This window comes from Hydrogenophilus thiooxidans, assembly GCF_019049855.1.
GTDB classification, from domain to species: domain Bacteria; phylum Pseudomonadota; class Gammaproteobacteria; order Burkholderiales; family Rhodocyclaceae; genus Hydrogenophilus; species Hydrogenophilus thiooxidans.
On record NZ_JAHLSY010000007.1, the window covers coordinates 1 to 56350 of the forward strand.

Annotated in this window: 56 protein-coding genes, 2 tRNA genes and 1 pseudogene (1 of these 59 cut by a window edge); 36 read left to right on the forward strand and 23 right to left on the reverse strand. The window is 64.9% G+C overall.

The window, feature by feature from the left end; translation table 11 throughout:
• Together KUL93_RS04765 and KUL93_RS04770 are read left to right on the forward strand one after the other, a co-directional pair.
• Positions 1 to 361 (forward strand): annotated as a pseudogene (locus tag KUL93_RS04765) (hypothetical protein); the annotation flags it as partial.
• A 175-nt stretch (positions 362 to 536) separates the two neighbouring features.
• Positions 537 to 1094 carry a DUF3782 domain-containing protein gene (locus tag KUL93_RS04770; protein ID WP_217125950.1) on the forward strand — a complete coding sequence of 186 codons (558 nt, stop codon included), beginning with the start codon at positions 537 to 539 and terminating at the stop codon, positions 1092 to 1094.
• Here KUL93_RS04770 and KUL93_RS11700 read toward each other — a convergent pair.
• Positions 1075 to 2376 (reverse strand): O-antigen ligase family protein, encoded by a 1302-nt coding sequence (locus KUL93_RS11700; protein WP_217125951.1) that lies wholly within the window; start codon positions 2374 to 2376, stop codon positions 1075 to 1077. The two genes, KUL93_RS04770 and KUL93_RS11700, sit on opposite strands and share 20 nt — an antisense overlap.
• An 82-nt stretch (positions 2377 to 2458) precedes the next feature.
• On the opposite strand from KUL93_RS11700, the gene KUL93_RS04780 reads away from it, so the two are divergent.
• From KUL93_RS04780 to ptsP, 4 genes are read left to right on the forward strand one after another with little or no spacing between them, the layout of a single operon-like run.
• Positions 2459 to 2746 carry a DUF3460 family protein gene (locus tag KUL93_RS04780; protein ID WP_217125952.1) on the forward strand — a complete coding sequence of 96 codons (288 nt, stop codon included), beginning with the start codon at positions 2459 to 2461 and terminating at the stop codon, positions 2744 to 2746.
• Between the two features lie 18 nt (positions 2747 to 2764).
• Positions 2765 to 4168, forward strand: a complete 1404-nt coding sequence (locus KUL93_RS04785) for an exonuclease domain-containing protein (protein WP_217125953.1) — start codon at positions 2765 to 2767, stop codon at positions 4166 to 4168.
• 4 nt (positions 4169 to 4172) lie between these two features.
• Positions 4173 to 4442, forward strand: a complete 270-nt coding sequence (locus tag KUL93_RS04790) for an HPr family phosphocarrier protein (protein WP_217125954.1) — start codon at positions 4173 to 4175, stop codon at positions 4440 to 4442.
• 4 nt (positions 4443 to 4446) lie between these two features.
• Positions 4447 to 6195, forward strand: a complete 1749-nt coding sequence (gene ptsP / locus KUL93_RS04795; protein WP_217125955.1) for a phosphoenolpyruvate--protein phosphotransferase — start codon at positions 4447 to 4449, stop codon at positions 6193 to 6195.
• Between the two features lie 77 nt (positions 6196 to 6272).
• Here the strand turns inward: ptsP and KUL93_RS04800 are convergent, their stop codons facing one another.
• Genes KUL93_RS04800 through KUL93_RS04810 form a run of 3 tightly spaced genes read right to left on the reverse strand, consistent with a single transcriptional unit; the run spans position 6273 to position 11118 of the window.
• Complete coding sequence (locus KUL93_RS04800) at positions 6273 to 7745, reverse strand: TolC family outer membrane protein (protein ID WP_217125956.1); 1473 nt, start codon at positions 7743 to 7745, stop codon at positions 6273 to 6275.
• Entirely contained in the window at positions 7742 to 9193 is a 1452-nt protein-coding gene (locus tag KUL93_RS04805; RefSeq protein WP_217125957.1) for an HlyD family type I secretion periplasmic adaptor subunit, read from the reverse strand. The genes KUL93_RS04800 and KUL93_RS04805 overlap by 4 nt, the downstream gene beginning before the upstream one ends.
• Positions 9193 to 11118: a type I secretion system permease/ATPase gene (locus KUL93_RS04810; RefSeq protein WP_217125958.1), complete on the reverse strand. Its 1926-nt coding sequence runs from the start codon at positions 11116 to 11118 to the stop codon at positions 9193 to 9195. Before KUL93_RS04810 ends, KUL93_RS04805 begins: the two co-directional genes overlap by 1 nt.
• A 264-nt stretch (positions 11119 to 11382) precedes the next feature.
• Here KUL93_RS04810 and KUL93_RS04815 point away from each other — a divergent pair.
• From KUL93_RS04815 to KUL93_RS04830, 4 genes are all read left to right on the forward strand, one after another.
• A tRNA-Asn gene (locus KUL93_RS04815) sits at positions 11383 to 11458 on the forward strand.
• A 78-nt stretch (positions 11459 to 11536) separates the two neighbouring features.
• Entirely contained in the window at positions 11537 to 12415 is an 879-nt protein-coding gene (gene ttcA / locus KUL93_RS04820; RefSeq protein ID WP_217125959.1) for a tRNA 2-thiocytidine(32) synthetase TtcA, read from the forward strand.
• 88 nt (positions 12416 to 12503) lie between these two features.
• A complete protein-coding gene (locus KUL93_RS11705; protein ID WP_217125960.1) occupies positions 12504 to 13550 on the forward strand; it encodes a sensor histidine kinase in 1047 nt (348 codons plus the stop codon).
• A 10-nt stretch (positions 13551 to 13560) separates the two neighbouring features.
• Positions 13561 to 14301: a LytR/AlgR family response regulator transcription factor gene (locus KUL93_RS04830; protein ID WP_217125961.1), complete on the forward strand. Its 741-nt coding sequence runs from the start codon at positions 13561 to 13563 to the stop codon at positions 14299 to 14301.
• 15 nt (positions 14302 to 14316) lie between these two features.
• On the opposite strand, the gene KUL93_RS04835 is transcribed toward KUL93_RS04830, so the two are convergent.
• Both KUL93_RS04835 and KUL93_RS04840 read right to left on the reverse strand, forming a co-directional pair.
• A tRNA-Gly gene (locus KUL93_RS04835) sits at positions 14317 to 14390 on the reverse strand.
• Positions 14391 to 14507: 117 nt separating this feature from the next.
• Positions 14508 to 14999, reverse strand: a complete 492-nt coding sequence (locus KUL93_RS04840) for a flavin reductase family protein (RefSeq protein ID WP_217125962.1) — start codon at positions 14997 to 14999, stop codon at positions 14508 to 14510.
• Between the two features lie 12 nt (positions 15000 to 15011).
• Between KUL93_RS04840 and mutY the strand changes: the two genes are divergently transcribed.
• The 15 genes from mutY to KUL93_RS04915 all read left to right on the forward strand — a co-directional run bounded on the left by mutY (position 15012) and on the right by KUL93_RS04915 (position 28045).
• Positions 15012 to 16082, forward strand: a complete 1071-nt coding sequence (gene mutY / locus KUL93_RS04845; protein WP_217125963.1) for an A/G-specific adenine glycosylase — start codon at positions 15012 to 15014, stop codon at positions 16080 to 16082.
• A gap of 39 nt (positions 16083 to 16121) precedes the next feature.
• Positions 16122 to 16808: a thiopurine S-methyltransferase gene (locus KUL93_RS04850; protein WP_217125964.1), complete on the forward strand. Its 687-nt coding sequence runs from the start codon at positions 16122 to 16124 to the stop codon at positions 16806 to 16808.
• Positions 16809 to 16836: 28 nt separating this feature from the next.
• Positions 16837 to 17853 carry a peptide-methionine (R)-S-oxide reductase MsrB gene (gene msrB / locus KUL93_RS04855; protein ID WP_217125965.1) on the forward strand — a complete coding sequence of 339 codons (1017 nt, stop codon included), beginning with the start codon at positions 16837 to 16839 and terminating at the stop codon, positions 17851 to 17853.
• Positions 17853 to 19034, forward strand: coding sequence for a multidrug effflux MFS transporter (locus KUL93_RS04860; protein ID WP_217125966.1), 1182 nt, complete (start codon positions 17853 to 17855; stop codon positions 19032 to 19034). The genes msrB and KUL93_RS04860 overlap by 1 nt, the downstream gene beginning before the upstream one ends.
• Before the next feature lie 118 nt (positions 19035 to 19152).
• Positions 19153 to 19662, forward strand: coding sequence for a YeeE/YedE thiosulfate transporter family protein (locus KUL93_RS04865; RefSeq protein ID WP_217125967.1), 510 nt, complete (start codon positions 19153 to 19155; stop codon positions 19660 to 19662).
• A gap of 3 nt (positions 19663 to 19665) precedes the next feature.
• Positions 19666 to 20253 carry a DUF6691 family protein gene (locus tag KUL93_RS04870; RefSeq protein ID WP_217125968.1) on the forward strand — a complete coding sequence of 196 codons (588 nt, stop codon included), beginning with the start codon at positions 19666 to 19668 and terminating at the stop codon, positions 20251 to 20253.
• Positions 20254 to 20314: 61 nt separating this feature from the next.
• Positions 20315 to 20698 carry a hypothetical protein gene (locus KUL93_RS04875; protein ID WP_217125969.1) on the forward strand — a complete coding sequence of 128 codons (384 nt, stop codon included), beginning with the start codon at positions 20315 to 20317 and terminating at the stop codon, positions 20696 to 20698.
• Between the two features lie 31 nt (positions 20699 to 20729).
• Entirely contained in the window at positions 20730 to 21683 is a 954-nt protein-coding gene (locus KUL93_RS04880) for a sulfurtransferase (protein ID WP_217125970.1), read from the forward strand.
• Entirely contained in the window at positions 21638 to 22393 is a 756-nt protein-coding gene (locus KUL93_RS04885; RefSeq protein WP_217125971.1) for a DUF6969 family protein, read from the forward strand. The genes KUL93_RS04880 and KUL93_RS04885 overlap by 46 nt, the downstream gene beginning before the upstream one ends.
• A gap of 15 nt (positions 22394 to 22408) precedes the next feature.
• Positions 22409 to 22765: a divalent-cation tolerance protein CutA gene (gene cutA, locus KUL93_RS04890; protein WP_217125972.1), complete on the forward strand. Its 357-nt coding sequence runs from the start codon at positions 22409 to 22411 to the stop codon at positions 22763 to 22765.
• A 19-nt stretch (positions 22766 to 22784) separates the two neighbouring features.
• On the forward strand, positions 22785 to 24830 hold the full coding sequence (gene dsbD, locus KUL93_RS04895; protein ID WP_217125973.1) for a protein-disulfide reductase DsbD: 2046 nt from the start codon (positions 22785 to 22787) through the stop codon (positions 24828 to 24830).
• Between the two features lie 49 nt (positions 24831 to 24879).
• Positions 24880 to 25707, forward strand: a complete 828-nt coding sequence (gene modA, locus KUL93_RS04900; protein WP_217125974.1) for a molybdate ABC transporter substrate-binding protein — start codon at positions 24880 to 24882, stop codon at positions 25705 to 25707.
• Positions 25708 to 25735: 28 nt separating this feature from the next.
• Entirely contained in the window at positions 25736 to 26410 is a 675-nt protein-coding gene (gene modB / locus KUL93_RS04905; RefSeq protein WP_217125975.1) for a molybdate ABC transporter permease subunit, read from the forward strand.
• Positions 26411 to 26414: 4 nt separating this feature from the next.
• Positions 26415 to 27566, forward strand: a complete 1152-nt coding sequence (locus KUL93_RS04910) for an ABC transporter ATP-binding protein (protein ID WP_217125976.1) — start codon at positions 26415 to 26417, stop codon at positions 27564 to 27566.
• A 143-nt stretch (positions 27567 to 27709) separates the two neighbouring features.
• The gene (locus KUL93_RS04915; RefSeq protein WP_217125977.1) at positions 27710 to 28045 is read left to right on the forward strand and encodes a DUF2061 domain-containing protein; all 336 of its coding nucleotides are present in this window, start codon (positions 27710 to 27712) and stop codon (positions 28043 to 28045) included.
• Here the strand turns inward: KUL93_RS04915 and KUL93_RS04920 are convergent.
• Positions 27938 to 28828: an AEC family transporter gene (locus tag KUL93_RS04920; RefSeq protein WP_217125978.1), complete on the reverse strand. Its 891-nt coding sequence runs from the start codon at positions 28826 to 28828 to the stop codon at positions 27938 to 27940. The genes KUL93_RS04915 and KUL93_RS04920 overlap by 108 nt on opposite strands.
• Before the next feature lie 271 nt (positions 28829 to 29099).
• Here KUL93_RS04920 and KUL93_RS04925 point away from each other — a divergent pair, with 271 nt between their 5' ends.
• Complete coding sequence (locus KUL93_RS04925) at positions 29100 to 30557, forward strand: DEAD/DEAH box helicase (protein ID WP_217125979.1); 1458 nt, start codon at positions 29100 to 29102, stop codon at positions 30555 to 30557.
• Positions 30558 to 30605: 48 nt separating this feature from the next.
• Here KUL93_RS04925 and nusB read toward each other — a convergent pair whose 3' ends face one another.
• Genes nusB through KUL93_RS04945 form a run of 4 tightly spaced genes read right to left on the reverse strand, consistent with a single transcriptional unit; the run spans position 30606 to position 33356 of the window.
• Positions 30606 to 31070 carry a transcription antitermination factor NusB gene (gene nusB / locus KUL93_RS04930; protein WP_217125980.1) on the reverse strand — a complete coding sequence of 155 codons (465 nt, stop codon included), beginning with the start codon at positions 31068 to 31070 and terminating at the stop codon, positions 30606 to 30608.
• Entirely contained in the window at positions 31067 to 31555 is a 489-nt protein-coding gene (gene ribH / locus KUL93_RS04935) for a 6,7-dimethyl-8-ribityllumazine synthase (protein WP_217125981.1), read from the reverse strand. The genes nusB and ribH overlap by 4 nt, the downstream gene beginning before the upstream one ends.
• Positions 31556 to 31557: 2 nt before the next feature.
• A complete protein-coding gene (gene ribBA, locus KUL93_RS04940) occupies positions 31558 to 32664 on the reverse strand; it encodes a bifunctional 3,4-dihydroxy-2-butanone-4-phosphate synthase/GTP cyclohydrolase II (RefSeq protein WP_217125982.1) in 1107 nt (368 codons plus the stop codon).
• Complete coding sequence (locus tag KUL93_RS04945; RefSeq protein ID WP_217125983.1) at positions 32661 to 33356, reverse strand: riboflavin synthase; 696 nt, start codon at positions 33354 to 33356, stop codon at positions 32661 to 32663. Before KUL93_RS04945 ends, ribBA begins: the two co-directional genes overlap by 4 nt.
• A 152-nt stretch (positions 33357 to 33508) precedes the next feature.
• On the opposite strand from KUL93_RS04945, the gene KUL93_RS04950 reads away from it, so the two are divergent.
• On the forward strand, positions 33509 to 33931 hold the full coding sequence (locus tag KUL93_RS04950; protein WP_217125984.1) for a hypothetical protein: 423 nt from the start codon (positions 33509 to 33511) through the stop codon (positions 33929 to 33931).
• Here KUL93_RS04950 and KUL93_RS04955 read toward each other — a convergent pair whose 3' ends face one another.
• The 3 genes from KUL93_RS04955 to KUL93_RS04965 form a co-directional block, all read right to left on the reverse strand.
• The gene (locus KUL93_RS04955) at positions 33932 to 35206 is read right to left on the reverse strand and encodes a hypothetical protein (protein WP_217125985.1); all 1275 of its coding nucleotides are present in this window, start codon (positions 35204 to 35206) and stop codon (positions 33932 to 33934) included.
• Between the two features lies 1 nt (position 35207).
• Positions 35208 to 36746, reverse strand: coding sequence for a ubiquinone biosynthesis regulatory protein kinase UbiB (gene ubiB, locus KUL93_RS04960; RefSeq protein WP_217125986.1), 1539 nt, complete (start codon positions 36744 to 36746; stop codon positions 35208 to 35210).
• Between the two features lie 77 nt (positions 36747 to 36823).
• Positions 36824 to 37888 (reverse strand): AI-2E family transporter, encoded by a 1065-nt coding sequence (locus tag KUL93_RS04965; RefSeq protein WP_217125987.1) that lies wholly within the window; start codon positions 37886 to 37888, stop codon positions 36824 to 36826.
• 159 nt (positions 37889 to 38047) lie between these two features.
• Here KUL93_RS04965 and argS point away from each other — a divergent pair, with 159 nt between their 5' ends.
• The 4 genes from argS to KUL93_RS04985 are packed head-to-tail and all read left to right on the forward strand — an operon-like array spanning position 38048 to position 41735.
• The gene (gene argS, locus KUL93_RS04970; protein ID WP_217125988.1) at positions 38048 to 39859 is read left to right on the forward strand and encodes an arginine--tRNA ligase; all 1812 of its coding nucleotides are present in this window, start codon (positions 38048 to 38050) and stop codon (positions 39857 to 39859) included.
• A gap of 23 nt (positions 39860 to 39882) precedes the next feature.
• Positions 39883 to 40620: an SPOR domain-containing protein gene (locus KUL93_RS04975; RefSeq protein ID WP_217125989.1), complete on the forward strand. Its 738-nt coding sequence runs from the start codon at positions 39883 to 39885 to the stop codon at positions 40618 to 40620.
• A 21-nt stretch (positions 40621 to 40641) separates the two neighbouring features.
• On the forward strand, positions 40642 to 41298 hold the full coding sequence (locus KUL93_RS04980; protein WP_217125990.1) for a thiol:disulfide interchange protein DsbA/DsbL: 657 nt from the start codon (positions 40642 to 40644) through the stop codon (positions 41296 to 41298).
• Between the two features lie 5 nt (positions 41299 to 41303).
• Entirely contained in the window at positions 41304 to 41735 is a 432-nt protein-coding gene (locus tag KUL93_RS04985; protein ID WP_217125991.1) for a PilZ domain-containing protein, read from the forward strand.
• A gap of 1 nt (position 41736) precedes the next feature.
• On the opposite strand, the gene KUL93_RS04990 is transcribed toward KUL93_RS04985, so the two are convergent.
• The 8 genes from KUL93_RS04990 to KUL93_RS05025 form a co-directional block, all read right to left on the reverse strand.
• A complete protein-coding gene (locus tag KUL93_RS04990) occupies positions 41737 to 42936 on the reverse strand; it encodes an ABC transporter permease (RefSeq protein WP_217125992.1) in 1200 nt (399 codons plus the stop codon).
• Positions 42927 to 43655, reverse strand: coding sequence for an ABC transporter ATP-binding protein (locus tag KUL93_RS04995; RefSeq protein ID WP_217125993.1), 729 nt, complete (start codon positions 43653 to 43655; stop codon positions 42927 to 42929). The genes KUL93_RS04990 and KUL93_RS04995 overlap by 10 nt, the downstream gene beginning before the upstream one ends.
• Entirely contained in the window at positions 43652 to 44974 is a 1323-nt protein-coding gene (locus tag KUL93_RS05000; protein ID WP_217125994.1) for an efflux RND transporter periplasmic adaptor subunit, read from the reverse strand. The genes KUL93_RS04995 and KUL93_RS05000 overlap by 4 nt, the downstream gene beginning before the upstream one ends.
• 30 nt (positions 44975 to 45004) lie before the next feature.
• Positions 45005 to 46396, reverse strand: coding sequence for an efflux transporter outer membrane subunit (locus KUL93_RS05005; RefSeq protein WP_217125995.1), 1392 nt, complete (start codon positions 46394 to 46396; stop codon positions 45005 to 45007).
• Entirely contained in the window at positions 46368 to 47027 is a 660-nt protein-coding gene (gene mobA, locus KUL93_RS05010; RefSeq protein WP_217125996.1) for a molybdenum cofactor guanylyltransferase MobA, read from the reverse strand. Before mobA ends, KUL93_RS05005 begins: the two co-directional genes overlap by 29 nt.
• A gap of 26 nt (positions 47028 to 47053) precedes the next feature.
• Complete coding sequence (locus KUL93_RS05015) at positions 47054 to 50623, reverse strand: indolepyruvate ferredoxin oxidoreductase family protein (RefSeq protein ID WP_217125997.1); 3570 nt, start codon at positions 50621 to 50623, stop codon at positions 47054 to 47056.
• A gap of 146 nt (positions 50624 to 50769) precedes the next feature.
• Positions 50770 to 51285, reverse strand: a complete 516-nt coding sequence (locus KUL93_RS05020; protein ID WP_217125998.1) for a DsrE family protein — start codon at positions 51283 to 51285, stop codon at positions 50770 to 50772.
• 27 nt (positions 51286 to 51312) lie between these two features.
• A complete protein-coding gene (locus KUL93_RS05025; protein ID WP_217125999.1) occupies positions 51313 to 53505 on the reverse strand; it encodes an ATP-binding protein in 2193 nt (730 codons plus the stop codon).
• 71 nt (positions 53506 to 53576) lie between these two features.
• On the opposite strand from KUL93_RS05025, the gene KUL93_RS05030 reads away from it, so the two are divergent.
• The gene (locus KUL93_RS05030) at positions 53577 to 53990 is read left to right on the forward strand and encodes an RNA-binding S4 domain-containing protein (protein ID WP_217126000.1); all 414 of its coding nucleotides are present in this window, start codon (positions 53577 to 53579) and stop codon (positions 53988 to 53990) included.
• A 21-nt stretch (positions 53991 to 54011) separates the two neighbouring features.
• Here KUL93_RS05030 and KUL93_RS05035 read toward each other — a convergent pair whose 3' ends face one another.
• Complete coding sequence (locus KUL93_RS05035; RefSeq protein ID WP_217126001.1) at positions 54012 to 54299, reverse strand: hypothetical protein; 288 nt, start codon at positions 54297 to 54299, stop codon at positions 54012 to 54014.
• A gap of 52 nt (positions 54300 to 54351) precedes the next feature.
• Between KUL93_RS05035 and thrH the strand changes: the two genes are divergently transcribed.
• From thrH to gshA, 4 genes are all read left to right on the forward strand, one after another.
• A complete protein-coding gene (thrH, locus tag KUL93_RS05040) occupies positions 54352 to 54993 on the forward strand; it encodes a bifunctional phosphoserine phosphatase/homoserine phosphotransferase ThrH (protein ID WP_217126002.1) in 642 nt (213 codons plus the stop codon).
• On the forward strand, positions 54990 to 55865 hold the full coding sequence (gene purU, locus KUL93_RS05045) for a formyltetrahydrofolate deformylase (protein WP_217126003.1): 876 nt from the start codon (positions 54990 to 54992) through the stop codon (positions 55863 to 55865). Before thrH ends, purU begins: the two co-directional genes overlap by 4 nt.
• Positions 55866 to 55972: 107 nt before the next feature.
• Positions 55973 to 56248, forward strand: coding sequence for an HU family DNA-binding protein (locus tag KUL93_RS05050; protein ID WP_217126004.1), 276 nt, complete (start codon positions 55973 to 55975; stop codon positions 56246 to 56248).
• An 88-nt stretch (positions 56249 to 56336) separates the two neighbouring features.
• Positions 56337 to 56350, forward strand: partial view of a glutamate--cysteine ligase gene (gene gshA, locus KUL93_RS05055; protein WP_217126005.1) — the beginning only. It continues 1291 nt past the right edge of the window; 14 of the gene's 1305 nt are visible here — the first part of the coding sequence; its start codon is at positions 56337 to 56339; its stop codon lies beyond the right edge, outside the window.

A 56350-nucleotide genomic window follows, 5' to 3' on the forward strand; every position in this document is an offset into this window, starting at 1 on the left:
CGATGAGATGCTCATCGAAATGATCACCCCGAAGGTGCGGGAGATCGAAGAGAAGTTCTCTCGCGGGGAAGGCTTGACCCAGGAAGACATCAATACGCTGCTTCTCAAAAGCCAGTACAACCACATCAACCACCTCGATCAAAAACTCGATGAGGTGACCGCAAGCGTCGTGGCGCTCGAAGGGAAGTTTCAGGCGCTGGAAGGTCAGTTCCAGACCTTCAAAGCCGAGATGATCGCCGAGTTTGAAAAGGCGCAGGTCAAGATGCAGGAAACCATCATCACCACCATGAAGTGGTACATTGGTGGCGCAGGAATTGTGCTCGTGGTGCTCAAAGCGCTCGATATTTTCGTTTCCAGCTAACTCGCTATTGACCGCATCGTTGGCGGTGTCAATGGCCTCTTTTCCGGCGCTGCGCTAGATCCCCAACGCTACGAAGGGCTTACCACCTCGCGCATGATTGCCACCAAATTACATGGCTACGATAGAATCTCAGGAACGTGCGGATGAACGTGCGGATCAAGAGGAGCCCCAAACCATGACCACCGCCGCTGAAATCTCTTGGGACGACCTCAAGGCGATGATTTTGGGTCTTGCCGAGCAGAGCAAAGAGACCGATCGCCGCATGCAGGAAACCGACCGCCGGATCCGTGCGCTCGAGCGCCAATTGGGGCGCCTGGGGAACCGCCTGGGGCAGTTCGTGCAGGACATGGTCGAACCTGCGGTGGTGCGCCTCTTTCAAGAGCAGGGCATTCCGGTACATCGGGTGATGCCGAATGTCCGCGCGCGTGACGACGCGGGGCAAACGGTGATGGAGATCGACCTTTTGGTGATCAATGGCGACCATGCAATCGCGGTGGAATGCAAAAGCCGCCTCACTACCGATGATGTCGACGAACACCTGGAGCGCCTTTCGCGCTTCAAAGCGGCGTTTCCCGAGTATGCCGATAAGCTTTTGCATGGCGCGGTAGCGGCAATGGGCGCACCCGACGAAGTCGTGCGCTATGCCGAAAAGCAAGGGCTTTATGTGCTCGTGCAAGCGGATGACGACGTGGTGGTGAGAAACGAGCCAGGCTTTACGCCGCGGACGTGGTAAGCGCCTCCTCACGCAACGCCAACCAAAACCCTACCCAACAGAACCAAACCACGGGAAACCACCAGATGTTGAGAAGCACCGGCTGCGACTGCAGGGGAAAGGCGTACGCCGCAAGCGCTGCCCCCCAGGGTGCAGCGCGCGCCTTGGCTTCTGGCGGCGCTCGGCGATAGGCCACCGCTGCGGCGCCTGCCATCGCCAAAACCCAGAGAAGCCCGCTAGCGCCCAGCTCGGCCCAGAGCGCTAGGTAGAGGTGGTGGGCGTGGTAAGGGTCTGCGGTGCGAAAAAGGTCTTCAGTATTGGCGTAATCGGGATAGACTGCGCGAAACTGTTTGGCGCCAACGCCGAGAAACGGGTGGGCGGCGCCCATCCGGAAGGCATTCCGCCAAAGCTCCCAGCGTTGCGTAAGGATCGCGTTGAGGCCTGCTTCGATCTGCGCGGCGTCGTGCGCCTGAAAAAGGGCGGCAACCCCTTGAAGGGTATTCGCAGCACGGCTCTGCCACGCCGGCGATAGCGCAATCGCGGCACCGATTCCAACCACCAGCGCGGCAAGGAGCCCCACCAAGAACCGCCGCGGCCAAAGCCATACCACCGGCAACGCCGCCAAAGTGAGAAGAACGAGCGCGCTGCGTGCTCCAGAGAGCAACACCACCCAGCCGGTCGCAAGAAGAAGGGGCAACGTTAGGGCAGGCCGTACGCGCCATGGCCAGACGGCAACGGGAAAAAGCACAGCGAGCAAAACGGGCAGCTTCAGCGAATCGGCAAAAGGCCCCAGAAGCCGCCCTTCGAAGTGGTCTGGGCGGTAGAGAACGCCAAAGAGGTCGACACCCAGGAGAAATTGCCACAGGGCATCGATGAGCAAAAAGCCGAACGCAACCTGAACGCCGACCTGTAGCCACCTTGCTGCGCCTCTAATCTGTTGCGCTACCCAGGCCAGCGTAGCAGTAGCCAGGGCAAAACCGGTCACCAAAATCGCGTAGCCGAATCCGCTGCCAGGCTGTGGGGCGCCAACCAGCGAAAGCGTTATGATGACCGCCAGCGCAAATAGCCCCCCTGCCCCCCAGCGTGCAACCGGCGTTGCCCAGAGTCGCCTCCGCTGCCACGCTGCCACGCCACAGGAAAGCCCCAGCAACAGAAAGAAGGGAACGCGCGGCCCGCCCGGAAGCGGCTGGGCCCAGATAAGCCCCGTAGCCAAAAAGAGCGCTAGCGCAGCAAGCCACTTGTGCGCTTTGGCGCGCCCTATTGCCGCTTCGTTCAAGCGGCGAACGATACTCACTCTAACCACTCAAACGCTCCGCAATCTCCAGGCGTAATTCTACGTCCTGGATGTGCTACGATAATCGTCTCTTTTCCTTGCGGAGCCCTTCATGACCGGCTACGTCTCCGAAGCCACCCGTTTCCTAGAGGACTATCTCAGCAACCACCCGGAGCAGCGCGAAGTGGCGCGGCAAGGGCGCGCGCTGTGGTGGGATAAGCCCCAGGACGCTGAAACCACGGCACAGTTTGCCGCGGCGCGGGTTCCCACCTACCCGTACTCCTACGACACCAGCCATCCGCAGCTCGATCCCTTTCGCGCGGATGGGTACCGTCTGGCGCTACCGCCGCGCCTGGCGGCGCAGGTGGCGCAGCGTTCTGTCCCGACGGAGCGCGCCTAAGCGGCTTTGTGCGCTTCTGTGCTCCCCACCCCGTACGTCCTGCTCGACATCGAGACCACCGGCGCGCATCCCGAGCGCGACCGGATCATCGAGGTGGCACTCACCCGCGTCACAGACCCGGCGTTACCCGCTGAGCGGTGGGAGACGCTGATCAACCCCGAAATGCCGATCCCGCCGGTGATCGAACGGTTGGTGGGAATTACCTCTGCGATGGTCGCGAACGCGCCCACCTTTGCCGAGATCGCGGAAACGCTGCGCACCCGTTTGTCGGGGGCGCTTCTGGTGGCGCACAACGTCCGTTTCGATTACGGGTTTTTGAAGCAGGCGTTTGCCCGCTGCGGCATCTCCTTTTCCGCGCCCCTTTTTTGTACGGTGAAGTTTGCAAAAGCGCTGGAGCCCGAACATCGCCGCCATGGGCTGGATGCGCTGATCGATCGGCACGGCTTTGCGTGTCCGGCCCGCCACCGCGCGCGCGGCGACGTTGCGGTGCTCGAACAATATCTTGCCTATGCGCAGGCCCATTTCCCGCCCGAACGGCTCTTGCTCGCCCGTGAAGCGGCGATGAAGCATCCCGCGCGCCCGCCGGGGCTTGCCGAAGGGGTGGTCGAGGCGATTCCAGAGACCACGGGCGTCTATCTCTTTTTCGGCGAAAACGATCTGCCGCTCTATATCGGCAAAAGCAAGGGGCTGCGTAGCCGCGTCACCGCCCACTTCAGCGCAACGACCCGTAACGCAACGGACGCCGAGATCGCGCGGCAGATCCGCCGCATCGAGTGGTTGGAGACCGCGGGAGACCTGCACGCGCAGCTGGTAGAGGCCGAATTGGTTCAGTCGATGAAGCCGCGTTACAATAAGCGGCTGCGCCACAATCAGGTGGCGGTAGCGATCCACGTCGCGGGCTTGGGTGCGAGCAGCCGCGCGCCGCTCACCGTCACCTATCTCCCCATCCAAGGCACTGATCCGCGTACCTGGCCCGACGGAACGTTTGGCGCATTCACCGACCGCAAACAGGCGGAACAGACGTTGCGGCAATTGACGAAAAACCATGGGCTTTGTCCGGTGCGGCTCGGTTGGGAGCCTGCTGCGCGCCGCGCGTGCAGTGCGCATCAGTTGCGCCACTGCGCGGGGTGGTGCGCCGAGAAGGAGTCCGCAGCCGAACACGATGCGCGCTTGCTTGCGGCGCTGCGACAACTGGCTCCACCCCCGTGGCCCCATGATGGCCCCGTGCTCTTACATGAGACGAACGCAACGGGCAGCCGCACGGTCTGGTTTCTGGTCGACCATTGGTGTCTGCTGGCGCGTTTCGAACGCGCGCCGACACCGGACGAGATTGCCGCGGCGCGCGCGCAACCCTACCGCTTCGACCTCGATCGCTTTCGCATCCTCAAAGCCCATGGACTTGCCAAACTCTCGGTAGAATAGCGCCATGCCTCGTACCGATATCGAAGTCATCAATAAGCTCGGACTCCACGCGCGCGCGAGCGCCAAGCTGGCGGAGCTGGCGAACCGTTTCCCCTGTGAGATCTGGCTGGAGCGCAATGGCCGGCGGGTGAACGCCAAAAGCATTATGGGCATTTTGATGCTCGCCGCGGCAAAGGGGACCACGGTGACCGTGGAAACCCAAGGCGAAGCGGCCGACGCAGCGCTTGCGGCGATCATCGACCTCTTCCAGAACCGCTTCGGCGAACCGGAGTAGCGCGGTGTCGGCTGTTGCATTCACGCTTCACGGCCTTGGGGTCTCCTCTGGGATCGCGATTGGCCGCGTCCATCTGGTCTCCCATGCGCTCCTTGAGGTTCCCCATTACGAAATCCCGCCGGAACGGGTCGCGGAGGAGCGCACGCGCCTCAAAGAGGCGGTGGATGCGGTCCGCACCGAACTGCGCCTGTTGCGCGCCGCAGCCGACCAGAGCGCGGCGCATCAGGAGCTTGACGCGTTCATCGATTTGCAGATCTTGATGCTCGACGACCCGATGCTCATCGACGCGGCGCTCGAGAGAATCGCGACTAACGGAATCAACGCCGAATGGGCGTTGGCGCAACAGCTCGAGGAGCTCCTTGCGGCGTTCGAGACGATCGACGACGCCTACCTGCGCGAACGCAAGCAGGATGTGGTTCAGACCGTCGAGCGGCTGATGAAGGAGCTGCGCGGCCTGGCGCGACCGATGCGCGCGCGACACGACGATTGGCCGACGATCATCGTCGCGCACGACCTCTCTCCTGCCGATACCATCGGGTTTCGCGGCCAGCGCATCGGCGGGTTTCTCACCGACGTTGGCAGTCCCACTTCCCACACCGCGATCGTGGCGCGCAGCCTGAAGCTTCCGGCGGTGGTGGGGGTGCGCCACGCACGTCTGTTGTTGGAAGACGACGAACTGATCATCATCGACGCGCGCCGCGGGGTGGCGATTGCCAATCCGCCGCCGGAGATAGTGGAAGAGTATCGGTTGCGAAAAGCAGCGCTCGATCTCGAGCGCACGCGTCTGGCACGACTCAAAGAGGCGGCAACCCGCACGCTCGACGGCACCGAAATCCTGCTGCACGTCAACATCGAGTCCCCGAAGGATTTGCCCGCGGTGCGCGCGGTGGGGGCGGACGGCATCGGGCTCTACCGCACCGAGTTCCTGTTCACCGAACGCGCCGACCGGCCGTCGGAAGCGGAGCAGTTTGAAGCGTACCGCGAGGTAGTGCGCGGCATGAAGGGTAAGCCGGTGACGATCCGCACCTTCGACCTGGGCGCGGACAAGGATTTCGACCTGAGTGACGAGCGGCGCGCGCCCGCAAACCCAGCGTTGGGGTTGCGCGGGATCCGCTACTGCTTGGCCGAACCGGCGTTCTTCCTCACCCAGCTGCGGGCGCTGCTGCGCGCCGCGGCGTGCGGACCGGTGAAGATTTTGCTGCCGATGGTGATGCACGCGAGCGAAATCGACCGCGCGCGGCAATTGATCGCGCAGGCGCGCCGCGAACTCATCGCCGAAGGGGTGAAAGTGCCGGAGCAGGTGCCGCTGGGTGCGATGATCGAAGTGCCCGCAGCGGCGATCGCGCTGCCGATGATCGCGCGCCGGGTCGATTTTCTCTCGATCGGCACAAACGACCTCATCCAATATACGTTAGCGATCGACCGACAAGACGACGCCGTTGCCGACCTCTACGACCCGCTGCACCCCGCGGTGCTGCGCCTCCTTAGTGGAATTCTTTCGTTTGCCGCTCGGATCGACCTTCCCGTTTCGCTCTGCGGCGAGTTGGCGGGCGACCCGGACTACGCGTGGCTTCTTGCCGCGTTGGGGTTACGGGAGTTCTCGATGCACCCGGATCGGCTGCTGGAGGTAAGGCAGCGTCTGCTCTACGCCAATTTGGACGAACTGGCGCCGAAAGCGCAGCGCTTGGTGAAATTGGACGATCCACAGAAGATCCGCGAGGCGTTTGCGCGCTTCAACGATGGGGTGCGTTAGGGGCATCCCGATAGCGCACGCAAGCGACAGCCGCTCGCGCGGGTGCCAGCACCCGGGCAGTGAGGCGCGCCGACCGGTCAATTGGGCGCGCGCCCGGAAGCGTTCGGCGTGGGCGCAGGTATTGGGGCGCTTGCGGCAGCAGTATGTTGCAGTGCGCGATTCGGAGCAACGGCCTCGGCGAGTTGCCCAAGCACCGCATCCACCCCCCCTTGCGCAGCGCTCCAGAGGTCGATCGCGGCAACCAGCACCTGGTACGCGGCGTCGATGCGGTTGGCGCGCACTTTCGCCAACTCTTGCTGGGCGTTCAGCAGATCGACCGCGTTGCGGGTTCCCGCCTGAATCCCCTTTTCGGTGCCGATCACCGCTTGCTGCGCGGAGCGTTCCGCCTGTTCCAGCGCTTGCCACTGCGCGTACCCAAAGCGCAGCGCCGTATAGGCCTGCGTTACCGCTTGGGTGAGTTCGCGCCGCTTCGCTTCGGTTCTGAGTTGCGCTTCTTCGAGCGCCGCGAGCGCTGCGCGCACCGACGCGTCGATCCCACCCCCCGCGTAGAGCGGAATTTGCAGTTGAACCGCGGCACTGGTGGTATCGTACTGCTGACCGATCGTGGTTTCGCTGTCACTGCGGCTCATCCGGCGCGACACCACCAGATCGACGGTGGGTTTGTGTTGCCCACGCTGCTGTTCGACCTGCTGCTGGACCGCAGCCTCTTGGGCAACCAGCGCACGGACTTCGGGGTGGTTGGTGTGCGCAGCGTCGATCCACGCGGTGAGCGGCTTTGCGAGCGTCTGTTCGGCGAGCGGCGGCACCGCCTGCATCGCGTCGAGCTCCTCGGCGGTGACCGCACGCCCGATGAGCGCCGCAAGCGCCGCAAGCGCCTGCTGCAACGCCCCTTCCTGCTTCAAGACAGCGGCCTGCGCGATGTCAAGCCGGGCTTTTGCGTCTTCGACGTCGGTTCGGGTGGCGCTACCGAGCGCATAGGCCCGTTCCGCCTGTTTGAGGACGAGTTCGTACCGGGCTACGTCCTGTTGCGCGACCGCTCTTTGCGCGCGCGCCGAGAGCGCCTGCGCGTAGGCCTGCGCTACCTGCCGCAACAGCCGCACCCGTGCGGCTTCGACGCTGATCTGGCTCGCTTCGGCCTGCGCTTCGGCCCGTTTCCATCCGGCCCAGTCGCTCGCGCGATAAAGCGGTTGCCGCGCGGTGAGGTTCCAGTTGCGTGATTGGTAATCGTTATTGACGGTGCGCCCTTTGGCTAGACCGCTCAGGTATTCGGTGTCGGTTTGCGATCGCCCTGCGGAAGCAGAAAAGGTGACCGAGGGCAAGAGGCGCGAGCGGGCAACGTCCACCCCCGCCACGTCTTGCTCGGCCCGTTTTTGGTTCGCGGCAAAGTTGGGGTCGTTCTGCTCAGCCAAGCGAAACGCCTCCGTGAGGTCGAGCGCAGTGGCGGCGTGCGCCACCCCCAAGGAGAGCGCGGCGACGAGCGCACGGGCGCGCCAGCGTGCGTTTGGCCGAAAAACCGGAACAGCTGACGTTTTGCGTTTCTGTGGGCTCATGGCTCTTTCACCGCGCTGTGGAGACGCTCCCAGATCGGTTTGATCAGGTACTGCAGGAAGGTCCGCTCTCCGGTCTTGATGAGCACCGTCACCGGCATTCCCGGTTGCAAATGGCGATTGGGGCCAAGCGTCTGCCATCCGTTTTCGGTGAGTTCAACCCGCGCCAGATAGTGGGGCGGCAACGGCTGGGAGCCGAGTGCAAGGGTGCGATCGGTAACCAGATCGGCCGAAACCGAGATCACCCGTCCTTCGAGCACCTTGCCCGCTAAATCGTGGAAATTGGCAAGCTGCACTTCGGCAAGCAATCCAGGGTGGACCCGCTCGATGTGGTGCGGCGGCACCTGCACTTCGAAGACCAGTTTTTCGTCTTTGGGGATGATCTCAAGGAGCGGCTCGCCGGGGCGCACCACGCCGCCAACGGTATGGACCGCAAGCGCATTGACGTATCCGGCAACAGGGGCGCGGATCACGGTGCGCTCAAGCTCCTCTTTGAGCGCTCGCACGCGCTCTTCTACGACCGCAAGTTGCTTGGTAACCTCCGCAAGGTGCGTCTCGACCTCTTTGCGATACTCCTCTTGCAGGGATTGCGCGCGCAGCCGCGCGTCTTTTGCTTGTTGTTTCGCGAGCGTGATCTGGTTTTGCAGTTCCAACGCTTGCCGTTCGAGTTCCAACTGCGTGTTGCGCGGCGCATAGCCCTCTTGCGCCAACGCACGCATGCCATCGAGCTGCTCCTTGAGGAATTGGAGCTGCTCGGTCCGAGCCGCCGCATTCTGTTCGGCAGTGCGTGCGGTCTCATCGAGCACCCGCAGCTGCGCCGCAAGCGCCTCTTGGCGGGAGCGAAAGAGCGCTTGCTGCTGAGCGATCTGTTGCGCCGCATCACCCGTTGCGCCAAGCTCATAAAGGGTCTGCGGGAAGGTCACGGCTTTGGCGCCGCTGCGTTCCGCTTCAAGCCGCGCTTTCGTCGCAAGAAGCGCCGCGTACTCTTTGAGCGCGCTCTGGTATTGGGCCGAGACCGTGGTGTCGTCGAGGATGATCAACGGCTGCCCCGCCTCGACAAAGGTCATGTCTTGAACGAGGATCGCTTTGACGATGCCGCCGGTGAGGTGCGACACGGTTTTGCGCTTCGACTCAACGATGGTCACCCCCGGCGCCGGTACTCCGGCGTCAAGGGGGGCGGTTGCGGCCCACACCAGGAAACCGCCAAAGAAGAGCAACAGGATCCAAACGCCGATGCGTAGGAACCGCGTCGCTTCATCCGGCAGCACTTCATGCGCCACCGTTTCCACTGGGCGCGCGTTGGCTTCCAAGACGATCGGCGCTGCTTCGGCAGACGCCGTTTGCTCGCGCTCTGGCGCTTGGTTTGAGGGATCGCGGCGGGCGGGCGGGTTTTGCTGCGTTTCGGGGCGCGATTGCACCGGTGGGTTGGTTTCACCAGGTTGGGACACCATCAATTCTCCTGCACTTGCGAGACGGAGGTGTTCGACGCCGCGTCACGCGCGGACGACGTGGGAGCGGCTGTCCCCGCAGACGGGGTGTGCGACGCCGCTTGCCCGGACGTCGGTGCCTGCGCGGCGGGCGGTTGGGCCGGCGATTGCGCTGGCTGTGGCCGTGCGGGCGGTTGGGCCTGGTGCTGCGCCTGCGGAGCGGGCGGTTGCGCTGCGTGGGGTTGCGCCGCTTGCTGCGCCTGTTGCGCCGCTTGCTGCAACGCGGCAAGCACCTGGTCGCGTGGCCCGTAGGCGTGCAGCGTTCCGTCGCGCATCACCGCGAGCCGATCGACCACTTGCAGGACGCTCGTGCGGTGGGTGATCACCACCACGGTGCGCCCTTGGCGCTTCATCTCCGCCAACGCGCGCACCAACAGCGTTTCGCCGATGTCGTCGAGGTTCGAATTGGGCTCGTCGAGGACGATCAGCCGTACGTCGCCGTAGAGCGCGCGCGCCAACGCTACCCGCTGCCGTTGCCCGCCCGAAAGGACCATACCACCGGGACCGATCGGCGTGTCGTACCCTTGCGGCAAGCGCAGAATGAGGTCATGCACCCCGGCGCGTTGCGCCGCTTCGACGATTCGCTCCGCATCGAGCGGTCCGAAACGGGCGATGTTTTCCGCGATCGTGCCGTCGAAGAGTTCGATGTCTTGCGGCAGATACCCGATATAGGGGCCGAGTTCCGCTTTGTCCCACTGGCTGACGTCGGCGCCATCGAGCCGCACTTTGCCTGCGGCGGGGGCCCAGACGCCGACCAGGAGCCGCGCCAGCGTCGATTTACCGGAACCCGACGGGCCGATCACACCCACCACCGTTCCGGGGGGGATCTCCATCGTCACCCCGCGCACCACCGGGGTTTGGCTCCCCGGCGGGACTGCGACCACCCCTTCGACCGACACATGCCCTTTGGGTGGCGGCAGCGACAGACGCGGCGGGCGCGCCGGGAACGCGGTAAGGAGCTCACCCAGCCGTTCGTACGCCAACCGCGCCTGCACGAAGCCGCGCCAGTTGGCGATCAGTTGATCGATCGGCGCAAGGGCCCGCCCCATCAAAATGGAGCCGACGATCATCGCGCCGGGGGTCAATTCGTTTTGCAACACCAACCACGCCCCAAGCCCGAGGATCAGCGACTGCGAGGTGATGCGCACGAAGCGGGTGATCGCTGAGATGAGCCCAGCGCGGTCACTTGCCACCGCTTGCAGTACCAGATGCTGCACGTGCCGCGCTTTCCAGCGCTGCCGCAGCGCCGGAAGCATCCCCATCGCTTCGACCACTTCGGCGTTTGCCAGTTGGTTGTGGGCGAAGTTGGTCGCCTGGTTGGCGTATTTGTTCGCTTCAGCAAGAGGCTTTTGCGTTGCCACCTCCGTCACCACCGTGAGCATCACCAGAATCAACGCCGAAACGACGCTAAACCAGCCGATCCACGGGTGGAGCACGAAGCACGCCACGAGGTAGATCGGAAACCAAGGGGCGTCGAAAAAGGCGAACGGGCCGTTCCCGGTGACGAACTGCCGCAATTGGGTAAGGTCGCTGAGCGCTTGCCGCGCGTTGGCGCCGCCGCGGCGAAGCGTTGCTTCGAACGCGGCATCGAAAATACGCTGATTGATCTTGGCTTCCATCGCCGCCCCCACCCGCACGAGCACGCGCGAACGGATGAATTCGATGACCGACATCAGAAGAAACAGTGCCACCACCAGGATCGTCAGCATAAGAAGCGTGGTGGTGTTGTGGCTGCTGAGCACCCGGTCATAGACTTGCAGCATATAGAGCGGCGCGGTGAATTGCAGCAGATTGATCACGAACGAAAACGCGCCCACCCCAACGAAATAGCGGCGCATTTCGCTAAAAAGCTGCGCAAGCTCAGGAAACCGGTTCTCTCTCTTGGCCATCGGTAATGACTTCCTTCCACGCTGCCGCGGCTGGTGCACTGCGGCAAAAGGCGATTGTCGCACAAAGCGAACGTGACTGCCAGGTGATTCGGAGGGTGTTTTACCCCTTTCCACGCTTTGTCGTGACCGCGGTCACATCGGTTCGCGCTGCCTAAGCCCGCAAGTGACGAACCGGTTGGGTGCGCGCCCCACCGAGAAGACAAAACCATTCCATGAAAATGGTTGACGGATGCGCCCCCTTTAACGATAATAACGCTCTCGCGTTCCCCGATAGCTCAGCTGGTAGAGCAACGGACTGTTAATCCGTGGGTCGCAGGTTCGAGCCCTGCTCGGGGAGCCAGATCAAACCGCACAAAACGCTAGATCATTCAGCATCTCAAGCCACGCTCGGTGGCTTTTTTCGTTTCGAGGTTACCCCATGTCGGTTGCCATCGCCACCGTGCCGCTTACCGCGGTCACGGCAACGCTACCCAAGAACGATACCGAGGACACACCGCGCCCCCCTTCCCACAAAGCCGAAAAGTTGGAGAAGTCGCTGTTGCGCGCGGTGGGTGCGGCGATTGCCGATTACGCGATGATTGGCGACGGTGACCGGATCATGGTCTGCGTCTCGGGCGGCAAGGATTCGCTGACGCTCCTTTCGCTGTTGTTGCTCCTCAAGGCGCGTGCGCCTGTTTCGTTCGAACTCATTGCGGTCAATCTCGATCAAGGGCAACCGGGTTTTCCTGCCGAGACGCTAGCGCGCCACTTCGAAGCGCTGGGGGTTCCCTACCGGATCGTGCGCGAGGATACCTATTCGATCGTCCAAGAGAAGATCCCCGCGGGCAAAACCACCTGTTCGCTCTGCTCGCGACTGCGGCGCGGCATCCTCTACCGCACGGCGCGAAAGTTGGGGTGTAACAAGCTCGCGCTGGGCCACCACCGCGACGACATCCTGGAAACCTTCTTTCTCAACCTCTTTTTCGGTGGCCATGTGAAAGCGATGCCGCCGAAATTGGTCAATGACGACGGCGACCTTTTGGTGATCCGACCGCTTGCCTATTGCCGCGAGCGCGAGATCGAGCGCTACGCCCGCGCGATGGCCTTCCCGATCATCCCGTGCAACCTCTGCGGTAGCCAAGAGAACGCGCAGCGTAAGCAGATCAAAGCGATGCTGCGCGCATGGGAGGCCGAAGACCCGCGCCGCGTCGCGTCGATCTTTACCGCATTGCAGAACGTCACGCCCTCCCACCTGCTCGATCGCACGCTTTTCGATTTCGTGGGGTTGCGCCCGACTGCACCGGGCGTGCCCTCGTAAAGCTGCGACACCCGCACGAAACCGCCCAAGGTTGCGAGAAATGAGGTACGCTTGTCCCTGAGAAACAGAGCGTGGCAAGAAAACACCCGTGTCTCAGGTCAAGCAAGCGACAAACGGCAACCGCGACCCCGCGTGGGGGGACCTCTGCCGTGCCGCGACACTTGCGTACGCGCTCTTAGCGGTCGTGGCGTTGGCCGTTGCGCTCACGCTGGCGCAACCGGCGTTTCCCAACCTTACGGCTGCGCTCCTCTTCTTTGCCGCAGTAGTCTTTTGGGGCACATGGGCGGTAGTGCCAACGCTTGCGGTGCTCTGCGCGCTGGGACGGTGGCGCTTGGTACGCACGGCCCGTGCTCAGACCCTTCTGCTCTGGTTTTTGCCCGTTTTCTTCACCGGGGTGACGGGGTACGTGGCTAGCTTGCTCGGTTGGATCGCTGCGCCGGCAACGGTGTGGCGCGCAATGGGCATTGCCGCGATGCTCGGCTTAGGGATCGGTTGGGTCGTTGCCGGGTGGCAAGAGCGGCAGGCGCTCATCGACGCAGCGCGAACGGCGCAAGCTGCGGCGCTACAGGCGCGCACCCATCCCCACTTCTTGCTGAACAGCCTCAACGTGATCGCAGGGCTGCTCCCTGACGCCCCCCATCAGGCAGAACGGGCGATCGAAAACTTGGCCCTCCTGCTCCAAGCGGCGCTCAGTGACCCCCATCCGTGGCCGTTGGCGGCGGAACTCGACGCGGCGCGAGCGTACTTGGCGTTGGCGCAGTTGCGCTACGGTGACCGTCTGGTGCTCGACTGGCAGATCGACTGTCCGGAAGCGGTTCTGTCCCAACGGGTACCCCGCTGGTGTCTTGTGCCGCTCATCGAAAACGCGGTGACGCACGGGGTGGCGCGCCGCCGCGAGCCGACGACGGTTTCGGTGACACTGCGGGTGACGGAAAATCAGTTGACCGTGCGCGTCGGTAACCCGGTCGCGGAACGCGCACACCTCCCCACCCGCTCCGATTCCGGCTTTGGCGTTGGCTTGGCGGCGGTGACGCGCCAGATTGCAGCTCGTGGCGGCACCGTGCAACAGGTTCAGGAAGCGGGTTGGCACTGGGTGGCGCTGACGCTACCACTTGATCCGCGAAACCACGAATGAAGAGGGTGCGATGCAGATCTGGATCGTAGAAGACGAACCGTTGGCTGCAAGTCGCCTGGCCCGCTTGCTGACCCCGCTGGGTCATACGGTTCGGACCTTTCCCGACGCCGAAACCGCCCGAGCCGAAGCGGCACGGACACTACCGGACGTCGTCCTGTTGGATATCGAACTGCCCGGCGAATCGGGGCTTACGCTTGCGCACTGGTTCGATACACTGCCGCAGCCGCCTGCGGTGGTGATGGTGACCGCGTACCCGGAACACGCGCTTGCGGCGTTTGCCGCCCATGCGGTCGATTACCTGGTGAAGCCCGTTCGCGCCGAAGCGCTCGCGCGAGCACTCCAAGCCGCGGCACGCCCTCGCCGCCCCCAGGCTGCGGCCGCGTCGCACGAGCCGATCTGGACCTTCTCCTTGGGCCGGCAGCGGGTGCAGGTGCCGCAATCGGCGATTCGCTACCTCTCTGCGGAGGCCAAAACGGTCTGGGCAGAAACGACGCTGGGGCGACTGGCTGCCGAAGGATCGCTCACCCAGTGGGGCGCGCAGTTGGGGGAGCGCTTTGTGCGCATCCATCGCGCCTATTTGGTGAACCGGGCCTGGTTGGCCGCATGGGTGCCCGACACGAGCGAAGGGGGGGGAATCGTCGCGCTTCGCGACGGCACGACCTTACCGGTAAGCCGCCGCCATGCCGCGGCCGTTCGTGCGCTTTTTGAACAAAAAAGCCAAGCGCAACGCTTGGCTGTCGATTCAGATTGAGTCACGCAAGGAGAATGGAGCGGGTGATGGGAATCGAACCCACGTTCTCAGCTTGGGAAGCTGATGTTCTACCATTGAACTACACCCGCTCGACGAATGCATATTATAACTCGGTTTGGAGAAACTCTGTCAACAGCCGCTTTGCTAGCAACGGGACACTTGCCGAGAATCGGCAACGCGCAGCGCGGCCCCGCCCACCCTAGCGGTTACGCTGCGGTTTCGGGAAGAAGCCGACGATAGCGCCCGGCAAAATAGACGAGCGGCTCCCCTTCGAACCACGCATGCCGCACCACCCGCGCAAGGAAGAGGCGATGGTCCCCTCCGTCGTGTTCGGCATAGGGCGCAAGTTCAAAATGCGCGAGCGCCGGCTCGATGAGCGGAACGCCATGGTCGCCGTCGCGCCACGCGGTAGCGGCAAACGCATCGACACCGGGCGTTGCGAACGCCGAGGACACCCCCTCTTGATCGGCACGCAAGAGCGAAATCCCGTACCATCGCGCCTGTTGGAAAACGGGAAGACGGCGCAGCCCCAACCCAAGGCTAAAAACGACGAGCGGCGGATCGAGCGAGACCGAATTGAACGAATTGATGGTAAGCCCCACCGGCGTCCCATCGCGATCGCGCGCCGTCACAATACCGATGCCTGTAGCGAAACGTCCCAACGTGTCGCGCAACGCCCGCGACGCTTGATCCAACATCGGGAGACCCCATTGGCAAAAAAACGCGAGAACTGTAATTCATTCCCACCCCAATGGCAAGCACTGTGGGCCGAACGGCTGATCGCTTGGCACCGCGTCTCAGGACGTCGCAACCTGCCGTGGCATACCCGCGACCCTTACCGTATTTGGCTCTCCGAAGTGATGTTGCAGCAGACGCAAGTCACGACGGTGATCCCCTATTACGAACGCTTCGTCGCCGCATGGCCCACGGTCGAGGCCCTTGCCGCGGCGCCGCTCGAGGCGGTGTTGGCGGCGTGGAGCGGGCTGGGGTATTACGCCCGCGCGCGCAACCTTCACCGCGCCGCGCAGCAAATCGTTCGCACCTGGCGCGGTGCGTGGCCACACGACCCGAAGCAGTGGGCGCAACTGCCGGGGGTGGGCCGTTCGACCGCTGCGGCGATCTGTGCGTTCGCGTTCGGCACGCGCGCCGCGATCCTCGACGGCAACGTCGAACGCGTGCTCGTCCGCCTCTTTGGGATCGCCACGCCGCTACCGGATTCCGCGGTAAAGCGGCAACTGTGGCAAATCGCCGAGGCGCTGCTTCCGGAGTCAAACGCCGCGATGCCGGAGTACACCCAGGCGCAGATGGACTTGGGCGCGCTCGTCTGCACCCGCGGCACCCCAAACTGCGCGCGCTGCCCGGTCGTCGAGTGGTGCGCCGCCTACGCAGCGGGTAACGCCGCAGCGCTCCCCCAACGCAAAGCACGTGCTCCAGTTCCGGAGGTCGACTGGACGCTGCGCGCCTACCGCTGCGGCACCCGATACTGGTGGGTACGGCGCCCCAGTCAGGGGATCTGGGGCGGACTCTGGACGCTGCCACACGCCGACGAACCGCCGCCGCCCGGCACGTGGCAACACACGACCACCGAAGCGCTTCCCCCGCATCGCCTCACCCATCGCCGGTTGCGGATCACCATCGAAGAATGGACGACGCCGCCCCACCTCTGTTACGATTCCGACTCCCCTGCAGCGGGGCGCTGGGCGAGCGCGCGCGACGCATTGGCGTGGTGGGGCCTTCCGCGCCCGTTGGCGGCGTGGGCAGAGACGCGCGCGGTGTCCTGACGGCTGACCCAGCAGGCCTGACCCAGAAAGGAGCAGACGATGGAACCCGGTTTTTGGCACGAACGCTGGCAAAAAGGTGAGATCGGTTTTCACCTCGACCGTTTCAACCCCAAGCTCCTCGCCTACTGGCCCCGCCTTGCCGTTCCGGGCAACGCGACGGTCTTCGTTCCGCTCTGCGGCAAAAGTCTGGACATGCTCTGGTTGCGGGAGCAAGGTCACCGCGTGGTGGGGGTCGAATTGAGCCCAGTGGCCGTCAGCCAATTCTTCGAAGAGAACGACGCAACTCCCGAAGTCACCGAGTGCCCCCCGCACACTGCCTACACCACCGACGGGATTCGCCTCTACCTGGGCGACTACTTCGCCCTCACCCCGGAACAGGTGTGGCACTGGGGCGAGGAGGCGCCCGCCCACACCGACACCGCGATCTACGACCGCGCTGCACTCGTGGCACTGCCGCCCGAGATGCGCTCCCGTTATGCGGCGAAGATGCGGAGTCTGTCCCGCCCAGGCACGAAAATGCTTTTGGTCACGCTCGAATACCCGCAAGCAGAACGGGCCGGGCCGCCCTTCAGCGTCCCACCCGACGAAGTGTCCGCCCATTTCGCCGACGTGGCCACGATCGAACATTGGGCCGACGACGATGTGCTGCCCGAGCACCCCCATTGGCAGGCCCGCGGCATCGCTTATCTACGCGAACATGTCTTTGCGCTCACCTGGCACGGCTGAAACCGCGTTCGGAAGGCGGGAGACCACGATGGCACAGCGAATCACCCTCTACTTTGGCATGGGCTGCTTCTGGGGAGCGCAACAGCGGTTGCGGAGTCTCCCCGGCGTGGTCGCCACCGAGGTCGGTTACGCCGGCGGCGACGATCCGAACCCCACTTACGAACGGGTCCTCGCGTTCGAACGTGCGCTGCGCGCCGGGTTCGCCACTGGACGCAACCACGCCGAAGTGGTCAAGGTGGTTTGGGAGGCCCCCAGTAACCGTGCCGACGCCGCCACGGCGCTCGTACCGCTTCTTGCCGCGTTCTGGGCGGGGCACGACCCGACGCAGCGCGACCGACAAGGCAACGACATCGGCAGCAACTACCGCAGTGCGCTCTATTACGAAACGAACGACGACACGGTTTGGCTGCTGCCGCTCCTCTTGGCGAGCCGCGCCGCGTACGCCTGGGCGTTGTGGCAAACGGCAGGCGGCGCACCGCGCTTTTCTGCCCCCACTACCGAGATCGCTCCGGTGCGCCACTACACCCCTGCGGAAAGCTACCATCAGGACTACCTCATCAAACACCCGGACGGTTACTGCGGTTTGGGGGGAACCGGTGTCGCGCTGCCTCCTTACCCCTGGACGCTCCCGGGGAGTGAGGCACGTCGATTCTGGGCGTGGCTCGGGCAAGCGGTGCTATCCCCCGAAGCGTTCGCGATCGCGTTCGAACACGGCACGGAGCGGCCGTTTACCGGCTGCCACCTCCACGAAAAGCACCCTGGCCGGTTTTTCGACCCCCTCTCTGGCGCGCTGCTCTTTCGCTCCGCGACGAAATTCGATAGCGGCACCGGCTGGCCCAGCTTTTTCGCCGCGGAACCGGGTGCGGTCACCGAGCACGAAGACCGCTCCTATGGGATGGTGCGCACCGAAGTGCGCAGCCGCGCCACCGGCATCCATCTGGGCCACCTCTTCCCCGATGGGCCACCGCCGACGGGGCTACGCTACTGCATCAACGGCAATGTGCTTGCGTTTGCGCCAAGCGCCGAAGCGGAAAGATCCGTTTGATGGCCCAACCTTCACCCACCCTGTTTGCGCTCATCATCGCGCTCGTTGCGCTGGGGCCGCTTTCGACCGATCTCTACCTTCCGGCGCTGCCCGCGCTCGTTGCCGACCTTGAAACCGACGTCGCCCACGGACAACTGACACTCACCGCGTACCTGATCGGCTTTGCGGTCGGGCAGCTCGTCTATGGCCCCCTTTCGGACCGCTTCGGGCGCAAGCCGGTGATCCTTTCGGGCCTGGCGCTCTATGCGGCAGCGTCGCTCGCCTGTGTCTGGAGCGAAAACATCACCATGCTGCTTGCGGCACGGGTGGTTCAGGCCGTCGGCGCCTGTGTCGGCCCGGTGCTTGGGCGAACGATCGTGCGCGATGTCTATGGACCGGTGGATGCGCCGCGAATGCTTGCGCACGTCGGCTCGGTGATGGCGATCGCACCGATGGTCGCGCCGCTCATCGGCGGCGTGATCACGAGCCACTTTGCGTGGCGCGGCAATTTCGTCGCGCTCTTTGGCTACGCCGCGGTGACGCTCGTGGCGATCCTTTGGGCGTTACCGGAAACCAACGCCCACCGCGGCAAAGCGTCGTTCGGCTTTATGGGCGCCTTTGTAACGCTCCTGCGCGACCCACGCTTTCGCTGGCTGCTCATCGCGAACGCCTGCGGCTACGCCGCGCTCTTTGCGTTCATTTCGGGCTCCAGTTTCGTCTTCATCGGCATGTTCGGGTTTACCCCGGTGCAGATGGGGCTTGCGTTTGCGGTGATGGTTACGGGCTTTTTCGTCGGTTCGGTGATGAGCGCCCGCCTGTCGCGCCGGTTGGGGGCGGAACGGTTGCTGCGGCTGGGTGGATCGATCGGCTTGGTGGGGGGCACCGCGATGCTCCTTTGGCTGATGCTCGCCCCTTCGCCGCTCGGTGTGATGCTTCCGATGTGGCTGTGCGGCGCCGCAGCCGGACTGTTGATGCCCAACGCCACGGGACTCGCGCTTGCGCCCTACCCGACGATCGCCGGCGCCGCCGCTTCCCTCTTGGGTTTTTCGCAGATGGGCATCGCTGCAGCTGCAGGAACCGTGGTCGGGCACCTCTTGACAGAGACGCCACTTCCGATGGCAGCGGTGATTGCCGTGGTGATGAGCTGGGCATGGTGGAGCACCCGGCAAGCGACGCGAGCACTCACAAACGCCTCAGCCTGACGGAATACCCCCCCAGGAACGGCAAGCGGTGGCGCTTCCGGCACGCCCTATTGCCAAAGCGTACGGAACGGAATAATATAAGTCTATAATGATAATTTGCCCCAGCAGGAGTCCTACGATGAAAGAACCAACCAACGTGCCGCGCCCCTTTTGGCCTCCGCTGGTTGCGGGGGTGGCGCTCGGTGTGACAGTGCTCTTTACTTTCTTGCTCACCGGTAACGGCTTGGGCGCAAGCGGCGCCTTTGCCCGCACCGCAGCGTGGTTGGGCGGCGAAAGCGCGAAAACCAACGCCTACCTGGGCGCTTTCTGGCAAAACGGTCACCCGTTGAACAATTGGATCGACTGGGTGGTGGTGGGTGTTTTTCTGGGCGCGCTCCTTTCTGCGGTGAATAGCGGCCGCTTTCGGTGGAAGCTGGAGGGAGCTGCTGCAATCGGCACGGGTCAGCGGATCGCCACTGCGTTTCTAGGCGGCGTGCTTGCGGGATTCGGGTCGCGCATTGCCGCAGGGTGCACAAGCGGCTTGGGTCTTTCGGGCGGTGCGACGCTCGCCGTTTCGGCGTTCGTGTTTCTCGCACTCTTCTTCGTTACCGGAATCGTCGTCTCACGGATGATGCCCAAAGGAGAATGAGCGATGCCTTTTTACGATTATTCGCTGGCCTCAGGGCTACTTTGCGGCATTTTGTTCGGCTACATTCTGGAATCGGCCGGCTTTGGCAGCGCCTGTAAGCTTACCGCGCAGTTTCGTTTTTCGGATTGGTCGGTGCTCAAAGTGATGTTTACCGCGATCGTCGTTGCGGCTGTTGGTCTCTACGCGCTCAGTTCGGCTGGCGTGATCGCGTACCGGGATCTCTACGTTCCGCCTGCCCACCTGGGCGGCGCCGCGATTGGTGGGGTTTTGATCGGCGCTGGATTCGCAGTGGGCGGCTACTGCCCCGGCACCGCCGCAAGCGCCCTCGGTTCGGGCCGATGGGACGGACTCATCTTCATGATCGGCATGGTGGTTGGCGTTGCGCTCTTTGCCGCTGGCTACGATACCTTTGGGGCGTGGGTCAACCTGGGTACGATCCAGACCGAGCGACTTCCTGAACTCCTTGGGATATCCGAGCCGGTGTTGCTTGCGCTCTTTGCGTTGCTGGCTGCGGCCATTTTCTGGTTCGGCTCCCGCGTGGAACGACAGCAGGGTGGCGCGCTCACCGCAGAAGCGCTCGATGCCCGCTAATGGCGCCCCCACTCGAGCAGTCGTCGTTCTCGCTTTCCCACCCACCTGAAAGGAGAGGTCCATGAAACTGCCCAAAATCGTTCGCCGTGTGGCCCCCGCGGTTGCGGTTGCGCTCGCTACCGCGGTCACTGCGCCCGTGACCAGTGCGCAGGGCAATCCCTGCGCGCCAGCGCGCCGGAGTATGAACCCGTGCGCCGCAGGGAACCCCTGCGCGCCGGCGCGACGCGGCGCAAACCCCTGTGCCGCGGGCAACCCATGCGCACCGGCTCGTCGTGGTGGCAATCCGTGCGCCGCAGGCAACCCGTGCGCACCGGCGCGACGCAGCGCGAACCCCTGTGCCGCCGGCAACCCGTGCGCCCCCAAACGGGGTGCAGCCAACCCCTGCGCCGCGGGTAACCCGTGTGCGCCGAAACGCCGCGCAGCCAATCCGTGCGCAGCCCGTTGATCGTTTTCACAACCCACAAGGAGGAGTTACCATGCGTGTTCGTTTCGTTTTGGCGGGTCTGCTCATCACCGGTACGGTCTCCGCTGCGGAACTGCCCGGTCCCATCGTCACCGTCGACTGGCTTACGCAAAACCTCGACAAGGTTCAGGTCGTTCAAATCCACGCTCCGGACCTTTTCACCGCGCAACCGCAATACAAAAAAGACGAAAAGAGTGGCCAGACGAAATTGGTCGATGTCGGCGGCCATATTCCCGGCGCTCTCCTGATCGATCCGAAAAAGACGCGTACCGAACGCCAGATCGGCGATCTGAAGGTGAAGTACATGCTGCCGACTGCGACGGAATTCACCCAAATCGTCCAAGCAAGCGGCATCCAGGCTGGCAAACCGATCGTGCTCGTTTCGCCGGGAACTTCTGCTGCCGAATTCAACGACGCGACGCGCCTCTACTGGCAGTTCAAGTACTACGGGGAAAAGAACATCGCGATTCTCGATGGGGGGCTGGCGGCGTGGATTCAGGCGGGGCAAAAAGTGGAATCGACCCCGGTGACAGCGCAACCCGGCAACTGGCAAGTGAAAGGTGAGGACCCGTCGATACTGGCAACCAGCGACGAAGTGGCAGCAGGCAAAGCGCAATTGGTCGACGCACGCCCGTTCCCTATGGTGTTTGGCTACACCAAACGCGACTATGTCTATGATTACGGCCACATCGCCGGCGCCAAGATCTTCCCGCCGGAACTGCACACGATCCAGAAAGGGCTTGCCCACCATCTCTTGAGCCCCGAGGCCTACACGAAAGTCTTCCAAGCAATGGGCATCGACCCGAATGCGCCGTCGATCACCTACTGCAATAGCGGTCATCTTTCGGCGGGTCCTTGGTTCGTCCTGCACGAAATGATGGGGAACGCAAACGTCAAGCTCTATGATGGATCGTTGCACGAATGGACGCTCGAGAAGCGCCCGCTCGTCTCGCTGATCCCGCACTGATCGCAGCAAGCGCTCCCTCCACCTGGTCCGCCCGCGCGCGCAAGCGCACCCGGGCCGCGCTCCGCGACTGGGTGCTTGCTGAAGGGGCGCTGCGCGCTGCGGGCAGCGACGTGGTACGCGAAATGCTCCGAACCGCAGAGCGTTTCGTCACGTTCGACCACTACCCCGCAGACGATGTCCTCGACGCCCAGACCGGCGCCCAGTACTACTACCACGCCCATCGCAGTGGCGAACACGGCCACTTCCATTGCTTTGCCCGCGCTCCGCTCCTTCCGCCCGACGCCGCTTGGCGATCGCGCAAGGGACAACGCTTTGGGTCGCAAGACCGGGAGGCGATCGCCCACCTCGTTGCAATCGGAATGGATGCGTGGGGTCGGCCAATCTCCCTTTTTCTCACCAACCGCTGGGTGACCGACGAAACTTGGGTTCCCGCGCACCGACTCACCCCCTTGGTCCTTCGCTTTGCGGCCACCCACGCCTACCCCAACTGGGCGGCAAACCTCTGGCTTACGACCTTCATTCAAGCGGTCCAACCGTGGATTGTCGCGCTGCTGCGGGCCCGTGACGCGCGCATCGCACCGCACCTTGCCGCCCAACCGGAGGTGCTCGAAGACCGCTCGATCGAAGTGATCGTGCAGATGGAGCTTACCACCGCATGGCCGGCGCTGGCTGCGTGGGCCGGGGTAGAATTGCCACCGATTCCCGAATAAGCAAAGGCTCACGCAATGGAAAAAACCGCTGAGGCAACCCTACCGACCCCGACCGACGCGCGCGTGGTTTTGGTCACCGCACCGGATGAAGCCACGGCGCAGACGCTTGCGCGCACGCTCGTCGATGAGTCGCTTGCCGCCTGTTGCAACCTCATTCCCGCCATCCGTTCGATCTACCGCTGGCAAGGGGAGCGGTGCGAAGAGGCCGAGTGGCTCCTGGTGATCAAAACCACCGCCGCGGCCCTTTCACGGCTTACCGAACGGATCACGGCGCTTCACCCGTACGAAGTGCCTGAGGTGGTGGCGTTGCCGATCGTTGGCGGCGCGGAACCTTATCTGGAATGGGTCGCTCAAAGCGTCATCGCATCTTGAATCACTGCAGGAGTCGTCCGTGCCTCGCGCCGCTTTCGCTTTCTTGGTGCGCTGGATTGGCGCGGCACGCGCCGTGCTGCGTGCATTCGCCCACCTTGCGCTGACCGCGGTGCTCCTTGGCGCACTGTCGTTCGCATCCGCAGCAGACCCGGTTCCGCCAGAAGAGGCCTACCCGGCCGAAGCGTACCGCCTCGACGCGCAGACGATCGCAGTCGAATTCACGATTCGCCCCGACTACTACCTCTACCGCGACAAAATTCGCGTCGCGCCGCTCACCGCGGGACTGCAACTGGGCACGCCTACGATTCCCCCCGGTAAACGGAAAAAAGACGATTTCTTCGGGGAAACAGAGGTCTTCACCGAAACCGTCCAGATCACGGTTCCGGTCGAAGCGGCGCCCGGCGATGCCGAACCGTGGCGCATTCGGGTGATCAGTCAGGGGTGCTGGAACGGGGGGGTCTGTTACCCGCCGCTTGAACAGACGCTGACCGTTGCCGACGCCCCGCCGCAACGCTCCTGGCTGGGCAAACTCATCGGCAGCGTCACTTCACCGGATGCGCGCAACACCTTGCCCGACGCCAGTCCGCCGCGCGATAGCGATGCCGCACCCACCGAGGGTAGCGCTGCCGCAACCGACCAAGCCGGTGCGGCTAATGCGGCTCCTTTATCGAACGCCGCTGCCTCTGTGGCGGCTGAAGAGAAGCCGTTGGGTCAACGCGCGGGCAGCGCGCAAGCGGGGGGTAACAACCCTTCGCTTGACGAAGCCGGGTCGCTGGCGGCGTTCCTAGCGCAACAAAACCCGGCGACGGTGCTGGCCGCGTTCTTCGGGTTTGGGCTGCTGCTTTCTTTTACGCCGTGCGTCTTTCCGATGATCCCGATCCTCTCTGGAATCATCGTCGGTCAAGGGAAAACGATTTCGCGGCTGCGGGCGCTCGGGCTCACGCTCACCTATGTCGTGGCGATGGCGGTCACGTACGCCCTTGCCGGGGTTGCGGCGGGGCTTACGGGAACGATGGTGCAAGCGGCGCTGCAACACCCAGCGGTGCTGGTCACCTTTGCGCTTTTGTTCGTTGCGCTTGCGCTTTCGCTCTTTGGCTTCTATGAGCTGCAAATGCCCACCCGTTGGCAAACCCGGCTCAACCAACTCGCAGGGAGCCAGCAAGGGGGGCAACTCATCGGGGTCGCGGTGATGGGCGTGCTGTCGGCGCTCATCGTCGGCCCGTGCGTGGCGCCGCCGCTCGTGGGGGCGCTCCTCTACATTTCCCAAACGGGCGATGCCGTGTTCGGGGGGGCGGCGCTCTTTGCGCTCGGTCTGGGGATGGGCGCGCCGCTCATTGCGGTTGGCGTAGGCGCCCGCGCGCTGCTTCCAAAGAGCGGCCCGTGGATGAACGGCGTCAAAGCGGCGATGGGGGTGGTGATGCTCGCGCTTGCGTGGTGGCTCGTTCGCCCTGTGGTTGCCGATCTTTGGTGGCTCGTCGGTTGGGCGGTGCTCGCGGTGGGAACGGCGGTGGCGCTGGGCGCACTCGAGCCGCTCCCCATCGGTGCGCGCTGGCCGAAACGGATGGGGAAAGCGCTCGGCCTCCTGCTCCTTGCGTACGGCGTGGCGGCGTTTTGGGGGGCGCTTGCGGGCAATCGCGACCCGTTGCAGCCGCTTGCGGGTTTTGCCGGCGGCAATGGCGGGACAGCGACCGCAAACCGCGGTGCGCTCACATTCCAGCCCATCGGCTCGGTCACGGAACTAGAAGCGGCGGTAGCCAAGAGCACGCGCCCGGTGCTGGTCGATGTCCGTGCCGACTGGTGCGTCTCTTGTCTTGAACTCGAACGATACACCTTCACCGACCCGCAGGTGGTCGCGCTCCTTAGCAACGTGACGCTCCTCAGAATGGACGTCACCGAAAACAACGCGCGCGATCAAGCATTCCTTCGCCACTTCCAGATCTTCGGCCCGCCGGCGTTGCTCTTTTTCGCGCCGGGTAACCCTGTGGAGCTGCGCCAATACCGGATCACAGGCTTTGTCGATGGGCCAACCTTTGCCGCCCACCTCCGTAAGTGGCTGAGCGAATGATGAACCGCAGCCGCGCCTGTTTGTCTCTGCGTGCCGAAAGGGGTGTGGAATGCCTCCCTTCGCTACGATGAACCGGCGCGCGTTCCTGCAGCGACTCGCCGCGCTCCTACCCGCTCATGCAGCGGTAGCGGTTGCGCAATCGCCTGTTCGCGCACCCCAGGCGGCAGCCGCAGAGCGGGTTGCGGTGGTTGCCGCGGCGTCCGACCTCAAGTATGCGCTCGAAGCAGTCGCCGAACAGTACGCGGCGCAGGGCAACCCAAAGCCGAAGCTGATTTTTGGCTCCTCCGGCAATTTCACGCGCCAAATTCAGCAGGGGGCGCCGTTTGATCTCTTTCTTTCTGCGGACGAGCGCTACATCGCCCAATTGGCCGCGGCGGGGCTCACCCGAGACGCGGGCGTCGTCTATGCGGTAGGCCGCATCGGAATCGCGGTGCCGCCCGGTTCTCCCGTGCAGGCCGACAGCGAGTTGGCCGATCTTCGCCGTGCGTTGGCCAAAGGGCGCGTCCACCGTTTTGCGATCGCCAATCCGGAGCACGCGCCCTACGGCAAGCGCGCGCAAGAGGCGCTGCAGTATGCGGGCCTATGGGAGACCATTCAGCCCTATCTGGTCTTTGGTGAAAACATCGCGCAAGCGATGCAGTTTGCCCTTTCGGGCGGCGCGCAAGGGGGAATCATCGCGCTCTCGTTGGCGAAAGCGCCGACGGTCGCACCCCGCTTGGGGGGCTTTGCCCTCATTCCTGAATCGTGGCACACCCCGCTCGTTCAGCGCATGGCACTGCTGCGCGCAGCCCATCCCGAAGCGGAACGCTTCTACGCCTATTTGCAAGGAAACGACGCCCGTAAGATCCTAGCGCAATACGGTTTCGTGCTACCCTAACCCCTTCTCCTCTGGGGTGGCACCGCGCATGGAGTGGGACGCATTGTGGCTCTCGTGCCAGTTGGCTGCTGCGACGTTGGCGCTTCTCATGCCTTTCGGCGTCTGGGCGGGACGCACGCTCGCTTACCACACTTTCCGCGGCAAAGCGGTGATCGAAGGCCTGGTGCTCCTGCCCCTTGTGCTCCCCCCCACCGTGCTCGGCTTCTACCTGCTCGTTGCGCTGGGCGGGGCCTCTCCTATCGGCGCGTGGCTGCATGAGACGTTCGGCGTCACGCTGGTGTTCAACTTTGCCGGCCTGTTGCTCGCGTCGCTCCTATTCAACCTCCCATTCGTAATCCCACCGGTGCAGCGGGCGTTCGAAGCGATCGATCCGCGGCTACGCGATGCAGCGCGCGTGATGGGATTACCCCGCTACCGCATCTTTTGGCAGGTAGAACTGCCGCTTACTTGGCGCGCGCTCGTTGCCGCAGCGGTGCTCACCTTCGTCCATACTTTGGGCGAATTCGGCGTGGTGTTGATGGTCGGGGGCAACATTCCCGGCGAGACCCGTACGATCGCGATCGCGATCTACGACCGCGTCCAAGCCTTCGATCTTGCGGCGGCGAACCAGATGGCGCTGGTGTTGTTGCTCGTGTCGCTCGCGGCGGTCGTCTCCACGTTTACCCTCAGCGCTCGCACGGCCTCGCCCCCCCACAAGGAGTGACGGGATGACGCTGACTGCGCCAGAGACGCTGACGGTTGCCGTCGATCAATGCGAACCGATCCCGCTTAGGGGGCGCTTGACCGTTGCAGCGGGGCAATTGGTGGCGCTGGTCGGCCCGTCGGGCGCAGGCAAAAGCTCGCTGCTGCGCATCATCGCCGGTTTGGTACGGCCGCAGCAGGGGGTGGTGACGCTGGGCGCCACTTGCTGGCTCGATACCGATCGCCGGATTTGCGTTCCTCCGCAAGCGCGGCACGTGGGGATGCTCTTTCAGCACTACGCGCTGATGCCCCACTGTAGCGCAGAAGCGAACGTCGCGTTGGCGCTGTGGCGACTGCCGCGGCGCGAACGGCGCGAGCAGGCGCGCCTCTGGCTTACCCGGGTTGGTCTTCCCGAACCGCTGTGGGGTCGCCTGCCCAGCGCCCTTTCGGGAGGCGAACAGCAACGCGTTGCGCTGGCGCGGGCGCTAGCCACCCACCCCAAGGTGCTGCTTTTGGACGAACCCTTCTCTGCGGTCGACGCTTTGCGGCGCACCGAACTCTACGCGCTCCTAGCGGCTTTGCGGCAGGAACTGACGATACCGATCGTGATGGTCACCCATGACCTCATGGAAGCGCGCCTTTTGGCCGACGAAATCGCGGTGATCGACCGTGGGGAACTCTTGCAACAGGGGCCAACCGAGCACCTCTACCGCAGCCCGCGCAACGCCCGCGTTGCGGCGATCCTGGGGATCGAGAACCGCTTCGCTGGCCGTTGGCTGGGTCCCGATCCGCATCGGCCCGGTTGGGGACGGCTCGAATGGCGCGCCCACTCAGAAAGCGACGACGCGCCCGTGATCGCCGTTCTTCCTGCGCGGGACAAAGGGCGCATCCCGGTTGGGCAAGCGGTTCACTGGGTGGTGCAAAACGACGCACTGACGCTGCGCGCTGCCGACGCGCCACCGTGCACGGGTAGCCCCGTACGGCTTGCGGTGACGGTCACAGCGGTTCGCAGCTCCGGCGATTTTTCCCGCGTCGAGGTAGCGCTCACCGCGTTTCCACCCCTGCGCTGGCACATCACCCTCACCGGTCGCGAACGCCACTGCTTCTCGGCTGGGGAACCGGCCTTTTTGTGCCTCGACCCCAGTTGGATCCACGTGATGCCGATTCGGCGGCGGTAGTGCTGCCAAGTATCAACGGGATAGTGCCCGTAACGCGACCCGAGCGGTTTTAGTCAATAATGTCGATATTGATTCTCAATTGCATTTTTCACTGGCTGCCCCTATACTCCATACAACCGGCAAGGATCCATGAGGAGCTTTCGATGTCCCGCTTTCGTCAAATCATCGCACCCCACCGTCAACTGGCCGCGAAAACCCTCTCCTACTTCACGATGCACATCACCGTTGCGGCGTTGGTTGCCTACGCGGTCACCGGCAGTTGGCAGGCGGCGCTTGCGCTTTCGCTCATCGAACCGATGGTGCAAAGCGTTGCGTACTTCCTTCACGAGCGTTTTTGGGCAGCGCGCGCCAATCGTACGGCAGACGCCCTGTCAATTCGACGCCAACACCCCCAACCAGAAGGTGAGGGTTACCGCAGAAACCACGGTGGTGAGCGAGATCAGCCGCGCCACGCCGGGCCCGTCGCCGCCCATCCGTGACGCGAGGATATAGGCAGAGCTGGCCGACGGCAGCGCGGCAAAAAGCACCAAGATGGCAAACGGAAGCGGTGGCAGCCCCAACCACCGCCCGAGCAGCCAAGCCAACGCTGGGCTCACCACCAGTTTGATCGCCGCAACGAGGCCACCCGAGCGCATGAGGTCGCGCGACGGGGTAAGCGCTGCCCCCACGGCCAAGAGGCCGATCGCCACCGCCGCGGCAGCCAGGCGCGCCAACAACGCATCGACCGGCTGCGGCACCACGCCGCCTGCTGCGTGAAAAAGAAGTCCTGCCAACGTCGCGAGCACGAGCGGGTTGGCGACAAGGTGGCGAAGCCCCCCTGGTGCCCGCCGCGCCATACTGCCTACGGCAAGGACGTTTGCGAGCGGCACCAGCGCGCCGCACAGCACCCCCATCCACGCCAGGCCCGTTGCCCCATAAGCCTGTTGCGCCACTGCCATGCCGATATAGGTATTGAAGCGGTAGGCGCACTGGGCGCGCGACGCCACCGCAAGCGGTTCGTCGCCAACCCATCGGCCAAGCGCGAAAACGAGGACGAACCCCGCGCCCATCACCGCGGCGCCGCTTGCGATCAACGCGAGCGCATCGTGCAACGCGAATGGGGCGTTTGCAAGCGAGCGAAAAAGCAGCGCGGGAAAAAGCACGAAATAGACGAGCCGTTCCACGCCCACCCAGAAACGGTCGTCAGTCAGGAGCACCCGCTTGAGGAGCGCCCCAAGCGCAATGCAGGCAAAATCGGGGAAGATGAGGGTCAGCGCATCCATGGGGTCACCGTTGGGAGGGGTTGGGTGGTTGGGAAGGGTTGCGGTGCGTTTGGAGTACGTTCGTTTTCGTGCTATAGTCGAGGTTCAATTGCGTCGCAGTCAGATGATTCCTTTTCGCGCCCGTTGGGCGCGTCACGCTTCTGGGACTGTCGCCGCAGTCCCGTCGTAGGCTCCGCGCGTAAGCGGTAGCATCCGCATTGTACTTGGCTCGTTGCCAGCGACGGTTCATGCCCAGATGGGTATTTTTTATCTTGAATCGAAAGGAACGTTCATGGCAACGACACCCTTGTCTTCCGAAACAACCCTCACGCACCCCGCAACCGCTTTCGCCGATTTGGGGCTCCCGCCTTCGATTTTGGCAGCTTTGGCCAAAACCGGCTATACCGAACCGACGACGGTCCAGCGCGAGGCAATTCCCGCGGTGCTCGCCAACGAAGATCTGCTGGTTTCGTCCCAAACGGGGAGCGGCAAAACCGCGGCGTTTGCGCTGCCGCTGCTTGCCCGACTGGCCACGCCGCGCCCCGATCCGCACACCCGTGGAGCGCGTGTGCTGGTGCTCACCCCAACCCGCGAACTGGCGCAGCAGGTGGAAAAGGGGTTCCGCACGTACGGAAGTGGGCTTCGCCGCTTGAAGACCGTAACGTTGGTGGGCGGGATGCCCTTCGGTCCGCAACGCAGAGCGCTTGCGGGCTACGTCGATGTGATCGTTGCCACCCCCGGGCGGCTCAAAGACCACCTCAACCAAGGCACGCTCGCGCTCGACGCGGTGGAGACGCTGGTGCTGGACGAAGCCGACCGCATGCTCGACATGGGGTTCATCGACGACATTCGCGAGATTGTCGCGAACACGCCAGCGAACCGCCAGACGCTCCTCTTTTCGGCGACGCTCGACGGGGTGGTTGGGCAACTCGCCCGTTCGATCACCCGCAACGCGCGTCGAATCGAGGTGGCGCGTACCCCAGAGGCGGCGCCGAAGATCGAGGAGCGGGTCCACTATTTCGATAACGAAGCGCACAAAAACGAGCTCCTTGCGCACCTGTTGAACGACGCGACGTTGCAGCAAGCGGTGATCTTCACCGCGACCAAACGCGGCGCCGAAGCGCTCGCCGATCGCCTCCAGGGGGCGGGGTTACGGGCCGCGGCGCTTCATGGCGACATGTCGCAGCGAGCCCGTAGCCGCGTGGTCGAGCAGTTGCGGCGTGGCGCGGTCCAGGTGCTGGTTGCGACCGACGTCGCGGCGCGGGGGCTCGATATTGCGGGCATTTCCCATGTGATCAATTTCGACCCCCCCAAACAGTTCGAAGACTATGTTCATCGGATCGGCCGCACCGGTCGTGCGGGGCGCGAAGGGGTGGCGATTACCTTCGTCCACCCCAACGAGTCGCGTCTGATCCAAGGGATCAGCCGCTTCCTGGGACGGACGCTTCCGGAAGCGACGATTGCCGGTCTGGAGCCGCGCATTCCGCGCGCTGCCGGGGGTGAGCGCCGCTCAGGGAAGGGATTCGGCCGTAACGAGCGGCGCGCCCCTAGCAAAGCAGAACGCCTTGCTTCCCCGGCTGCCAAACCCTACGCAAAAGCGGCGCCAAGCGGCTGGGAACGGGGCCGAGCCCGAAGCTGGGAGAAGCCGGAAGGGGCACACCGCCCCCGCCGCGCGTGGGACGCGCCCGCGTATGACCGCTGGGACGACGATGCGCCGCGCCCACGACGGACGCTTTCGGTCAAGAAGTAACGCACGGTAAGGGAGCGCACGCTCCCTTTTTCCCGCGTAGGTTTTTTCTTACGAGCGGGATGCGAATTCCACCGCACGCTCACGTTTCGCGAAGCGGTCGAGCACGCCGTTGACGAACTTGTACCCTTCGTCTGCGCCGTAGCGTTTCGCCAGCTCGATCGCCTCGTCGATGATCACCCGATGGTTGGTTTCCGGATGGCCGGCAAACTCTGCCGCGGCGATCAACAGGATCGCGTGCTCGATGGGGTCGAGGTCGGTGATCGCGCGGCGCGAGAAAGGCGCCAGTTTGGCGCGAAACGCATCGGCATGGCGAATTGCGGTGCGGAGCAGCTCCAGCATCAGCAGATGGTCGGTGTGGGGAAAATCCGCCTCTTCGGCAAGTTGCTGTTCGATCGCGGCCAGGTCGTGTCCGGTGAGCAGCCACTGGTAGACCCCTTTGAGCGCGAGCTCGCGCGCAAGCCGCCGCCGCGAGCGCGATTTGTCGAGGGGCGTGGAGCGCTCGGCCGCGCTCACTGCGCACCTCCTTGCCGGGCCAACGCGCGCAGGTGGTTCGCCATCTCCACCGCCACTTGCGCACAGTCACGCCCTTTGCCGTGCATGCGCACTTCGGCCTCTTCGTCGGTGTTGGTGGTGAGCACCCCGTTGGCGATCGGGACACCGGTCTCGAGCTGTACGCGGGTGATCCCAGCCGCCATCTCGTTCGCGACGATCTCGAAATGGTAGGTCTCTCCCCGAATCACCGCACCCAGCGCAATGAGCGCGTCGAAGCGGCCAGAACGCGCCATCTTTTGGAGGATGAGCGGCAGTTCGAGCGCGCCGGGGACGGTGACGATCGCGACCGCATCGGGGGAGACGCCCAAACGGCGCAATTCCGCGACGCACGCCGAAAGCAGGCCATCGCCCACTTCCTGGTTGAAGCGCGCGAGCGCAATGCCAACGCGCACACCGCGGCCGTCGAGGTTCGGTTCGTATTCGTAAATGTCGTCGTATCGTGCCATGGTCACCCCTCTTCTTCGAAACCCACCACCTCCAGCCCGAAACCGGTCAGGTTCGGGAAACGCATCGGGTGCGACATGAGGCGCATCTTGCCGACCCCCAGCGAACGGAGGATCTGCGCCCCGACGCCGAGGAAACGGGGGTCCCAGGCGCGGCGGCGCACCCGCTGTTCGGTGAAGTTTTCCAAGAGCTCTTCGCCGCTCTGCGCGCGGTAGAGCATCACCGCGACACCAGCAGGGTGCAGGGCGATCCGCTCCAACGCCTGCGGCAGCGTCACGCTGTGCCCGGCGTAGCCCGGGTCGAGAAAGTCGAGGATCGAAACCGGTTCATGCACCCGCACGAGCGTCTCTTGGTCGGCGGTGATCGGCCCTTTCCATGCGGCGAAGTGCACGTCGCCGGTGGTGGTGTCGCGAAACGCGGTGAGGGTGAGTGCCCCCCACGGGGTCGCGATCGCCTTTTCCGCCATCCGTTCGACCAGCGTTTCGGTGCGCAGCCGGTATTCGATGAGGTCGCGGATCGCGCCGATCTTGAGCCCGTGTTGCGCTGCGAACCGCTTGAGCTGCGGCAGGCGCGCCATCGTGCCGTCTTCGTCGAGGATTTCGCAGATCACCGCTGCCGGTTCGAACCCGGCAAGCGCCGCGAGGTCGCAACCGGCTTCGGTGTGACCGGCGCGAATGAGCACCCCCCCTTTGCGCGCCATCAGTGGAAAGACGTGGCCCGGCTGCACCAGGTCGGAAGGTTTCGCGTTGCGCGCTACCGCGGTGCGGATGGTATGGGCGCGGTCGTACGCCGAAATGCCGGTGGTCACCCCCTGCGCCGCTTCGATCGAGACGGTAAAGGCCGTGCCATAGGGGGTGCCGTTTGCTTCGGCCATGAGCCGCAACCCCAACTGCGCACACCGCTCCGGCGTGAGCGTGAGGCAGATCAACCCGCGACCGTACTTCGCCATGAAGTTGATCGCTTCCGGCGTGACACATTCGGCGGCCATCACCAGGTCGCCTTCGTTTTCGCGGTCCTCGTCGTCGACGAGGATCACCATCCGGCCCGCTCGGATCTCGGCGATGATTTCGGGCACCGAGGCGAGCGCGACGGTGTCGCTCACGTCGTTCATGGCCCATCTCCCCCCAGCACATCCGCTCCAGGCAGCGATTCGGGCGTCTGCGCAAAATGGCGGGCGTAGAAATGGCGGGCGTAGGCAAGGAGCCGCTCGCCGTAGCGCGCGATCGGGTCGACTTCGAGGTTCACGCGCACACCTTGAGTCAAGCGGTCGAAATTGGTCATCGCGACCGTGTGTGGGATGAGGTTCACGGTGAACAGGCAACTGCCGTCGGCTGAGTCTTCGACCGCATTGACGGTGAGGCTCACGCCATCCACCGCAATCGACCCTTTGCGGGCAACAAACGGCGCCACCTGCGGCGGCGCGCGAAACTGCACCCGCGTGCTTTCGCCAACCGGCGTCACCGCGACCACTTCGCCCACCGCGTCGACGTGGCCGGTAACCCAGTGGCCGCCCAAAGGATCGCCGACTTTGAGCGCTTTTTCAAGGTTCACGCGGCTACCCACCTCGCTTAGCCCGGTGGTGCAGGAGAGTGTTTCGCCGGAGACGTCGTACTCCAGGCACGGCTTACCCGCAACCGTGCGTCGCCCGACCACGGTCAGGCATACCCCGTTGTGCGCGACGCTGTCGCCGATTCGCACGTCGGAGAAATCGAGCGCGCCCACATCGACGGCGATCCGCACCCCATCAGCTAGCGGCATCACCGCCGCAATGCGTCCCACCCCGATCACGATTCCCGTAAACATCCTGATCTTCCTTTGCGTTCCGGGTCGGATTGTAGCAAGGAGTCCGCGCAAAAACCGCGCCGCGCGGTAAAGCCAGGTAGAATCACCATTGACGCGCTATACCACAATGGGTGCGCATAAGCACGACGGCAAACTCAGTAAAGGAGCAGACGATGGCACGACGCATTCCCAATCCCGACGCAAACGGACTCTTTCGCGAAGAGACGATCTCCGACCCGAAAGTGGGGGCGATCCGACGCATGATCCCAGTGACCGCCGACGGGTTGCCCGATCCCAGCCGAGATGAGAAGTTTTTGGGTGAGCTCACCGTGATGACGCCGATGGGGGCGCTGCCGCTCACCTTCGAAATTCCGGCGAAAAGCCTCGCCGATGCGGTTGCAGGGTTCGCCGACGCCGCCGAAAAGCAGCTCGAGCGGATGCAGGACGAGTTGCGGCGCCTCGAGCTCGAACAGTCGTCGCTCTTGGCCAAACAGGCGCTCGTTGGTGGCGGATTGGGTGGCCCCGGTGGCGCAGGGGGACCAGGCGGTTTGGGGGGCGGTCGCGCTGGCGGGGGCAGCGGCCTCATTCTGCCCTGATCACGCCGCAAAGACCGGTGCGAACCCCCCGCCGAGCGTGCGGAAATTGGTCGTCTGCCCTGCGTAGAGACGCGCGGCAAAAAGGAGCACTTCGCCCGCGTAGACGTAGGCGCGCAGGTCGAATTTGAACGGCTTGGTCGCGCCACCCGTTTCCGCTTCCGGCACCGCTCGTACCGCAGGGGCCGCGTAGGCCTGCGCGACATAGGAGCCGGGCAGGATCACCGTCTCCCAAACGCGGCGCGTCAGTTTGTCGCCGCGGTACGCCGCTTTGCTGCCGTAGCCGGCCACCGGTTTGAAAAAGAAGGCGCGCCGTTCGGCCCAGAGTGTCGCGGCATTTTCGGGGGTCACCAACAGGGTGGCAGGCACGTGCGCCAAAAGGAGCGCCCGCGTTTCGCCGTCGACGCCGAGCGCCTGCAGCGCGGCGTCGTCAGAAAGCGTGATCAGCCGCCGCTTGTCGGCCAGAAGCGCGTGGGCGCGCGGGTGCGGCGTCACCACCGCCGCGTCGCCAAGGTACGCGTCCCGCACCGCCGCGTGCGCCGGGGCTTCGAGCGCGAAGTCGGTCAAGCGGTTATAGACGAGGTCGATCGCAATACGCGCCCCCATAGTGTCGCGCAGCCACAGCCGCCCGTCGGAGTAGGTGAGTGCGGTGGGGTCCGCGATCGCGACGCGGTACCCCGCTTCGGTGAGCAACGCGCAAAAAAGGAGAAACTCGGGGTAGAGGTACTGTTCTCCGGGATCGTCGTCGACGATCGCGATCGTGGTAAGGGGCGCGTTTGCCCGGCAGCGCCGCCATTCGGTCTGAAACATCCGAAGGAGCGCGGCTTCAAGCGGCGGCTGCTTGGCTTCTGCGACGATTTTCGCTTCCAATTCCGGGCAGCAGGCGCGCTGCGCCGCCCGGATCATGGCGTTGATCATCGCGCCGCCGGCGTTGGTGTTGATCTCGATGAGCTGCGGCCCGCGCTCGGTAAGGTGAAAGTCGTACCCCATCAATACGCCGCGCGCAGGGGTATCGTGCTGCGCCGTCTCGGGTGCCGCGGCAAGCGCTGCCTCTTGCCACGCCGCGGTTTGCGCCAGATGATCGATCGCGGCGACCACCGCGCGAATCGTCGCCAGATCCGCCTCGGGCACGAGCAGCGCCACCGGCGCAACGAGGTGCGGGCGCTCGGCAAAGCGCGCCGGCAGTTGGGCAAGCATCGGATCGTCGGCTGCCCATGCGTCGAGGGCTTGCGCAAGCCGTGCGCGATCGAGCGAATGGCAGGTACAGGTGTGGTGCATCTTACAGCCAACCGTTTTTGGCCAACCACCAAACGAGCACGAGCGACGCCACCCACCCAGCGACGAACGCGGCGCGACGCACCCGCTGAGTGCGTTTGGCTTTTGCGGCGCGCCGCGCGGCGATCTTCGCTTGCCGGCGCGCCGTTTCCCGTGCCAGGAGCTCTTGGTGCACCAGTCGCGGCAGTTGCGGCAGCCATTTCGCCCAATGGGGCGCCTCCTCGCGCAGCGCTTTGGGCAACGCCCGCCAACCCACCTGCTCGCTCATCCACCGTTCGAGAAAGGGTTTTGCGGTCTGCCACAGGTCGAGATCCGGGTCGAGCTGCCGCCCCAACCCCTCGATGTTCAAGAGCGTCTTTTGCAGCAACACCAGTTGCGGCTGCACCTCGACTTCGAACCGCCGCGCAGTCTGGAAGAGCCGCAACAGGGTCTTGCCAAACGAGATCTCTTTGAGCGGCCGGTCGAAGATCGGCTCACAGACGGCGCGAATCGCTCCTTCGAACTCTTCCACCCGCACGTACGGCGGCGCCCACCCCGCTTCGATGTGCGCCAGCGCCACCCGGCGGTAGTCGCGCTGGAAAAAGGCGAGAAAATTGACCGCGAGGTAGTTTTTGTCTTCGTCGGAGAGCGTCCCCATGATGCCGAAATCGAGCGCGATGTAACGCCCGTCGGGGGCTACCAGGATATTGCCCGGATGCATGTCGGCGTGGAAAAAGCCGTCGCGAAAAACCTGCGTGAAGAAGATCTCGACCCCCGCGGCGGAGAGCCGTTTGAGGTCGATCCCCTGCGCCCGCAACGCGTCGATCCGCGAAATCGGCGTGCCGTGCATCCGCTCCATTACCATCACCTGGCTGCCGCAGTAGTCCCAATAGACCTCAGGCACGATGAGGAGCTTAGCATCACGGAAATTGCGCCGCAATTGCGAACAGTTCGCCGCTTCTCGCATCAGGTCGAGCTCGTCTTCGAGCGATTTCGCGAACTCCGCGACCACTTCGCGCGGCCGCAGCCGCTCCCCTTCCGACCAGAGGGTTTCGAGCAGCCACGCAGCGGCGTCCATGAGCGCCACGTCGTGTTCGATCACCTGACGAATCCCCGGACGCAGGATCTTCACCGCCGCTTCGCGCCCGTCGAAGAGCTGCGCGAAGTGGACCTGCGCTACCGACGCGCTCGCCACCGGTTCGGGATCGAACGCCGCGAACACTTCGGTCACGGGGCGGCCAAAATGGTGTTCGAGAATTGCGAGCGCCGTTTCGCTTGAAAACGGGGGGACGCGATCTTGGAGCTTTGCCAATTCGTCGGCGATGTCCGGCGGGATGAGATCGCGGCGCGTGGAGAGCATCTGCCCGAACTTGACGAAGATCGGGCCAAGGGATTCGAGCGCCACCCGCAGCCGCACGCCGCGTGGGGTCGCATCGTGCCGCCAGAAGAAGAGGCGGCGCCACCATCGGGACAACCGTCCAGACGGGTCGGCCGCGCAGACGATCTCGTCAAGCCGGTAGCGGTAGCCGATCCAAACGATGCGAATGAGGCGCAACAGGCGCATGACAGAGGGGATCGCAAAAGAATCCGCGCATTGTACCGCCTTGCCCGCTCTTTCCGTAAGCGGCAACCGGAAAGGGGCTAAGACCTTTTTTCGCTTCGCACCGCTCCCCCCATGAGCACCGCCCACCCCCGGGTGCTTGGGTGGCTCTCGAGCGCCAATTTCGCGATCATCGTCAGCGGAATCGAGAGAAACGCGCCCACAGTGCCCAGCAACCAACCCCACAAAAGGAGCGAGACCAGCACCACCAAGGGCGATAACCCCAATGCTTGCCCCATCCAGCGTGGCTCGATGACGTTGCCCAATACGACGTTGATCGCAAGGTACCCCGCCGCAACCACCGCCGCGTCGACTGGGCCATACTGCAACAGCGCCAAGACGACCGCAGGCAGCGCAGCAAGGATCGAACCGATCGTCGGGATGAAATTCAAGAGCCCCGCCATTACGCCGAAAAAGAGCGCGAAATCGACCCCACGCCACACCAACAACACCCACACCAATAGCCCAGTTGCTGCGCTCACGCTGGTTTTGATCACCAGATAGCGGTTCACCGCCGCCAAGAAGCGGCGCAGCCGCACCTGCGCCCGCCGCTCGCGCGGAAACGCCGCGGCAAATCGGGCCGTAAGCGTTGGCACCTCGAGCAGCAAAAAGACGTACGCCAAGAGCACCAACGCGAAATTGGCCGTCACCTGACCGGTTGCCGCGGCAAGCGTCCGCGCCCCTTGCGCGATCACCGCAAGCGACGGGGTCGGCAACTCCGCCAGGAGCGACTCCCACGGCGCGCCGCGCGCCGCAAGCCACGCCTGCACCCCACTGAAGAAGGACAACCACTTGCTCTGGTACTCCGGGCCATTCGCCGCCAGTTGTCGCGCGGTGAGTTCGATGACGGTAAAGAGCTGAAACACCGCAAACCCCACAACGACAAAGAGCAGCACGATCCCCACCCCCCAAGGCACTTTGCGGCGATGGAGCCAAACAAGCGGCGGCACCGAGATCATCGCAAGAAAGACCGCGACCAAGAGCGGCGCCAGCCAACTCGCCACCGCCTGCACCCCGGCGCCGATCACGACGAGCGCCGCCATGACGAAGAGTGACACCGGGAGTTGCCCCGTGTGCTGCCGCTGCGATTCGCGTTCCTGCGCCACGTTCCCTCCGCTTCGTTCGCGTTCAGGTTCTTTTTGCGCTCGATCGCGCCATGGGCCGTCGCGAACGCACCTCGCCCGAGGTGCTATTTCGGGCAGATGGGGTGCGCGCGCTCAGCCGGGCGAGTATAATCGGAAGCAAACCATTTCGTTACCAAGATCATGGCAGAAACGACACACGATTGGACCCACTGGGAACCCCAACACGTCTTGGCGGGGTGGCTGCATCAAGCCATCACCGCAGCATTCCCCGACCACGCCCATCTCCCGGTAGCGCTCGAACGGCCGAAAGACCCCAGCCACGGTGACTGGGCGACCACCTGGGCGCTCGTGCACGCCAAAGCGCTCAAACAGAACCCACGCGCGGTCGCCGAAGCGATCCGGCGCGAGCTCACCCCCCACCCGTGGGTTGCAGAGGTGACGATCGCCGGGCCTGGGTTCCTCAACATCCGCCTCACCCCGGCAGCGAAAACGGCGGTGGTGCCGAAGATCCTCACCGCACGGGACCGCTTTGGCGCCGGCAAACCCCGCGCCGAACGGGTGCAGATCGAATTCGTCTCCGCCAATCCCACTGGCCCCCTGCACGTTGGGCATGGCCGCGGCGCCGCGTACGGCGCAACGCTTGCCAACGTCATGGCGTTCGCGGGTTGGCAGGTCACGCGGGAATACTACGTGAATGACGCCGGCCGCCAGATGGACATCCTCACCCTCTCCACTTGGTTGCGCTACCTCGCGCTGTTCGGCGTCGCGATCCCCTTCCCGAAAAACGCCTATCAGGGGCAATACGTCGTCGCGATGGCCGAAACCCTCAAGCAGGCGCACGGCGCGCGCTTTTGCACCGCTACCGCGGAAACGCTCCTGGCGGGCGTTCCGGAAGAACCGCCTGCGGAGCGCACCGACGACGACGCCACCCAGCAGCGCGAAGCGCGGCTCGATGCGCTCATCGCGAACGCCAAGCGGTTGTTGGGCGAAGATTATGCGTGGCTGCACCAGTTCGTCCTTACCGAACAGCTCGGCGATTGCCGCGACGACCTTGCCGAGTTCGGCGTCACCTTCGACCACTGGTTTTCGGAGCAGAGCCTCTACGACACTGGACTGGTTGCGCGCGCGATCGAAACGCTGGAAAAGCGTGGCCACCTCTACACCCAAGACGGTGCGAAGTGGTTTCGCGCCACTGCCTTCGGCGACGAAAAAGACCGCGTGGTGCAGCGCGCCAACGGCAGCTACACCTATTTCGCTTCCGATATCGCCTACCACCTCAACAAATTCGAACGCGGCTTCGACCGCGTGATCGACATCTGGGGCGCCGACCACCACGGCTACATCCCCCGCGTGCGTGCCGCGTTGGCAGCGCTTGGGCTCGACACCAGCCGCTTCGAAGTCCTGCTCGTGCAGTTTGCGGTGCTCTACCGCAACGGCGAAAAGGTGCCGATGAGCACCCGCGCCGGCGAATTCGTCACGCTGCGCGAACTGCGCCACGAAGTGGGCAACGACGCGGCCCGCTTCTTCTACATTCTGCGCAAGTCCGATCAACACCTCGATTTCGACCTCGATTTGGCAAAACGGCAATCGAACGACAACCCGGTCTATTACGTTCAGTATGCGCATGCGCGGATCGCCTCGGTGCTGCGCGAATGGCTCGAACACGAACCGGACGGCGCGGCGATCGACGAAAGGCTCTCGGCCGCCGACCTCGCCCCCCTTGAAACCTCTCCGGCAGCACTCGCGCTTGCGCAACGGCTGCAAGCGTTCCCTGCCATCATCGCCACGGCCGCCGAAGAGCGGGCCCCGCACCATATCGCGTTCTACCTGAAAGCGGTTGCTGCCGATTTCCACGCGTGGTACAACGTCGATCGCATCCTGGTCGAGGACCACGCGGTTCGCCTGGCGCGGCTCGCGCTGGCGCGCGCCACGCAATGGGTCCTCAAAAACGGTCTGCAGCTCCTCGGTGTTTCGGCGCCGGAGCGGATGTGAGTCGGTGAAATGGTAACGGGACGATGAACGTGGCTCGGATCGCAGCGCGAACACAACCTCCGCGCCCCCAGTGGGGGGGAACCCTGGTGGGGCTGCTTCTTGGGATTGCGCTGGGCACGCTACTGGCGCTTGCTGTGGCCTGGTACGTCACGCGCCATTCCCCGTTTCGCTCCCAATCCACGACCACCGTCCCCCCGAGCGAAATCCCCAAAGAGATTCTTGGGATGATTCGCAGCCCAAACGGTGGCGCACCACCCCCTACGAACCCAGCACCTTCTGCTGCCCCCTCTGAAGCGACGTCTGCGCCCCTGCCCCCCTCGCCGGCAACTGCCGCGCCGACGCAGCCGCCGACGCCCCCGGCGTCGCCTTCCGCTGCCTCCCCCCTCTTGCCTTCGGCGCCCTCCCGCAGCGGCCCGGCAACCGCAGCGAACGTCCCCCCTCCGTTGCAAGCAGCGCCCCCGGCTGCCCAAGCGCATGCAACCGCTCCCCCTACCCCGCCGCAACCCGCGCCCCCGCCACCTGCCGCGGTCGAGCGGTGGTACTGGCAAGTGGGTGCGTTTGGTTCGGAGCAAGAGGCCAACCGGGTGCGCGCGGAACTTGCGCTGATGGGGCTTACCTCACGGGTGGAACCGGCTCAAATGGAGGACGGTCGAACGCTCTACCGCGTCCGGGTGGGGCCCTATCCGTCGCAGCAGGCGGCGCAAGCGGCCCGCAGCCGGCTGCAAGGAGCGGGTTATCAACCCGTGATGGTCAAAGGGTGATCCCCAAGCAAGGAGGAACCGATGCAGAATGGCTTTGGTGATGCGCTGAGTCGTCGCGCGTGGCTCAGCACCACAGGCGGGTTGCTGGCGTTGGCTGCGCTCCCACGGGCGGTCTTCGCCGCTACCACCCACGAAGTGATCGACCCACCGATCGCCTCCCCGAGCGACGTGATCGAAGTGCTGGAGTTTTTTCATTACGGCTGCCCCCACTGCCGCCAATTCGATCCGCTGCTGCACGCGTGGAAAGCAAAACTCCCTAGCGACGTCCGCGTTCGCGCGGTGCCAGTCATCTGGAACCAGCGGGTGCTCCAAGGGCTTGCGACGTTTCATTTCGCGCTTGCGGCGATCGGCGCGCTCGATACCCTCCACCCCCGCGTCTTTGCCGCGCTGCAAGACGAACGTCGGCCGCTCTACGACCGGGACGGCGCCGCCGAATGGGTGCGCGAGCAGGGTGCCGACGGCGCGGCGCTTGCCAAAGCATGGGATTCCTTCGGGGTACAAACCCGCGTGAAACAGGCCGACCGCGAGACGCGCGAATACCAGATCCAAGGGGTGCCGACGCTTGCGATCGCGGGGCGTTATCGCACGTCCGCGTCGCTCACCGGTAGCCACGAGGCCGCATTGGCCGAAGCGGATCGGCTGATCGCGCGCATTCGGCAAAATCGACAGCAAGGGTGACGGGCATGACCGGAGCCGGCAGCTACCTGACAACGGACGCAGCGCCTTCCGAGCGTCGCCGCCACCAACGAATCTACGTCGCGCTCGTCTCGCCGCGCCGTTTTCGGGTGGACCTCCTGGGCGTTCCCGGTGGCAATGACTGCCCCGTCTATGACCTCTCGTTGGGCGGCTTTTCGTGTGGTCGCCCGCAGGAGATACCCACTGCGCCCTTTCCCTTCGTTTTGCACAACGACGGCGACGCGCAACCGATTCGCGGTGAAGCCGAAGTCCGCGCGGTGGTGAGCGACGGGCGCATCGGCTGCGCGTTCGTGGCGCTAGACCCGGCCGCAACCGAACGGCTCACCCGCTGGCTCATCGATTACATCCTGACCAACGCCCGCGTGCGCATCGACGAAGAAGAGGCGCGCGCGATCGTCGAAGGAAACTCGTTTTTGTGATTCACTCCTGCCTGAGCGCGACGATCGGATCGAGCCGCGCGGCGCGGCGCGCGGGTAGGAAACCGAACACCACCCCCACCGCAGCGGAAAAGAGCACCGCAAGCGCAATTACGCCCAAATCGACGAGAAACGGAAAGCCAAGCGCCTGCGCCGCTAGGTAGGAGGCCCCGAGCGCCAGGACGATGCCGATTGCGCCGCCCGCCAGCGACAGCACCACCGCTTCGACGAGAAACTGCGTCATCACGTCGACGGCGCGCGCGCCGATCGCCAACCGAATCCCGATCTCGCGCGTCCGCTCGGTGACCGAAACCAGCATGATGTTCATGATCCCGATCCCCCCCACCACGAGGCTGATCGCTGCAACCGCCGAGAGCAGCGCAGTGAGCATCCGGGTGGTCGCGGTGAAGGTCCGCTCGATTTCGCGCGAATCGGTGATGCGGAAATTGTCGCTCTCGTTCGGCGCAACCCGCCGCCGCTCGCGCAGCAACTGCTGCACCTCGGCAATCGCTTCGCGGCTGGTATAACCCGGCGCAACGGCGGCGATGATGAAGCGCACCTGCGTGTTGCCCGCGATGCGGCGGTGGTAGAGGCGCAGCGGCACCATCACCACATCGTCCTGGTCGCTGCCAAAGGCCGACTGCCCTTTTGCGGCGAGCACCCCGATCACCGTGCAGGTCAATTTGTCGAGCCGCACCCGTTCGCCGATCGGCGACCGGTCGCCAAAAAGGGCCGTAGCCACCGTCTGACCGAAGAGGCAGACCGCGGCGCCGGACCGGAGCTCGCCGGGCGTCGGTTCGCGCCCTTCGATGACCGGCCACTGCCGCGCCGCAAGGTACCCTTCGCCGATGCCGACGATCTGCGTCGTCGTGCTCTGGTTGCCGGCGATCACGGTGCGGTTGGTCGCCGCAGCAGGCGCAGCGATCGCGATCGTCGCCGCTTCGCGCTCGAGAAAGCGGGCATCCTCGACCGAAAAGGGCACCGTGGCGCTCCCCGGACCAAAGCCGCGGGAGGGGCTGATGAAGAGGACGTTCGACCCCATCGCGGCGATCTGCTGCTGCACCGCGGCGGTCGCGCCGCGCCCCAACGTGACGAGCGCGATCACCGCCGCAACCCCGATCACCACCCCGAGCACGGTCAAAAAAGAGCGCAACGGGTTGCGCGAAAGCGCCCGCACCGCTTCGCGCCACGCGATCATCCACATAGGCCGCCCCTTTCTTCGCGCTCGATCCGCCCATCGCGGAAATGGACGATGCGCCCTGCGTATTCGGCCATCTCCGGTTCGTGGGTCACCATCACGATCGTCACCCCAAGGGTTGCGTTGAGGGCAGCAAGCAGTTGCATGATTTCGTGGCTGCGCGCCGAGTCGAGGTTGCCGGTGGGTTCGTCGGCAAGAAGCAGCTGCGGTCGGGTGACGATCGCGCGCGCGATCGCAACCCGTTGCTGTTGCCCGCCGGAGAGTTCGCTCGGGCGATGCCCTTCGCGCCCGGAGAGTCCCACCTGCGCGAGCGCCGCTTGCGCACGCGCGCGGCGCTCGGCCGCTTTCACCCCTTGGTAGAGAAGCGGCAATTCGACGTTTTCCAACGCGGTGAGCCGCGGCAAGAGGTGAAACCCCTGGAAGACGAAACCGATCACGTAGCGCCGCAAGAGCGCCCGCGCATCCGCATCGAGCGCGGTCACCTCGAGCCCCGCCAACGTATAGCGTCCGGCGGTAGGGGTATCGAGGCAGCCGATCACGTTCATACAGGTCGATTTCCCCGAGCCGCTCGGCCCCATCAACGCGACGAATTCGCCGCTTGCCACGGTAAGGTCGATCCCGGCAAGCGCAGTCACCGCGGCGTCGCCCGACCCATAGACGCGGCTGATCCCTTCCAGGACGACGAGCGGGAGCGCCCCGGTTCGTGGCTGGGCTGCGTTGCTCACCGCGCCTCCGCACGCAGTTCCCGAACGATCACGGGCATTCCAGCGCGCAATTCCCCTTTTTCCACCGCGACCACTTCGCTGCGTTGCCCGTCGCTTAGCCCCAGCCGGACCGTGACCGCCTGCGGCGCGCCCGCTTGCAGGACGTAGAGGGTTACCGTGCCACGTCCTTCATTTGCGGGTGGCGTTTGTGGGGTTCTGGGAATTGGCGGACGCAGCACCGCGAAGAGGGAAAACCCTTTCCCCCCTTCTGCCTGTCTGCTTTGCGGTCGATAGCGCAGCGCGGCGTTTGCTACCGTCAATACCCCTTCACGGCGATCGCTTTCGATCTCGGCGGTTGCAGTCATTCCGGGGCGAAGCCGCAGGTCGGGGTTGGGTACCGCGATCACCGTTTTGTAGGTGACGACGCCATTGACCACTTCGCTTCCCCAGCGCACCATCGTCACCCGCCCCGTGAAGGTCTCGTCGGGAAAAGCATCGACCCGGAACCGCACCGTCTGGCCGGCACGAACCCGGCCGACGTCGGCTTCGTCGACGTCGGCAAGGAGTTCCATTTCGCGCAGGTCTTCCGCGATCACGAAAAGCACCGGCGCTTGCAGCGACGCCGCGATCGTCTGGCCGGGATCGACTTTGCGCTGCAACACCACCCCGTCGACCGGGGAGCGGATCACCGATTTGTCGAGGTTGATCGCCACCTCCTCGAGTTGCGCTTCGATCTGAGCGATCTGCGCCGCTACCTGTGCGTCAATGGCTTCGGCGCGCGCCACCGCGGCTTTTGCGGCGTCGAGATCGGTCTGCGCCACCGCGCGGCCGTCGCTTGCCTGCGCCGCGGTGCGCAACCGTTCGAGCCGGGTGCGCGCCTCTTGAAGCGTTGCTGCGGCTTCCGAGCGTTTGGCGCGCATAGCCGCCAACTGCGCCGTCAATTGGCGGCGCTGCGCTTCGAGCTTGCGGGTGTCGAGCCGCGCCAGCACCGCCCCTTTGGTGACGCGGTCGTTGAAGTCGACCAATACGTCGCGCACGGTACCCGAAATCTCGGCGCCGACATCCACCTGACGGGTCGGCTGCAGCGAACCGGTTGCCGTCACCGTCGCGACCAGGTCTGCGATCCGCGCCTCATCGGTAGCGTAACGCACGGCCGGTTGCGGCGGCTGCCTTTGCCACCACCACGCGCCGGCGCCCGCTAACAGCAAAAGGAGCCCCACCACGAGCCACCGCCCGCGTCTGCGGCGGGGCTTCTCTGCTCGGCGCAGGCGCGCGCTCAGTTCCGGCGGGAGCCCACCCGCCTCTGCGCGCGCCTCTTGCGGTCGATCCGAAGCGCTCACGATCCCGTTCTCCTTTCGGTTGTCGTAACCTCACCACGGCACACCCAGACGGTATTCGAGCAGCAGGCGGTCGTTGCGGCTGGTTGCAAGCGCCGTCTGGTACGCCGCTTCGGCGTTGAGCCAGGTGCGCTGCGCGTCGAGAACGAGCGCGTAATCGACCATCCCGGCGCGGTACTGTGCGTCCATGAGTTGCCACGCCCGCTCGGCTGCCTGCGCTGCCGCTGCCAGCGCCCGGCGGCGTTCGTCGTTTGCCTGCAGTTGCGCGAGCGTCTGTTCGACCTCGCCCAACGCTGCGACGAGCGCTGCGCGGTAGTTCGCCGCCGCTTCGCGCACCGCGGCGTCTGCGGCGCGCGCTTCGGCGGCAAGCCGCCCACCGTCGAAAAGGGTCGCGGAAAGGTTCCACGCGAGCGCCCAGCTCGCCGCGCTCATCTGCCAGATCGTCGCCGGATTCGCCGCCGCGAACGCCAGCGTACCGGTGAGGGGAAAGGTCGGATACTGCGCCGCGCGCGCATCGACCGCGCTCGCCACTGCCGCTGCAAGCCGCCGCTCTGCTTCGCGCACGTCGGGACGGCGGCGCAACAGATCGATCGGGGTGCCGGGATCGGGCGGCGCCGGCAACAGTTCGTCCGAAGGCAGCGGCGGCGGGTTGCGCCAGGCGCGAGCGATGCCTCCGGTGAGGATCACCAACCGCTCGACGGCAATAGCGTACTGCGCCTGCGCTTGGGCGCGTTGCGCGGCGAGTTGCGCTGCCAGGGTTTCGAGCTGCGCCCGTTCCCGTTCGCTGGCAAGGCCAGCCGCGATGCGGGCGTCGAGGAGCGCGCGGCTCTGCGCGACGATCGCCATTTGCCGTTCGCTCACCGCCTGCTGCGCGCGCGCGGCGATCGCGTCGAGGTAGGCCTGCGCGGCTTGCAACAATAACTGCCGTTCGAGTTGCGCCGCCGCCCAGTGGGCCGCTTCGGCCTCGAACGCCGCGGCGCGCGCCGCCGCGGCCCGTCCGCCGAACAGGTCGGGCGTCCAGCGCCAATCGACACCCGCCTGCGTGGTGGTACCGGCGCTCGCTTGACCGGTGCGCGCCGCGCCCGTGCCGCTACGCGCCACCCCCGCATTCGCGGTCACCGTCACCCCACCGGCTTGCGCCTGCGCCGCTTCGGCAAGCGCAGCGGCTTTCGCCCACCGCGCGAGCGCCGCGTCACGCTCCGGGTTCGCCGCACGCACCGCGGCAAAGAGTTGCGCGAGCGTGGGCGCAGCGGTCAACCAAGGCGACGACATGTTGGTCGTCGCAACCTCGGCAACGCCGTGGTGGTAGCGCTCGGGCCAATCGGCTTCGGGGTTCGGGTATTGCGGCGGCTGCACCGCGCACGCAGCAAGGAGAAGGGGCGCGAGGTACGACCACCTAGCGCACCGTTGCCGCCAGCTGGGCAAGGGATTCTGGATCGTTGCAATTGGCAAAAGCGTCGGGTTCATCCGCGAATGAGACCGCACGATGCGGCAAAGTTCCGTACCAGGCGTCGATTCTACGCCGATGGGTCGCAAGGAACGCAGCAAGGCTCGGCAAATGGGCGCGATGGACGAGCAAGAAGACCGGATGGGGGCGCGTGCCATCGTGGGCGAAGAAGACGGGCGGCAGGGGGTCGCCTGCGCGGTCTGCGTCGTCTGCCGCGGCAAACGCGCCGGCAGCGTGCGCCGCGGCAAGGAAACGCGCCACGAGATCGCGCGGCAGAAGCGGCGCGTCACACGGCACCGTCACCACCCAGTCGCTGGGTGCTGCCGCCAACCCAGCGGCGATCCCGGCAAGCGGGCCAGCGAAGCGCCATTCGGGGGGGTCACTGACCACCGGGTAGCCGAGTGCGCGATAGCGGTCGAGGCTGCGGTTGGCGCTCACCAGGAGCTGGGCAACCTGCGGACGCAACCGCTCGATCGCCCACGCGATGAGCGGTTTGTCACGCCAGGTGACCCACCCTTTGTCGACGCCGCCCATGCGCCGCCCTTCGCCGCCAGCCAGAATCAGCCCGGTCACGGGAAACCGGTTTGGGTCAGGTTCGGTATCAAGCATGGGGATCTCCTCCTCCCGTTCCGGTGTCACGCCGCGCCATCCCCTCTTCGCAGCGCTTCGCGCGCCCGTTCGCGCGCCGCAAGCGCCGCTTCGCCGTGGCGCCGCTTCACGTGCCCGAAGCCCCGCACGGTGCGCGGCCAACGCGCCAGCGCTTCCGCACGCGACACCGCGTCGAGGTTCGCGTGATCGCGGCGCAATTGGTCGGCGATTTCCGCAAGATCGCTTTCGTAGAGGCGGATGAGTTTCCGCTCCCAGCGCCGTTCGGCACTCTGCCCGAACGGGTCGAACGGGGTACCGCGCAGGAACTTCAACCGTGCCAACCACGGGAAGACCCGGCGTAGCCAGGGACCGTAGGTGCGCTTTTCGATCCGGCCGGTCAGGGGATCGGGTTTGGCCAAGAACGGCGGCGCGAGCAAAAACTTTGGCGTAAAACCGGGTTCGAACGTCTCGCCCAGCTGTTGCCACACGTCAGGGTCGCTCCACAGCCGCGCCACCTCGTATTCGTCCTTGATCGCGAGGAGGCGATGGTATTCGCGGGCCACCGTCGCGGTGAGCGGCAGGTCGTCTGGGCGCTCCGCTGTGGCTTCTGGGAGCGTCTGACCCGCTTGACGCCGCAGCGCGCGTTCGGCGTCGCGGATCCGTTCGACCCGCTCCCGGTACCGTTCGGCGTAGCGCGCGTTCTGGTAGCGGGTGAGGTGCGCAACACGGCGCGCGATCATTTCGTCGAGCGTCTGCGACAGGCGCAAGATCCCCTTGGGTTCGCTGTGGGCAAACGCGAACACTGCGTCGAGATCGACCGCGGCGCGCCGCCCCCACAAGAACGCTTTCTGGTTCGCGGCAACCGCGACCCCGTTCAATTCGATCGCGCGCAGGAGCGCCGCCTCAGAAACCGGCACCCACCCCTGTTGCCACGCATAGCCGAGCAGAAAGGCGTTGGTGAAGATCGCATCCCCCATCAGCCGCGTCGCCAATTGGGTGGCATCGAACGCGAAGGGCGCTCCCCCGATCGCGTCACCGATCTGCGCCAGCAGCCGCTCGCGGGGGAACTGCCAATCGGGGTTGCGCGTGAATTCGAGCGTCGGCGTCTCGGCGGTATTGACGACCACACGGGTGCGCCCGACGGTCATTTTCGCCAACGCCTCGTCGCTCGCGGTGACGATCAGGTCGCCGCCGATCACCGCGTCCGCTTCCCCGGCAGCGATGCGGGCTGCGGTGATCCGCTCTGGAGTTGCGGCTAGCCGTATGTGGCTGAAGACCGCGCCCCCTTTCTGCGCGAGACCGGTCATGTCGAGCGTCGTCACCCCTTTCCCTTCCAGGTGCGCCGCCATGCCGATGAGCGCGCCGATCGTCACCACACCGGTCCCCCCGACTCCGGTCACCAGGAGGTTCCACGGGCGGTCGAGCGCGGGCACGCCGGGTTCGGGCGGCAGCGGCCAATCGTCGTCGCCCGCAAGCGCTTCTCCTTTTTTGAGCTGCGCGTTTTCGAGCACGAGAAAGCTGGGACAAAAGCCGTCGGCACAGGAGTAGTCTTTGTTGCAGCTCGACTGGTCGATCTGCCGCTTGCGACCAAACTCGGTTTCGAGCGGCCAGACCGCGACGCAGTTCGACACTTCCCCGCAATCGCCGCACCCTTCGCAAACCTCCGGGTGGATGAAGAGCCGCCGCGGGGGATCGGGGAACTGCTTGCGTTTGCGGCGGCGCCGCTTCTCCGCCGCGCAGGTCTGGTCATAAATGATCGCCGAAACCCCAGGCAACGCGCGAAATTCGCGCTGAATCGCGTCAAGCTCCTTGCGGTGGCGAATCGGCACCTGGTCGACGTCGGCCGGGCCATAGACGCGCGGCGTTCCGTCGGTGACGATCACCAAGTTATGGACCCCTTCGGCTTTGAGTTGCGCGACGATCATCGGGACGGTGAGCGGTCCGTCGACCGGCTGCCCGCCCGTCATCGCGACCGCATCGTTGTACAGGATCTTGAAGGTGATATTGACGCCCGCCGCGATACACTGCCGAATCGCCAGGATCCCGGAGTGGTAGTAGGTGCCGTCGCCCAGGTTGGCGAAGATGTGGCGCGTTTCGGTAAACTGCGCCTGCCCGACCCACGGCACCCCCTCGCCCCCCATCTGGGTGAAGGTACTGGTGTGGCGCTCCGGCATCCAGGTGACCATGTAGTGGCAGCCGATCCCGGCAACCGCGCGGCTCCCTTCGGGCACGCGGGTCGAGGTGTTGTGCGGACACCCGGGGCAGAAGGTGGGGAGCCGTTCAGCATGAAGCGGCAGGCGCGCCAACGCCGCCTCTTTCTGCGCGATCCATTCGAGCCGCGCCCGCATTTCGGGCGAATCGTACCAACGGGCCAAGCGGTTGCCGATCGCACGCGCGATCATCGCTGGCGTGAGCTCCCCCGCCGCGGGCAAGAGCCATTCGCCGTGGTCGACGGTGCCGTCGGGACGCACGAGGTGGGCCCACTCCCCCTTTTCGTCGAATTTGCCGACCACCCGCGGCCGGACATCTTCGCGCCAGTTGTAGAGCTCCTCTTTGAGCTGATATTCGATGAGCTGCCGCTTTTCCTCGACCACCAGGATCTCTTCCAACCCGTCGGCGAAGCGGCGCACCGCGTCGGCTTCGAGCGGCCAGACCATCCCGACCTTCATCAGGCGGATGCCGATCGCCTTGGCGCGTTCGGCGTCGATACCCAGGTCTTCGAGCGCCTGCAGCACGTCGAGGTAGGATTTGCCGCTGGTGATGATCCCCAGGCGCGGCCGTTCGGGTTCGATCACGATGCGGTTCAGTTCGTTCGCCCGCGCGTACGCGAGCGCTGCGTAGAGCTTGTGGTGCAGCAGCCGCTCCTCTTGCACCCGCGGCGGATCGGGCCAGCGGATGTTGAGTCCGCCCGGCGGCATCGGAAAGTCGGTGGGAAGGGTCACGGTGACGCGGAACGGATCGGCGTCGACCGACGCGGCGCTCTCCACCGTATCGGCCACCGCTTTGAACGCGACCCAGCAGCCGCTGTAGCGCGACAGCGCGTAACCGTGGATTCCGTAATCGAGGTACTCCTGCACGTTGGCCGGCGCGAGCACCGGCATCATCACCGCTTTGAAGATATGGTCGGTCTGATGCGGCAGCGTCGACGATTTCGCCGCATGGTCGTCGCCAGCAACGACCAATACGCCGCCGTGGGGCGACGTACCCGCGGCGTTGCCGTGGCGCAAGACGTCGCCACTGCGGTCGACCCCCGGACCTTTGCCATACCAGAGCGCAAAGACGCCGTCGTAGCGGGCACCCGGGAACAGGCCGACCTGTTGCGTTCCCCAGACCGCGGTCGCTGCCAGATCCTCATTGACGCCGGGTTGGAAGACGATCGCGTGGTCGCGCAGGAAAGCTTGCGCGCGCCACAACTCCTTGTCGAGCCCGCCCAGCGGGGAGCCGCGGTAGCCGGAGACGAAACCCGCGGTATTGAGCCCGGCGGCTTGGTCACGGATCTTCTGGTTGATCAGAAGACGCACCAGCGCCTGCGTCCCGGTCAAGAAGACCCGGCGTTCGCGGTAGCGATCCTCTAGGGTATAGCGGGCGAGCGCCAGCTGGCCGATGGGTGCGTTCATCTTCTGTCTCCTTTGGTGTGGCTGCGCGCCGCGAAGCGATTCGGCTTGGCGGCAGCCGGTTCCGGATCGTGGTGATCGTTCGCAGTCTTGTTGTATCGATTATTTTTGCGCGTTACCGCGGTCGCGAACAGTTAGGGAAAACCCGATCACCACGCCAAATAGGCGTACCCGGCCTCTTGGAGCTCCATGATCGCCGCCGCGCCCACTTCGACGATTTCGGCAAACGGTTCGATCGCCTCTGGCCCCCAACCGAGGGTTTTCATCGTGTTGCCGCACGCGATGTAGCGCACGCCGTAGAACTCCGCTTGCCCTTTCGCCCGCTGCCGCAGCTCCTCCGGAATCGGACGCTGCGGCGTTTTGGCGATGAGGTGAATGCCCGGACCGAAGCAGACCACCGCGATTGCGATCTGATCGGGGTACTTTCCCAGCATCGCCGAGATCGAGTTGAGGATATGTCCGATGTATTCGGGGTCGGCTTGGTTGAGCTGATAGACGATTTTGTGGGGCATCCCGTCACCCGCGCTCTCGCCCCGTGCGGCCCCCACCGCAAGCGCCAACGCAGCGGGGGCAGTCAAAGCCAGACGCCGGCGGCGGTCTGGCGCGCGCGCCGCGACAGCGGTCGGTGGCACGGGTTCGGCGTTCGTTGTCGTCGCTTTGCTCATCACACGCGCTCCTCTCTGAAGGGGTCTTTATAAAAAACCGAGCCGTTGCCGCGGGCCACCCTTTGCGACCACCTCGTCACGCAGCGCGCTCAACAGCGCCTCGCCGCTTGCCGCACCACCGAGCAGACGCAACCGCTTCACCGCGGCCGCGAAATCGCCAGGCGTCAAGCGGTCGAGTTCGCGGGTGCGGTGACTCCACGCTTCGGCTTCGTCGCGCGGAACCCCCAGCCGCACCGCCTCTTGGACGAAGAGCGCTGCCCGCTGCGGCGCGGTGAGATAGTCGAACCGCACCTTGAACGCAAAGCGACGCAGGCTCGCGGCGTCGAGTTGTTCCACGAGGTTGGTGGTGCAGATGAAAATGCCGTCGAACGCCTCCATTTGCGTGAGCAGTTCGTTGGTCTGCGTCACCTCCCAGTGCGCGTGCGCCCCACGGCGGTCGGCAAGGAAGCTGTCGGCCTCGTCCAAAAGCAGCACCGCCCCCCGCTCGCGCGCTTCCCGAAACATCGCCGCGATCGCCTTTTCGCTTTCGCCGAGCCATTTGGACAACAGGTCGGAGGCGCGTTTCACCACGATCGGCTTGTCGAGCGCGCGCGCGATCCCATGCGCGAATTCGGTCTTGCCGGTACCGGGCGGGCCATAGAAGCAGAGCGTTGCCTGCGGTTGCCGCGCCAGCGCCGCAACGAGCCGCTCCGGATCAATGTCGAGGTTGAGGAACGCCCAATCGAGCGCAGTTGCAGCAGGTAGCCGCGGCACCCCCCGTTCCCCAAGAAGCGCCAAGCTCGATGCCAAAGCCCGTTCCGCGGCAACGAGCGGCGAGACCGCCGACTCTGGGCCTTTCCCAACCGGGCGCGCCGCCACCCAACGTGCCACCTGTGCCGCTTGCGCTAGGAGCGCCGGTGACGCTGCCTCGTGGCGCACAAGGCGCATCAACCATTCGTCGCTGGCGTTGAGCCCCGCAAACGCTTGCCGCGCGATCGCCATCCGCACCCCTTCGGGCGGGACGGGAAAACGCACCGCGTACGCGAAACGGCGCAAATAGGCCGGATCGAACGCCGCGTCGTTGGTGATCCAGATCGTCGGCAACGGATTGTTCTCGAGCAGCCAATTGGTCCACGCTTTCGCGCCGCGGGTTGGCGCGGTATCGTCGTCTCCGCCCAACAGCGAAAGCAGCGTATGCCCCGAAGTGGGCAGCACATCTTCAGCTTCATCGAGCAGCATCAACGTCCGTTCGGCGCGCGCGGTGATACTCGACGCCGCGGCGTAGGCGCGCAGGCGCTCTTGACCCTGGATCGGTTCGCCCGCTTCATCCTGCGCTGGGGTCTCCACCAGCCGCGCACCGAGCGCTTGCGCAAGCGCTTGCGCGAACTCGGTTTTGCCGGTACCCGGCGGCCCATAAAAGAGCAGGTTCACCCCTTTGGCACGGGCCGCAAGCGCCCCGTCCAAGAGCGCGATCAAGGTCGCGGCATCCTGCGCCAAATGGGGAAAATCGGCGAGCGTACAGCGCGGCTGCCGCACCACCGGCCGAACGAACGCTGCCATCAAGTCGTCGGTGGTGAGTTGGCTCGAGAGCAAGAGGTGCGGCAGCCGCCCCATCACGTCGAAACGCGTCTCGAGGTCATGCCCCGCACGGGGCGCCGCATCGACCCGAACCAACCCAGCGCGGTGCAGCGCCCCGTCGGGCCGCAACGCTTTGACGACGAGCGCGCGGCGAACGTTCGCGATCGCCGCGACCGCCAACGCGACATGGTCGAGCCCACCCGGTTGGTTCGCCGCCGCCACCGCCGCGTGGAAACGGCGAAACGCCGCCAACGCCACCGCAAAGCGCAACACCCCCACTTCGGCGCGGTTGAGTCCCAGCACCTTGCCCAGACGCGCCGAATTGCGCAACAACGGCAATTTCGGGTTGATCGCGGCTTCGAGCTGCTCCAAGCGTTCGAGCAGCCGCTTCTCGATCCCCGCAGTGCCGAGCTTGCGCATCGCGGCGCGGTCGATCACCGTATCGCCCTCTTCGTCCTCGCGCGTCGGGACCAATTCGCCCACGTAGCGCACGTAGTCGCTGTCGAGCAGGATCGGCTCGGAAAAGATGCTCTCCTTGTCCAGGTGGCGGTGCCACCCGAACGCAAGCGTCAAACGGATCAACCACGCCCCGAGGAGCGGCGCATGGGGATCCCGGTCCGATGCGTCGAGGGCTTGAAAAAGATGAGCGAGGCGCTTGGCCAAAATCACGACTCCTTTACTGCTTTCCTAGCGGTTCGGGTATCATCGCGCAAACGCAACCCGGATGATTTTTCATGGGGCACCACGCCGTTAGAGCGGAAAACCTCGATTCGGTTCGCCTGGACCTCTGGCTCTGGGCCGCCCGTTTCTTCAAGACCCGAACCCGCGCGCAAGAAGCGATCGCGGCAGGGCACGTCAAGCGCGAGGGCGACCGGGTGAAAGCGTCGCACCGAGTCAAGGTGGGCGAACGCTACACGATCCGCATCGGCCCCTACGAATGGCAGATTACGGTTGCCGCGCTCAGCGACCGCCGCGGCCCGGCCGAGGTGGCCCAAACGCTCTACCAAGAGGACCCCGAAAGTCACGCCCGCCGTCAAGCACAAGTGGCCGAGCGCCGCGCCCAGCAGGCGGCAGCTGCGAAACCGAGCAAAACCGCGATCGACCGCGCGCGCCTGCGGGCGCTGAAGCGGCAACAGCGCGCCCCGTGACCGCGCACAGCGACGGCACCCTTACGACGAAGCCGCTCGCAACGACAGACGCCGCGCCCTCTCCTCTTTTTCCGCTGCCTCTTGCAGGCGTGCAAGCCATCGGCGGTGCGCTTCATCCAGACAGAGATCGGCTTGAATGCGCTGCGTACAGGCAGCGCGTGCCGCAGCCAGCTCTTGGTCTGCCAGCTGCCGGATCCGCCGCGCCTCCTCCCTGAGCTGCACCGCTGGCGCCTGCTCCCGCGCCACCACGCCGCCAACCACCGCGACGACGCCGAGCACTGCCGCCAAAAGCCAGAACCCTCCGCGCATGGATCGAGCTTCCTTGTTAGAATTCGTCTATTGTATCCCTTTGGAAGCGAAGATGGAACTCGTTTGCCTTGACCTCGAAGGGGTGTTGATCCCTGAAATGTGGGTGGCGTTCGCCGAAGCGGTAGGGATCCCGGAACTCAAGCGCACCACCCGTCAAGAACCCGATTACGATCGGTTGATGCGCTTTCGTCTGAAGATCCTAGAAGAGCACGGTTTGGGCATCCGTGAGATCGAGCGGGTCATCGCCACCCTCGAGCCGCTGCCGGGCGCCAAAGCGTTTTTGGATGGCCTGCGGGAACGCTACCAGGTGATCATCCTTTCCGACACCTTCCAAGAGTTCGCACGGCCCTTGATGCGGCAACTGGGTTGGCCCACGCTCTTTTGCCACAACCTCGTCGTCGCTCCCAACGGCACGATCGCCGGCTACCGGCTGCGGATGAAAGACCAGAAACGGGAGGCGGTGAAACGGTTCAAAGAGCTCAACTTCCGAGTCGTCGCCGCGGGGGACTCCTACAACGACACCACGATGCTCGCCGAAGCCGACGCCGGGATCCTCTTTCGCGCGCCGCAGGCTGTGGTCGAAGCATTCCCGCAGTTTTCGCTCGTTCCCGAATCGTATCGCGAACTGCGTGCGGCGATCGATGACGCGTTTACCCGCATCGCCCAAGAACGGCACGAGGCAGCGGCGCGATGAGCAATCGCACCTACACGCTCGTGGCGTCGTGCCCGGACCAGGTGGGGATCGTGGCGCGGGTGTCGCAGTTTCTTGCCGAACTGGGCGGCTGGATCCTCGAGACCAATTTCCATGCCGAACCGGCCGATGCCGCAAACCCGTCGGGCCGCTTCTTCATGCGCCTGCAGCTGCGCGCCGATTCGATCACGCTGCCCTTGGTGACGTTGCGCGAACAGTTCGCGCATGCGGTTGCCGAACCGCTCCAGATGCAGTGGCGGATCACCGATTCGGCGGTGAAAAAGCGGGTGGTGATCCTCGTGTCGAAGCAAGAACACTGCCTCTACGACCTCTTGGCGCGCTGGCAAGCTGGCGAGCTCGACGTCGAAATCCCCTGTGTGATCTCCAACCACCAAACGCTGCGCGGCATCGTCGAATGGCACGGGATCCCCTTTTTTCACGTCCCCGTCGCGCCAGAGAACCGATCCGAAGCGTTCGCCGAGATCCGCCGCATCTTCGACGAGGCAAAAGGGGACGTGATGGTGCTCGCCCGCTACATGCAGATCCTGCCGCCGGAGCTCTGCAACGCCTATGCGGGCCAAATCATCAACATCCACCACTCGTTCCTGCCCAGCTTTGTCGGTGCGCGTCCCTACCACCAGGCGTGGCAACGCGGCGTGAAACTGATCGGCGCCACCTGTCACTATGTAACGCCCGAGCTCGACCAAGGGCCGATCATCGAGCAGGACGTGATCCGGGTCGACCATACCGACACTCCGGACGAGATGATCCGCTACGGCAAGGATATCGAAAAAGCGGTGCTCGCGCGCGGGTTGCGTTATCATATCGAAGACCGGGTCTTGATCCACGGCACCCGCACCATCGTCTTTCGGTGATCCCAAGGGGTTGCAAACGACCGTTTTTGCGGCAAAATAGCGGACACATGCAGGAGGAGGGGGCGACGCGCCCGGTTGTTCCACCATTCTTTTCAGGAGCAAACATCATGAACAAAAGCGAATTCGTCGAAGCCTTGGCCGACAAGATGGGCAGCAGCAAAGCCGAAGCGGCACGTGCGCTCGACGCCGTGCTCGCCACCGTCACCGAACAGCTTGCGAAAGGCGAAAAGGTCACCTTCACGGGCTTTGGCTCGTTTGAAGTCGTCACCCGCGGCGAGCGTACGGGTCGCAACCCGCAAACCGGCGCAACGATCACCATTCCGGCCACCAAACTCCCGAAATTCACCGCGGGTGCGGCGCTGAAGAAAGCCGTGCTCGGGTAACCCTTTCGTTCTGATCCGCACCTGCGGCGCGGCGGCACTGCGTGCAGTCGCGCCGTTCTCTTTCCGCTTACCGACTGCGACGCCGCGTATGATCCCCCACCT

Coding starts and splice junctions, on each gene's coding strand:
- KUL93_RS04925 (WP_217125979.1), top strand. CDS start 29,100: ATGGCAACGACACCCTTGTCTTCCGAAACAACCCTCACGCACCCCGCA.
- KUL93_RS04830 (WP_217125961.1), top strand. CDS start 13,561: ATGCAGATCTGGATCGTAGAAGACGAACCGTTGGCTGCAAGTCGCCTG.
- cutA (WP_217125972.1), top strand. CDS start 22,409: ATGGAAAAAACCGCTGAGGCAACCCTACCGACCCCGACCGACGCGCGC.
- KUL93_RS04810 (WP_217125958.1), bottom strand. CDS start 11,118: ATGGCCAAGAGAGAGAACCGGTTTCCTGAGCTTGCGCAGCTTTTTAGC.
- KUL93_RS04860 (WP_217125966.1), top strand. CDS start 17,853: ATGGCCCAACCTTCACCCACCCTGTTTGCGCTCATCATCGCGCTCGTT.
- ubiB (WP_217125986.1), bottom strand. CDS start 36,746: ATGCGCCTGTTGCGCCTCATTCGCATCGTTTGGATCGGCTACCGCTAC.
- ribBA (WP_217125982.1), bottom strand. CDS start 32,664: ATGAACGACGTGAGCGACACCGTCGCGCTCGCCTCGGTGCCCGAAATC.
- KUL93_RS04790 (WP_217125954.1), top strand. CDS start 4,173: ATGCCTCGTACCGATATCGAAGTCATCAATAAGCTCGGACTCCACGCG.
- KUL93_RS05030 (WP_217126000.1), top strand. CDS start 53,577: ATGGGGCACCACGCCGTTAGAGCGGAAAACCTCGATTCGGTTCGCCTG.
- modB (WP_217125975.1), top strand. CDS start 25,736: ATGGAGTGGGACGCATTGTGGCTCTCGTGCCAGTTGGCTGCTGCGACG.
- KUL93_RS04865 (WP_217125967.1), top strand. CDS start 19,153: ATGAAAGAACCAACCAACGTGCCGCGCCCCTTTTGGCCTCCGCTGGTT.
- KUL93_RS04885 (WP_217125971.1), top strand. CDS start 21,638: ATGGACGCTCGAGAAGCGCCCGCTCGTCTCGCTGATCCCGCACTGATC.
- KUL93_RS04840 (WP_217125962.1), bottom strand. CDS start 14,999: ATGTTGGATCAAGCGTCGCGGGCGTTGCGCGACACGTTGGGACGTTTC.
- KUL93_RS04975 (WP_217125989.1), top strand. CDS start 39,883: ATGAACGTGGCTCGGATCGCAGCGCGAACACAACCTCCGCGCCCCCAG.
- msrB (WP_217125965.1), top strand. CDS start 16,837: ATGGCACAGCGAATCACCCTCTACTTTGGCATGGGCTGCTTCTGGGGA.
- KUL93_RS05050 (WP_217126004.1), top strand. CDS start 55,973: ATGAACAAAAGCGAATTCGTCGAAGCCTTGGCCGACAAGATGGGCAGC.
- KUL93_RS04770 (WP_217125950.1), top strand. CDS start 537: ATGACCACCGCCGCTGAAATCTCTTGGGACGACCTCAAGGCGATGATT.
- KUL93_RS04910 (WP_217125976.1), top strand. CDS start 26,415: ATGACGCTGACTGCGCCAGAGACGCTGACGGTTGCCGTCGATCAATGC.
- ribH (WP_217125981.1), bottom strand. CDS start 31,555: ATGGCACGATACGACGACATTTACGAATACGAACCGAACCTCGACGGC.
- modA (WP_217125974.1), top strand. CDS start 24,880: ATGCCTCCCTTCGCTACGATGAACCGGCGCGCGTTCCTGCAGCGACTC.
- KUL93_RS04780 (WP_217125952.1), top strand. CDS start 2,459: ATGACCGGCTACGTCTCCGAAGCCACCCGTTTCCTAGAGGACTATCTC.
- KUL93_RS05020 (WP_217125998.1), bottom strand. CDS start 51,285: ATGAGCAAAGCGACGACAACGAACGCCGAACCCGTGCCACCGACCGCT.
- KUL93_RS04990 (WP_217125992.1), bottom strand. CDS start 42,936: ATGTGGATGATCGCGTGGCGCGAAGCGGTGCGGGCGCTTTCGCGCAAC.
- argS (WP_217125988.1), top strand. CDS start 38,048: ATGGCAGAAACGACACACGATTGGACCCACTGGGAACCCCAACACGTC.
- KUL93_RS04945 (WP_217125983.1), bottom strand. CDS start 33,356: ATGTTTACGGGAATCGTGATCGGGGTGGGACGCATTGCGGCGGTGATG.
- KUL93_RS05035 (WP_217126001.1), bottom strand. CDS start 54,299: ATGCGCGGAGGGTTCTGGCTTTTGGCGGCAGTGCTCGGCGTCGTCGCG.
- KUL93_RS04920 (WP_217125978.1), bottom strand. CDS start 28,828: ATGGATGCGCTGACCCTCATCTTCCCCGATTTTGCCTGCATTGCGCTT.
- KUL93_RS04915 (WP_217125977.1), top strand. CDS start 27,710: ATGTCCCGCTTTCGTCAAATCATCGCACCCCACCGTCAACTGGCCGCG.
- KUL93_RS04875 (WP_217125969.1), top strand. CDS start 20,315: ATGAAACTGCCCAAAATCGTTCGCCGTGTGGCCCCCGCGGTTGCGGTT.
- KUL93_RS04805 (WP_217125957.1), bottom strand. CDS start 9,193: ATGGTGTCCCAACCTGGTGAAACCAACCCACCGGTGCAATCGCGCCCC.
- KUL93_RS05015 (WP_217125997.1), bottom strand. CDS start 50,623: ATGAACGCACCCATCGGCCAGCTGGCGCTCGCCCGCTATACCCTAGAG.
- KUL93_RS04870 (WP_217125968.1), top strand. CDS start 19,666: ATGCCTTTTTACGATTATTCGCTGGCCTCAGGGCTACTTTGCGGCATT.
- purU (WP_217126003.1), top strand. CDS start 54,990: ATGAGCAATCGCACCTACACGCTCGTGGCGTCGTGCCCGGACCAGGTG.
- KUL93_RS04955 (WP_217125985.1), bottom strand. CDS start 35,206: ATGCACCACACCTGTACCTGCCATTCGCTCGATCGCGCACGGCTTGCG.
- KUL93_RS04880 (WP_217125970.1), top strand. CDS start 20,730: ATGCGTGTTCGTTTCGTTTTGGCGGGTCTGCTCATCACCGGTACGGTC.
- thrH (WP_217126002.1), top strand. CDS start 54,352: ATGGAACTCGTTTGCCTTGACCTCGAAGGGGTGTTGATCCCTGAAATG.
- KUL93_RS04985 (WP_217125991.1), top strand. CDS start 41,304: ATGACCGGAGCCGGCAGCTACCTGACAACGGACGCAGCGCCTTCCGAG.
- KUL93_RS04800 (WP_217125956.1), bottom strand. CDS start 7,745: ATGAGCCCACAGAAACGCAAAACGTCAGCTGTTCCGGTTTTTCGGCCA.
- KUL93_RS04850 (WP_217125964.1), top strand. CDS start 16,122: ATGGAACCCGGTTTTTGGCACGAACGCTGGCAAAAAGGTGAGATCGGT.
- KUL93_RS04980 (WP_217125990.1), top strand. CDS start 40,642: ATGCAGAATGGCTTTGGTGATGCGCTGAGTCGTCGCGCGTGGCTCAGC.
- ttcA (WP_217125959.1), top strand. CDS start 11,537: ATGTCGGTTGCCATCGCCACCGTGCCGCTTACCGCGGTCACGGCAACG.
- KUL93_RS04950 (WP_217125984.1), top strand. CDS start 33,509: ATGGCACGACGCATTCCCAATCCCGACGCAAACGGACTCTTTCGCGAA.
- mobA (WP_217125996.1), bottom strand. CDS start 47,027: ATGCTTGATACCGAACCTGACCCAAACCGGTTTCCCGTGACCGGGCTG.